This window comes from Devosia indica (assembly GCF_003056405.1).
GTDB lineage: Bacteria > Pseudomonadota > Alphaproteobacteria > Rhizobiales > Devosiaceae > Devosia > Devosia indica.
In genome coordinates this window covers 112,222-155,965 of the sequence record NZ_PYVZ01000009.1, presented here as the reverse complement: position 1 = coordinate 155,965, position 43,744 = coordinate 112,222, and the positions used below count along the sequence as shown (strand labels likewise).

The following is a 43,744-nucleotide window of genomic DNA, read 5'->3' as shown; positions in this document are numbered from 1 at the left end:
CCGCCATGCTCCAGCACCATCCGCACCGCTCGGGTTCGCACCTCAGGGGAAAACTTGTTCGTTGTCTTGCTCATCAGGCTCTATCCTAATTGGGAGTTAGAGCCTCCGACAGTCCCGGCGCGGTTCACCCTGCAGTTTCGCCCACGCCAAAGCGAGACGGCGGCGGGCATCAGCGTCCGCGAGGCTTGGTGATTTAGCCATCTTTTGGAGGGTGTCAGTCGATTTTAGCAACTTCTCCAAGCTGCGGAGCGGCATAGTGCTGCTATTGGTCTGACGCGTCCGCGAGTGCCACCACAGCATTTCCACGCTACTTAGTGCGCACGCCAACTCTTCGATATTGCGAGCCGACTGCGGAGGTATGCCATGCTCGTCATGCAATACCTGCCCGATATCGGTCGCCAGATTGTACCAGAGCGGCTCAGGTGCGAATTCTGGCGGCAGAGCGTCTGACTCTTCACTCATGTTGGGTTGGCCCTCCGTTGCAGAACCCCGCCCAGGTCGTCATCAATTTGCGACGCTTTGCAAGCGCAGTGCTCCGCCGATAGGCGCGTTCGGTCGCCGTACCTATCAAGTGGGACAGAGCCGCCTCGATTACCTCCCGCTGGACCTCTGTATGATCACCAGCCCAATCCCTGAACGTCGATCTAAATCCGTGAACCGTGTACATATGTACCTTCATTCGGCGCATAAGCATGTCCATTGAAGATGAAGAAAGCGGCCGACCTGTTCGCTGTCCGAAAAACACGTAATCACCAACCTTGTGCTCTGCGAGTCTAGCAACGATAGCCAAAGCTGCGTCGGACAGCGGAACCTGGTGTTCTACGCCAGGTTTCATGCGCTCCGCCGGTACCGTCCATATTTTGTCCTCAAAATCGAACTCTTCCCACCTGGCCCCCAACACCTCCCACGAACGGGATGCGTTGAGAATCAGGAACTCCAAGGCTCGTGCTGCCATAGCTTCGGACTTTTGGAGGCGAACCATGAAGGTCGGCAAATCCTTCGACGGCATAGCGGCGTGGTGGCCGCGCTGAAGCTTACGGCGAGGTGGCAGGACGTTCTTCAGATGCCCGCGCCACAGGGCGGGATTTTCGCCCGAGCGCCAGCCCTTTACTTTGGAATAGTCCAGCACCCGCTCGATCCGCCCGCGTAGACGAGAAGCCGTTTCATTCTTCGTCGCCCAAAGCGGCTGCACGGCGCGCAAAACGTCATCGGTGCTAATATCGCCCACTGGCTTCGCGCGCATCTCGGCGTCACAATAGGTTTCGAGTGTCATGTGCCATTGCCGACGGTGTTTCTCGTTCCGAAAGCCACCCTCAATGTCGGCAAGGAATTTGCTGCTGGCCTCGCCAAAGGTTGGAATTTCCACCTTCGCCATTCGGCTTTGCTCAATAGGGTCTAGACCTGCCGCAACCATTGCCCGTGACTCTTCTGCGGCTCGCCTGGCATCGCCTAGGCCGACAGCAGGGAAGGGGCCTAGCCCCATCTCGCGCCGCTTCCCGCCGGGTGGCGTCCACATGAACACCCAGGATTTAGTGCCTGCTTTAGAAACCAGAAGGTAGAGTCCCCCACCATCGGAATGGCGCCCGGCCCCAAGCCGGCTGGATCGGCATTTCACGTCAGATAGTTTATTCAGCAAAGCCGATCACTCCCACTTTTGCTCCCACTCTAATTGGTGGATATAGGTGCATAATGGCGATCAATGGCGCAAGGTTGCTGCTCCAAATAACTGAAATAACGTGAAAAAAAGTTGAATGACGAAGTGTGGCGAACTATGGTGTGGCGGACTCTCTCTCCGCCACTTCCTTTCATGACGTTGACTTTGATCCCTCCGGCCGCCATGCCGGGCGGCAAAACTTGCTCCTGTTATCTGGTTTCGATGGCGCGCCTGATCCTTTTCAACAAGCCCTATGGGGTGCTGTCGCAGTTCACCGGGGGTGGGCCTGGCGAGACGCTGGCCGACTTCGTCGCGGTGAAAGGCGTCTATCCGGCCGGGCGGCTGGACAAGGACAGCGAGGGGCTGTTGCTGCTGACCGATGACGGCACGCTACAGGCGCAGATTTCCTCGCCGAAATACAACAAGGAAAAGACTTACCTGGTGCAGGTCGAAGGCGAGCCGGACGAGGCCGCGCTGGCGCAATTGCGCAAGGGTATCACGCTCAAGGACGGTCCGACGCGACCGGCCAGGGCGAAGCTGATCGCGCCGCCCGATCTCTGGCCGCGCGATCCGCCGGTTCGGTTTCGCAAGAGCGTGCCCGATCACTGGATCGAGTTGAGCATTACCGAGGGGCGCAACCGGCAGGTGCGGCGGATGACGGCGGCGGTGGGCCTGCCCACGCTTAGGCTGGTGCGCTGGCGTGTGGCCGATTGGACACTGGCGGGCATTGCACCCGGAGAGTGGCGCGCGGTCCGGGCCGGCATGGGGGCCACCCGTCGCTGAACGCCCGACGCATAGCACCAATGAAGGGCTGGCGCGCGGTGCCGGTTTGGCCTATCTCCCCCACAAAAGCCCGGACCATATTGGACCGGGCAGGGTTGGAGGAGTGCTGCCATGTCAGCCCAGACCCCCTCAAAGCGCCTGACCATCCGCGACATTGCTGCCATGCGGCGGCGCGGCGAGGCGGTGGCCATGCTTACGGCCTATGATGCCACCATGGCCGCTCTGGTCGACATGTCGGGCGCGGACATGATCCTGGTCGGTGACAGCCTGGGCAATGTGGTGCTCGGGCATGAGACGACGCTGCCGGTGACGCTGGACGACATGATCCGCCATGCGGCCGCAGTCAAGCGCGGCTCGCAGCGCGCGCTGCTGGTCTGCGACCTGCCGTTTGGCGCGGTGACCGATCCGGATACAACGCTGGTCAATGCGATGCGGGTGCTCAAGGAAACCGGGGTCGAGGCGGTCAAGATCGAAGGTGGCCTGGCCATGGTGCCAGTGGTGGAGAAGCTAGTGGCCCATGGCATTGCTGTGGTCGCCCATATTGGCCTCACCCCGCAGCACGTGCACCAGATGGGCGGCTATTACATGCATGGCAAGGACGCGGCTTCGGCCGAGCGGCTGCGTGCAGAAGCCCAGGCGCTGGAAGCGGCGGGGGCTTTTGCCATTGTGCTCGAATGCGTCACCCCGGCGCTGGCGGCCGAAATCACCCAGAGCTTGACCATTCCCACCATTGGCATTGGTTCGGGCAAGGATTGCGCGGGACAGGTGCTGGTGATCAACGATCTGATCGGGCTCAACATCACGCCGCCGCCGAGTTTTGCCAGGCCGCGTGCCGATGTGGCTTCAGTGATCCGGACGGCCGTGGGCGACTATGTGGCCGAGACCAAGACGAAGCGCGGGCCGATCCCGCTCGTGCTCAGGGCCGATTGATCATGGCCAATATCCTGATTGCCGTTTCCGGCTCGATTTCGGCGTACAAAATTGCTGATGTGGTGTCCGAACTGGGTAAAGCCGGACATCAGGTGCAGTGCCTTCTTACCAGAAGCGCGACAGAGTTTGTTTCGCCGTTGGTGCTTGAAACCTTGAGCGGCCGCAAGGCGCGGTTCGAGCAGTTCGGGCCCGATGTATCAGGCACAGAGCATATCGACTTTGCCCGCTGGGCGGATGCGATGGTGTTCGCCCCGGCCAGCGCTAACATGCTGGCTCGATTGGCTTTAGGGCTCGCCGACGACCTGCCCTCGACGGTGGCGCTGGCCACCGAGGCGCCGATCCTGATTGCGCCGGCGATGAATACGGTGATGTGGGGCAAGCCGATCGTGCAGCAGCATCTGCAGACGCTGGTGGGGCGTGGGGCGACGGTAATCGAGCCAGCATCGGGGCTTCTGGCCTGTGGCGAGGTGGGCATGGGCAAGCTGGCGCCCGTGGCGAGCATTGTTGCAGCGATCGAGGCGGCGGTCGTGCCACCGGTCCAGGACCTCCAAGATGAACGGATTTTGATCACCGCGGGGCCAACGACCACGGCAATTGATGCGGTGCGCTATATCACCAACCATTCCACCGGGCGGATGGGTGCGGCCATGGCCGAAGAAGCGCTGCGGCGCGGCGCGGTGGTGGACTATGTGCTGGGCGTCGACAAGGGCGTGGTGCGCCCGGTGCCGCCGCGCGGGTCGGAAAGCCGGCTGCACCTTGTCGAGGTGCGGACCGCCGAGGAGATGGCGGTTGCCGCGCTGGAGAAATTGCCACAGGCCACCGGGGTCGTCGCGACGGCGGCGGTGATGGACTATGCGGTGGCCTCACCTTCGGCCAGCAAGCTCAAACGCGCCTCGGATGCCATTGCGCTTGACCTGGTGCCCTCCACCGATGTGCTGGGCAGCCTCAGACAAGCCGCGAACGGGCAATGGTTCCTCGGCTTTGCCGCCGAGACCGACAATGTGGAAGAGCATGGGCTGGGCAAGCTCGAAGCCAAGGGGCTCGATTTCCTGTTTGCCAATGCGGTGAGCAAGCTGGGCGCTGCGGGCCAGACCGGCTTTGCGGTCAGCACCAATGCCGGCGTGCTGCTTTCGGCCAAGGGTGAGCGGCATGAACTGGCGCTGGGCGCCAAGGCCGATATTGCCCGGCAGATCTGGGATCGCATTGCATGACGCTTATTCTGCGGGACAAGGCGAGCCTTCGGGCCTGGCGCGCCAAGCTGACCGAGGGGACGCGGCTGGGCTTCGTGCCGACCATGGGCGCACTGCATGAAGGGCATATGAGCCTGATGGCGCAGGCGCGCGGGGCGGCGGACATTGTCATTGCCTCGATCTTCGTCAATCCGCTGCAATTTGGGCCAAACGAGGATCTGTCGCGATATCCGCGCCCCATTGAGGCCGATATCGACAAGCTTGAAGCGGCTGGGGTCGATGCTCTGTTCCTGCCCTCGGTCGAGGATATGTATCCGCCCGGCGCGTCGACCATGGTCGAGGAGACCATGGTGTCCGGGCCGCTGTGCGGCGCCACGCGGCCGGGGCATTTCCGCGGCGTGACCACGGTGGTGCTGAAACTGTTCAATCTGGTGCAGCCGCATGTGGCGGTATTCGGGCAGAAGGATGCGCAGCAATGCGCGGTGATCGAGCGGATGGTGCGCGACCTCGACGTGCCGGTCGACATCCTGCGCGGGCCGATCGTGCGCGAGGCCGACGGGTTGGCGCTGAGCTCGCGCAATGTCTATCTTTCGACCGAAGACCGGGCGGCGGCGCCGTTGTTGCATCAGAGCCTGCAAACGGTCGCCACGGCTTATGAAGCCGGGGAGCGCGATGCGGAAAAGCTGGCGCAGATCGGGCTGGACGTGCTGGCGCAATCAGACCGGATCAAGGTGCAGTATTGGGAGGTGCGCGACCCCGAAAGTCTCGGGGCCATCGCCAGGGTGGGCGGGCGCGGCGCGCTCTTGGCCGTCGCCGCGCATCTGGGCACGACGCGGCTGATCGATAATCTCTTACTCAGCGGCGACGTTTAGCATTTCGGTGCTGGCCAGCTTGTTGTCACCGAAAAAGCGCAGCGGCCGGATTTCGTAGGAGCCGGTGCCGGGGTTGGCCTTGGCCAGTTCGCGGGCAAAATCGAGCGCGTCATCCATGGATTCGCAGTCGGCGACATAAAAGCCGAGGAATTGTTCCTTGGTCTCGGCAAAGGGGCCGTCGAACACGGCGGGCTGGCCATTGGCCTTTTTGAGCGTCTTGGCCTCATTGGTGTTCCATAGCCGGACGACCGGGCCGAGCTTGCCCCTGGTCGCCATGCTGGACTGGACCTCCATCAGGCGTGCCATGCAGGCGTCGTCCTCCTCCTTGGTCCAGGTGGCAACGACGTTTTCCTCATTGTAGCAGAGAATGGCGTAGAGCATTTGGGGTCCCTCATCACGCAGCGACCGGGACTATGCCAAGCCAGAACGGCAATTCCAAGACGTCATGGGTCAGGCAAGGGCGGCGGCGTTTGCCGGGCAATGGTCAAGGTCGCCCCGATGGAGGCGAGCATGATCGCGCCCATGCCGGCAAGCTGCACCGGGCCGATGGTTTCATGCAGGATGACAAGGCCCGAAAGCGCCGCCAAAGCCGGTTGCCCGCTCATCAATATGCCGAACAGGCGCGACGGCATATGGGGCAAAGCTACCATGTCGAGGGCATAGGGAATGGCGCTCGACATCAGCGCCACCGCCAGCCCCAATGGCAAGAGCGCCGGATCGAGCAGGCTGGTGCCAGCGGTGGCCACCCCGAACGGCACGGCGATCAGTGCGGCGGTGCCAACGCCGAGCGCGGCGATATGGGCGCCACCCCCTATGCCAGCACGCTGTCCGAAGATGATGTAGCCGGCCCAGCAGGCGCCGGCACACAGGGCCAGGACGACGCCGATAGGGGAAATGTCCCCGCCGGTCTGGGTCCAGGGCAAGAGCAGGGCAAAGCCGGCGACGGCCAGGACGATCCAGAGGAAATCAACAAGCTTTCTGGCGCCGAACAGCGCCACGGCCAGCGGTCCGGTGAATTCGAGCGCCACGGCAATGCCGAGCGGAATGTGCTCAAGCGCGGCATAGAAAAAGAGGTTCATGGCGCCCATGGCCCCGCCATAGAGAAGCACGGCGCGCCATTGCCTGGGCCCCAGCGAAAAGCGCCAGGGGCGGAACACGGCAATCAGCACCAGGGCCGCCAGGGTCAGCCGGAGCGCGGTGGCGCCGCCTGCACCGACCAGCGGAAACAGCATTTTGGCGAAGCTGGCCCCGGTCTGGGTGAAGACCATGCCCAAGGTGACGAGCAGGACGGGCAGGAGGATGGAATTGGGCCGCACGGATGGGGCTTTCTGTTCTCAGTGAAACAGACCGGTGCCGGCCACATCCTTGCGGACAAGAGTGGCGGCCTCGATCAGGCCCGGGTCGAGCAGGCGTGCATTGATGCCGACGCGGTCCCGACTGTCCTTGCGCGGCCACCAATGGGTGATGCAACCGCAATTGGCGCAGCGGTGAAAATCGACATTCTTGCCGTTCCAGGCATAGCTCTGGGTGGGCGTGCCGGCATCGATCTGAACGTCGGCCTTGGCGTAGTAGGCCCAGAGCACGCCATAGCTGCGGCAGAGGCTGCAATTGCAATGAGTAATCTGGGTGGGAGGCGCGCCGAGGGTCAATGTGACTGCGCCGCAATGGCAGCGGGCGACAACCGGTGTTGATGCTTGTGGTGCCGCCATTCCTGACCCCTGCTCTTGAGGTTATCCATAGCGGCTTTGCCATTGCTGCGACAAGGTGTTGGCAAAGACCAAGATTGACCCCAATCCTTCCCCCCTTTAGTCCTGTCTCTGCCGGAACAAAGGAGGAATCCATGGAATACCGCTATCTCGGACGCTCGGGGCTGAAAGTCTCGGTGCTGACCATGGGGACCATGACCTTTGGCGGGTCTGAAAAGATCGGCAATACGAGCCGGGAAGATGCGGCGCGACAGGTCGATATGTGCCTGGATGCCGGGATCAATCTCTATGACACGGCCAATGTCTATAATGCCGGGGTGTCCGAGGAAATCCTGGGCGCGGTGCTGGCCGAGAATGGCCGGCGGCAGAAGGCGCTGGTGGCCACCAAAGTACGGTTCAAGATGGGCGAGGGGCCCAATGAAATCGGGCTTTCCCGTCACCACATCATCGACCAGTGCAAGCAAAGCCTTAAGCGTCTCAAGACCGATGTGATCGATCTTTACCAGGTGCATGAATGGGATGGCATGACGCCGATCGAGGAGACCATGGAGGCGCTCGATACGCTCGTGCGCCATGGGCATGTGCGCTATATTGGCTGCTCGAACTATTCGGGCTGGCACATCATGAAGGCGCTGATGGCGGCAGACAAACGCCAGGGCCAGCGCTTCATTTCCCAGCAGATCCATTATTCGCTGCATAGCCGCGATGCCGAATATGAACTGGTGCCGATTTCGCAGGACCAGGGTCTGGGCATGCTGATCTGGTCGCCGCTGGCGGGCGGGCTGCTTTCGGGCAAATATCGCCGGAACAGCGGCCCGGACAGCGGGCGCCATGTCGGGGGTTTCCGCGAACCACCGGTTTATGACTGGGACAAGCTCTATACCGTCATCGAGGAAATCGTGGCCATTGCCGAGGCGCGCGGCGTTTCGGGGGCGCAGGTGGCGCTGAGCTGGCTGCTGGGCCGGCCGGGCGTCACCTCGGTGATTATCGGCGGGCGCAATGAGAAACAGTTTGCCGACAATATCGCGGCGGCTGCGTTCAAGCTTTCCGACGAGGAACGGGCGCGGCTCGATGCGGTCAGCCGGCCGCCGCTGCTCTATCCCTATTGGCACCAGTCGTTTACCGCGCAGGACCGGTTGAGCGCGGTGGATCTCGACCTGATCGGGCCTTATGCCGAGGAGTTCAAGCGTGGCTGATCTGGTTTTTCCAGCGCCGCAGCCGGTGCTGATTCCGGTGGCCGGCGGCGGGTTCTTTCCGGTGCGGCGGGTTTATTGCGTGGGCCGCAACTATGCAGAGCACATCAGGGAAATGGGCAATGATGCGCGCGAGCCGCCATTCTTCTTTGCCAAGCCGGCCGATGCGGTGGTGATTGATGGTGCGCCCATCGCCTACCCGCCGCAGACCCGCGATCTGCAGCATGAGATCGAACTGGTGGTAGCCATTGGCAGGGATGGCGCCAATATTGGCGAGCACGCCGCGCTCGAGCACGTCTTCGGCTATGCCGCCGGGCTCGACATGACGCGGCGTGACCTGCAGGCAGAAGCGAAAAAGGCCGGGCGTCCCTGGAGCATGGCCAAGGGGTTCGACCAATCCGCGCCGGTCGGCACCATTGCGCCGGCCAAGGCCATCGGCCATCCGGCAACAGGCGCGATTACGCTCAGCGTCAATGGTGCGGAGCGGCAAAGGGGCGATCTGGGCGACCAGATCTGGAGCGTGCCCGAGACCATTGCCTATCTCAGCCGCCTGGTGACGGTGCGGGCCGGCGATCTGATCCTGACCGGCACACCGGCCGGGGTCAGCCCGGTGCGGCGGCGCGATGTGCTGGAGGGCAATATCGAGGGGGTCGGCACGGTCTCGACGGTGATCGGCTGATGCCGCCGGTCTGGTCGAGCCAGCAGGATGCGGCGCTGGTCGCGGTGTCGGCCTGGCTGAAGGACCGAAATGGGCCGCAGGTGTTTCGCCTGTTCGGCTGGGCGGGCACCGGCAAATCGACCCTGGCGGTGCATCTGGCGCAGGATGTGCGAAGCGTCAAATATGCCGCCTTTACCGGCAAGGCGGCCATGGTCATGCGCAAGCGGGGCTGCAAGGGCGCGCAGACCATACACAGCCTGATCTACACGCTGGTGAGCGAGAAGGAGGGCGAGCCGCGCTTCGTACTCGATCCGGAAAGCCCGGCAGCCGATGCCGATCTGATCGTCATCGATGAAGTCTCGATGGTCGACGAGCAGCTTGGCGCGGACCTCCTGAGCTTCGGGGTGAAAGTGCTGGTGCTGGGCGACCCGTTCCAGCTACCGCCGGTGCAGGGGGCAGGATTCTTCATCAATACCGAGCCCGACATCATGCTGACCGAAATTCATCGTCAGGCGGCGGACAATCCGATCATCCAGCTTTCCATGGCAGTGCGCGAGGGCGGCTATCTCGAGCATGGCCGCTATGGTGAGAGCTTGGTGGTGGGGCGCGATTCGGTGGATCGCGAGGCGGTGCTGGAAGCCGACCAGGTGCTGGTGGGGCGCAACAAGACGCGGCTGACCTATAATGATCGCTTGCGCGAATTGAAGGGGCTTCCGTTCCATGAGCCGGTGGTGGGCGACCGCATGGTGTGCCTGCGCAACAATCCGCGCAAACGCCTGCTCAATGGGCAGATCTGGATCGTCACCGAAGCGACGCGGCGCTCGAACGGCAAATGGTCGCTGTTATTGGCTGATGATGAAGGCAAGGGTGAAACCCGTGTCTTGACCCACAAGGCGTTCCTGTCGGGCGAGGAGGACGCGATGAGCTGGCCCGAGCGGCGCCAGTTCGACGAGTTCACCTTCGGCTATTGCCTGACGGTGCACAAGGCGCAGGGCAGCCAGTGGGATAATGTCTATCTGTTCGACGAGAGCTTCGTGTTCCGCGAGGAGCGGGCGCGCTGGCTTTACACCGGGATTACGCGGGCGGCCGAGAAGATCACCATCGTGGGGTGAGGGGGCACGGGTCCGCCAATCGCCCATAGGGCTCAAGGCCTTTGACTCTAAAATCGAGCCACCGGCTCGATTTTGCCTGCCACCGAGTCAAAGTTCCACCATACTTGACCGGATTTATAGAGCTTCGTGGCTGTCCTGCTGCGAATGGCTCATATGCCTTTGCGCATAAAGGCTTGCGCGCATGGGCCGCCATACCCCATTGTTTTGATCGACATAACCTGAACCGGCCGGAGGCGCGAATGCACCATGACACCCCCCTGATCTCAACGATCGTTGCGGGTCTGGTGCTGGCCTATATTTTCGGCATGGTGGCCAATCGGCTGCGCATGCCGCCGCTGGTGGGCTATCTGTTTGCCGGTATCATTGTGGGCCCCTTTACGCCGGGCTTCGTGGCGGATCAGGAACTGGCCCTGGAGCTGGCCGAATTGGGGGTGATCCTCCTGATGTTCGGCGTGGGCCTGCATTTCTCGCTCAAGGATCTGATGAGCGTGCGGGCGCTGGCCATTCCTGGCGCCGTGGTGCAGATCGGCTTTGCCACCGTGCTCGGGGCCGGCCTGGGGCTGCTGCTGGGCTGGAGCCTGTTTGCGTCGGTCATTTTCGGCCTCGCGCTGTCGGTGGCCTCCACCGTGGTGCTGCTCAAGGCGCTGCAGGACCGCCGGCTGATCGAAAGCGAGCGCGGCCGCATCGCGGTGGGCTGGCTGATCGTGGAAGACCTGGCCATGGTGCTGGCGCTGGTCCTGGTGCCGGCGATTGCCAGCATAAATGGCGGCGGTGAAGGGCTGCACGATCCCTTTGTGTCCTTTGTCACCCGGCTTCTGGGCATTGAGATCGGCATCTGGGGCATACTGGGCCTGACGCTGCTCAAGGTTGCGGCTTTTGTCGGCTTCATGCTGGTGGTGGGACGCCGGGTGATCCCCTGGGCGCTGCACGGCACGGCCCATACAGGCAGCCGCGAATTGTTCCGCCTGGCGGTGCTGGCCATTGCGCTGGGCGTGGCGCTGGGCTCCTCGGTGCTGTTCGGCGTTTCGCTGGCGCTGGGCGCCTTCTTTGCCGGCATGATCCTTTCGGAAAGCGAGCTGTCGCATCGCGCCGCCCAGGAAACCCTGCCGCTGCGCGACGCCTTCGCGGTGCTGTTCTTTGTCTCGGTGGGCATGCTGTTTGATCCCAGCATCATCATCACCCAGCCCCTGCTGGTGCTGGCAACGGTGTTTATCATTGTCATCGGCAAGTCGCTGGCCGCCTTCTGGATCGTGGTGCTGTTCAAGCGCCCGATCTCGACCGCACTGACCATTTCGGCCTCGCTGGCGCAGATCGGCGAATTTTCCTTCATCCTGGCCAGCATGGGCGTGGCGCTGGCCATTCTGCCCAGTGAAGGCAAGGACCTGATCCTGGCCGGTGCGCTGATCTCCATCGTGCTCAATCCGGTGGTGTTCTTCGTGCTCGACCTGGTCAAGCCGCGGCTGGAGCAGCGCGTGGCCCGGCAAAAAGGCGTCGAACCGCCGCCTGCAGAGCCCCGCATGGAGCCATCCATGGCGGCCGAAGGCCCGGCGACCAGCGATGCCCCCTCGGAAGGCGCGGTGGATCGGGGCGCGCCGGGTGCCGATGACGATACGGGCGAGCCCTCGCACCAGACCGGTCATACCGTGCTGGTCGGCTATGGCCAGGTGGGCCGCATTGTCGCCGCCGGTATCAAGGCCGATGGCGGCGGGTTGGTGGTGATCGAGGATTCCGATCACGATGTGGCCGCGGCCCGCGCCGAAGGTTTTGAGGTGGTGTTCGGCAATGCCGCCAGCGCAGACGTGCTCAAGCTCGCCAATCTGGGCGCAGCCAAGGCCCTCCTGGTGGCCATTTCCAATGGCTTTGAGGCCGGCTCGGTCTGCGAAAGCGGGCGCAAGCTCAATCCTGGCATTGCGATTATCTCCAGAGCCTATTCGGAAGAGGAAGAAAGCTTCCTGCGCAATCTGGGCGCGACCACGATCATTCGCGGCGAGCAGGAGATCGGCCGGGGCATTCTGACCTATCTGCGCAGCGATGCGAGCGGCAACGGCCCGGGCAGCGATCTGCCCGGCGAGGCCAAGCTGCCCGCTGCCGAGAATATCCTGGCCAATGCGGCCATGGGCGCGGCGCTGACCGAAGCGGCGATCAGTGAGCAGGGTGAGGATGCCGAACCGTTGCCGGAAACGGCTGGAACGGAGGGTGACGAGGCCGTTGCTGCAAGCACTGCGGAGCCCGATGAGACCGAGGATGCCGCGCCAGACGCGTTGCCAGTGCTGGAGGCGGTGGCAGAGCCATTGGATGGGGACAAACCCGCAGAGGCAGAGCCGGAGAGCGATATTCCACCGGCGGTGATCGAACCGATTATCGACACACCGCTGGTCGGCGAAGCGCCCGCCGCCATCGACGAGATCGTACCGCCGCAGCCGGCACCGGCCAGCGGTGATGATGAGCAGGTGGCCGCCGAGACAGGGGACAATACCGTGGTGAGCGAGGACGCGGCGCCTGACAAGGAAGATATAGGCGAGGCTGTGCCACCAGTCGCGCCGGAGAAAAAAGACTAACCTGGGCCCGCGAACTGGACCTCCCGGGACAGGCGCGCGGGTACCGCAATCTATTGGGCAGAAGACCGGCAGGGAGCACGTAGCCCGCCGCTCTGCCATACGTTCGGGGGGAATGGATGATTTCGCAAAAGGCCAAATATGCCTTGCGGGCACTGGTGTCGCTGGCAAGGGCCGGTCGTGGACAGAGCCGGATGATCGGTGAGATTTCCAAGGACCAGGCGATCCCCAAGAAGTTCCTCGAGCAGATCCTGCTCGAGCTCAAACGTGCCGGTATCGTCAATTCCCGCCGGGGCCGCATGGGGGGCTATGAACTGCTCAAGGCCCCCGAGGAAATCACCTATGGTGAGGTGCTGCGGCTGATCGACGGTCCCATCGCGCCGCTGCCGTGCCTCTCCAAGATCGCCTACAAGAAATGCTCGGACTGCCAGGATGAGGGGTCTTGCGAAATCCGGCATGTGTTCGAGCGGGTGACGCTGGCGACGCGAGCGGTCCTCGACCGGACCAGCCTGGCGGATTCGCTCAACCTGGAAGATCTGCCGGTTTAGGGAATACCCCACCTAATCCCCCGATCGAGTACGCCTTACCCAAACACCACTGTCTTCTTGCCATTGAGCATGACCCGGTTTTCCAGGTGCAACTTGACGGCGCGGGCCAGCACGCGGCTTTCGATGTCGCGGCCGGCGGCGACCAGATCGTCGGGGCTCAGTGCATGGGTCACGCGGGCGGTTTCCTGCTCGATGATCGGGCCTTCATCGAGATCGGGCGTGACGTAATGGGCGGTGGCGCCGATGATCTTGACGCCGCGCTCATGGGCTTGGTGATAGGGCTTGGCGCCTTTGAAGCTGGGCAGGAAGGAGTGGTGAATATTGATCACCTGGCCAAAAAGACGCGTCGAGAGATTGTCCGAGAGCACCTGCATGTAGCGCGCCAGCACCACAAGGTCAGCGCCGGTGGACTTGACGATCTCGAGCACCTGGGCTTCCTGATCAGCCTTGGTCTCCCTGGTGACGGGCAGAAAATGGAAGGGCACGCCAGCGTCTTGGGCGATCTTGCGGGCGTCTTCATGGTTGGAGACGATGGCGGCGACCTCGGCGTCGAGCCAGCCAACGCGGATCTGATAGAGCAGATGCAATAGCGTGTGGTCGAATTTGGAGACCATGATGACAACGCGCTTCTTGCGGCTCTCATCGGAAAGCGCCGTCTTCATGTCGAAGCGCTCAATGGGTGATTTGAGCGCTTTTTCGATACTCTCGCGGCTCACACCCTGCGGGGCGGTAAAGGCCAGGCGCATGAAAAAGCGGCCGGTCTCGCGATCCCAGAACTGATTGCTTTCAGCAATATTGGCCTTGAGCGCCGCCAGCTCGGTGGTGACGGCAGCCACGATGCCGGGCCGGTCGGTGCAGCTAAGGGTGAGTACGAAATTGGCCGAAGACAATGCGGGCCTCCCGAGATTTTTTGTGTCGCGCGTCCAAACCGAAACCGGCAATCGGCTGGTGTGGCGGCGCGGGTGCTCGGCCAGCGGTATCAATGGCTTGGCGCCATCCGTCAAGCCTTGGGCTGTGCAGGTGGCGAACGGCGCAACAGAAAAGGGCTGCCCTTACGGACAGCCCTTCCTGAGCTTATCGACCTTGAGGGGCCGGGAGGTGTGTTGCTAGCCGAGATCACTCCCGCTCAACACATGAAAACCCAGACCTTCCTCAAGAGCCAAAACCTCATAAGACACTGGATCACCTCCTTTGCTTTTGTTGAACATGGGGTGAGCTTGCGCCCGTTTTGGGGATCTGTCCAGTCACGAAAGTTCGTTGTTGCGGGCAGCACTATGGGCGAGGTCAGCTTGGCCTCTGCCCACACAAAGTCAGCTTTCTTGCGTGCCTAGCAAATTTCTATTTTGATAGGTACAATGTGCCAAGCAATAACTGAAAGTGATAGGCATGACCGCACTCAGCAGCATAGCAATGAGCGCATACACCGATCTTGTCCGCTTGCTCAGGGACGATGCCGTATCTGACTCAGAGGGCAAACCTACTCTAAAGCAGCGGGGCGAAAAGGCCTATTGGTACGCCGCGCGCCGCGTCGGAACAGAAATGCGCTTCTTCTACATCGGCGAGGACGGAGCCGAAACGCGCGCGCGTATCGACCAGATCGAAGCACTGCGCGCAACAGCGAAGGAACGGCAGGCCGAACGGTCACGGCTGGTGCGCCTCTTACGTGCAGAGGGCATGACACCAACCGACCGGGCCACCGGCTCCATCCTGTCTGCCTTGGCAGGCGCCGGGACATTTCGACTGGGCGGGACCATTGTCGGCACGAACGCCTTTCGCCTCTACGAAGGTGAGCTTGGCTTACGCCTGCCATTGGGGGGGGTGGCAAATACCGGTGACATCGACATGGCCCAGTTCGAGAAGCTCAGCCTCGCCCTGGAAGATCAAGTCGATCCGGGGCTGGCCGAGACGTTCTCGACGCTGAAGTTCGACCCCGTGCCTGGGCTTGATCCGGCGCGAATCTGGCGTTGGGCCCAGGGCGGCAGCGGCCAGCTCGTAGAATTCCTAACTCCCGCGTTCGGTGAGGAAACAATTCGAGACTTGCCCGCGCTCGGCGTCAACGCTCAGGCGTTGAACTATCTCAACTTCCTAATAGCCGAGCCGATCCATGCAGCGGCTATCTACAGATCTGGTGTTCTTGTGCAGGTGCCACGCCCTGAGAAATTCGCAATCCACAAGCTGATCATCGCGGATCGGCGTCGTGAGGACGCGGGGAATCTGAAATCCTCAAAGGACCGCGAACAAGCGGCCTTCCTGATCGAAGTCCTGGCGGATGATCGGCCGGACGATCTGCGCCGCGCCTATGCCACCGCCATGAACGTTGGCCCGCGCTGCCGCGAACACATTGCCAACTCCCTCACACGGATGCCCGACACGAGGAGCGTGCTGAACGGTCTCTAGTTAGCAGCGTTCCCTGCTTGCTGCTCTTCCAGGCAGCGGTCAGACCTGCCGATCCCTGGGCTTGCTCCGCAACTGGATGATCGTTGCGGCCAGGACGCCCAAGGCCACGATGCCGATGATGATGGAGGCCAGCGCATTGACGTCGGGCGAGACGCCCAGGCGCACCTTGGAAAAGATCACCATGGGCAGGGTTGACGAGCCGGGGCCGGACACGAAGCTGGCGATCACCAGATCGTCGAGCGAAAGGGTGAAGCCGAGCAGCCAGCCCGAGACCAATGCCGGGGCAATGATGGGCAGGGTGATGTCGAAAAATGTGCGGACCGGCGAGGCGCCCAGATCCATGGCGGCCTCTTCCAGGCTGCGGTCGAAATCGGACAGGCGCGACTGCACCACCACGCAGACATAGGCGGTGCAAAAGGTGGCGTGAGCGATGACGATGGTCAGCATGCCGCGCCCTTGCGGCCAGCCCAGAAAACCTTCCATGGCCACAAAGAGCAGCAGCAGCGACAGACCGGTGATCACGTCGGGCATGACCAGGGGGGCCGACACCATGCCGGCAAACAGGGTGCGGCCGCGAAAGCGGCGGAAGCGGACCAGGGCAATGGCGGCCAGCGTGCCCAGCACCAGGGCGATGCTGGCGCTGAGCGCGGCAATCTGCAGGCTCAACCAGGCCGCGCCGAGCAATTGCGGGTCGCTGAACAGCTCGCCATACCACTTGGTCGAAAAGCCGGACCAGACAGTGACCAGGCTCGATTCATTGAACGAAAAGATGACCAGCGAGACGATGGGCGCGTAGAGAAACGAAAAGCCCAAGGCCGCGGCGATGGGAAGGAACCAGCCTTTGCGCATGCTATTTCTCCACCACTGCGCCCTGGGCGCGTTGCAACAGCATGATGGGCACCACCACGACCAGCAACATGGCCACCGCCACGGCGGAGGCGCGCGGCCAATTGGTGGCACTGAAGAACTCGTCCCAGAGTACCCGGCCGATCATCAAGGTTTCCGGGCCGCCCAGCAGCGATGGAATGACGAATTCGCCAATGGCCGGAATGAAGACCAGCATCGAGCCGGCAATAATACCGGGCAGCGAGAGCGGCAGGGTGACGAAGAGAAAGGTGTGGATGGGCCTGGCCCCCAGATCCGCCGAGGCTTCGAACAGGGACACGTCGAGCTTCACCAGCGTGGTGTAGAGCGGCAGGATCATGAAGGGCAGGTAGGTGTAAACAATGCCCACATAGACTGCAAAATCGGTCTGCATCATCACGATCGGTTCGATGCCGAACAGGCCGAGAAACTGGTTGATCACCCCATTGCCGCGCATGAAGCCGGTCAGCGCGTAGACGCGCAGGAGGAAGGAGGTGAAGAAGGGCAGCACCACCAGCATGAGCAGGATATTGCGCCAGCGATCGGGAGCGCGGGCAATGGCATAGGCCATGGGGTAACCGACCAGCAGGGTGATGATCGTGGCAATCGCCGCGATGCGGATCGAGCTCAGATAGGCCGCGACATAGAGATTGTCGGTGAACAGGCGGATATAGTTGTTTAGGTGCAATGTCAGTTGCACCGTGCCTTCTTCGCTGGTGAGGAGCGGGGTATAAGGCGGGCGGCCGAACTGCTTGTTCGCCAGCGAAATGCCGAACACCACGGCCAGGGGCACGAGAAAGAACACCAGGAGCCAGATAAGCGGCGCGATCAGCACCAGCATGCGGCCGGTAATGCCGACCCGGGCCAGGCCTTTTTCGACGGCGTTCCAGGGCTTTAGCCGCCGGGGCGGCGGGATGGTGGGATCGTGGGTGGCGGTCATGACGTCAGCACCGAGCCGGCGTCTTCGTCCCAGGTGACATAGACGGTCTCATCCCAGGTGATGGCGTCGGGATTGCCGCGCACCGAATTGGTCTGGCTGACGCGGAGGCGTTTGCCACTCTCAAGCGCGATCTGATAGACCGAGATATCCCCCAGATAGGCGATCTCCTCGACAATGCCGGTGGCCACATTGGCGCCGTGAAGCCCCGCGGGCTGCTCGCGGCTCAGGACCATTTTCTCGGGCCGGATGGCCCACCAGAGGCGTTGTTCGGGCGCGCAGTCGACGCCGTGGCCGACATAGATGTCGCAGCCCAGCTCGCTTGAGCGGATGCGGACATGGTCGGGCTCGTCCTCGGAAACCACGCCCTCAACCATATTGGCCGAGCCGATGAAATTGGCAACGAAGCGCGAATTGGGAAATTCGTAGATATCGGTGGGCTCGCCGATCATGGCGATCTCGCCCTGGTTCATCACCCCGATGCGGGTGGCCAGGGTCATTGCTTCTTCCTGGTCGTGGGTGACCACGATGAAGGTGACACCGAGCTGTTCCTGGATCTTGACCAGTTCGAACTGGGTCTCCTCGCGCAGCTTCTTGTCGAGCGCGCCGAGCGGTTCGTCGAGCAGCAGCAATTTCGGGCGTTTGGCCAGGGCGCGGGCGAGCGCGACGCGCTGGCGCTGGCCGCCGGAGAGCTGGTGCGGCTTGCGTTTGCCATAGTCCTGGAGCTTGACCAGGACCAGCAGTTCATTGACCCGCGCAGCGATCTCGGCGCGCGGCAGGCCGTCGCGTTTCAGGCCATAGGCAATGTTCTGCTCCACGCTCATGTGCGGAAACAGCGCATAGGACTGGAACATCATGTTGACCGGCCGGTTATAGGGCGGCACTTCGGTCATGTCCTGGCCGTCGATTTCGATGGTGCCAGAGGTTGGGGTTTCAAAGCCCGCCAGCATGCGTAGCAGCGTCGATTTGCCCGAACCCGAGCCCCCCAGGAGGCAGAACAGTTCGGATTTGTAGATGTCGAGCGAGACCTCGTGCACCGCGATAATGTCGCCGAATTTCTTCGAGACATTCTTGATGCGCACGAAAGGCTTGTTGTTGGCCGTGTCGCGCCAGGGACGCGTGTCGATGGCTAGCTGCTGCGGCTTCTTGGCCATTGGTGCTCTCTATCCGAAGGGGTGAAGGGCGGCGCGGGCCGCCCTTCGCAACGTGGTTTTACTGACCGGTCTTGATGCGGGTCCAGGTGCGGGTCAGCACTTCCTCGTAATCGGGGGAGTGTGCCTGCATCACGAATGCCTTTTCGATGGTCTCGGCAGGCGGATAGATACCGGGGTTCGACTTGACCTCTTCGTCCACGAATTCCAGCGCCGGCAGGTTCGGGTTGGCGTAGAAGACATAGTTGGTGATGGCGGCTACGACCTCGGGTTCGAGGATGTAGTTGATGAAGGCATGGGCATTTTCCGGATGCGGGGCATCGGCGGGGATGGCCAGGAAGTCAAACAGGGTCGCTGCACCTTCCTTGGGGATCAGGTAGGTCACCTCAACGCCCTGTCCGGCCGCAGCGGCGGCATCGGCGGCGATGAAGATGTCACCCGAATAGCCCAGGGCCAGGCAGATCTCGCCATTGCCCAGGTCGTCGATATATTGCGAGGAGTGGAAGTAGCGGATCGAAGGCTTGATGGAATTCATCAGCGCTTCGGCCGCTGCCAGGTCTTCCTCGCTCTCCGAATTGGGGTCGAGACCGAGATAGTGCAGGGCAATGCCCATGACTTCGGAGGGGCTGTCGAGCACGGCGACGCCGCAGCCGGCGAGCTTTTCGACCACTTCGGGCTTGAACAGCAGGTCCCAGCTTTCCAGATCCGCATCGGGGCCGAGCGCTTCGGTCACCTTGGCGGTATTGTAGCCCAGGCCGATGGTGTTGATCATATAGGGCACGGCATGGGCATTGTCCGGGTCCTGGTTGGCGGCGGTCGCCATCACGGCCGGGTCGAGATTGCCCAGATTGGTCAGCTTGGACTTGTCGAGTTCGAGGATCAGGCCGGCCTGGATCTGGCGCTCGAGGAAGTTGCCCGAGGGAACGACGATATCATAGCCCGAATTGCCGGCCAGCAGCTTGGCATCGACGATCTCGTTATTGTCATAGACGTCATAATTGACCTGGATGCCGGTCTCCGCCTCGAAATTGGCGATGGTGTCCTCGGCAATGTAGTCGGACCAGTTATAGACGTTGAGCACCGGCTCCTCCTGCGCAATGGCAGGGCTCGCAGCCAGTACAGCGCCAAGGGCAATGGCGAGCGACTTTTTCATCAGTTTAGTCTCCTGTGGGGACTGTGGTGGAGGCGATTGGCATGTGCGGGGACAGCCGGTTCGAGGCGCCATGCGCCGGTTCGCGGATAGAGCCGCGGCTCAACCCCGGGGCCTCATCTGGGAGACCCCGGAAATGGGATGAAACGGAGATGGATATGCGCGCGTGGGCGGCGCCGGAAGGCGCCCGGAACTCTTGCGGCGATCAACCCGAAATCGGGCGCGTATCGAGGCGCAGACGATGCGCCGTCAACAATGGATCTAGCCAGCGAAGTGTCCTTTCCCTCTCAAGCACAAAGGCAAATTATCGACAAACCAGAAGGCCGACAAGGCGGTGTGGACGCTGTTTTTTACGGGACTTGACCGCATGGTTGCCGGGGCGCACAAGCTCGCCCAATCACGCCGCCCACAGGCGGCAAATGAGCGTTTCGGAGTAGAACACAATGAGTGCAAAGGCCTATCTGTCGGTTTCAGGCGATGTCAAAGCGGCGCTGGCTGCGGGCAAGCCGGTGGTGGCGCTGGAATCGACCATCATCACCCATGGCATGCCCTATCCGCAGAATCTGAGCATGGCGCAGGAGGTCGAGGCCGTGGTGCGCGCGCATGGTGCGGTGCCTGCGACCATTGCCATCATGGATGGCCGGCTTTGTGTCGGGGTATCGGGCGAGGATCTGCAGCGCCTGGCCGAAGAGGGGCACAAGGCTGCCAAGGCCAGCCGCCGCGACATGGCGGCGCTGCTGGCCAGTGGCGTCATGGCCGGCACGACGGTTGCCACCACCATGCAGATTGCGGCACTGGCCGGCATCCGCATCTTTGCCACGGGCGGCATTGGCGGCGTGCATCGCGGCGCCGAGGACAGTTTTGATATTTCCGCCGATCTTGAAGAGCTTGGCCGCACGCCGGTGGCCGTGGTCTGCGCCGGGGCCAAGTCGATCCTCGATATCGCCAAGACGCTCGAAGTGCTCGAAACCAATGGCGTGCCGGTACTGGGTTTTGGCACCGAGGATTTTCCCGCCTTCTGGGCACGCACCAGTGGCTTCAAGGTCGACCAGCGCCTCGATACGGCGGGCGACGTGGCCAAGCTGCTCGCCATCCAGTCCGACCTCAATATGGGCGGTGTGCTGATCGCCAACCCCATTCCCGAAAGTGATGCCTGGGAAGCCGGTGCCATTGAGGGCTTTATTGCCCAGGCGCTCGCCGATGCCGAGGCGCAGGGGATCAAGGGCAAGGCGACCACCCCCTTCCTGTTGCAGCGCATCTTCGAATTGACTGGCGGCAAGTCGCTGGAGAGCAATATCGCGCTGGTCAAGAACAACGCCAAGGTCGCCGCCCAGATCGCCGTGGCGCTGTCGAGCCAGCTCGCTTCGCGCCCGGCATGAGCGCGCGCGTATTGGTGGTCGGCGATGTGATGACCGACATCATCGTCCGGCCCGAAGGGCCCATCGTGCCTGGCTCGGACCGGCGTGCGGAAATCCGCAACCGGCCGGGCGGGTCAGGGGCCAACCAGGCCGTCTGGCTGGGCGCGGCCGGCGCCGATGTGCTGTTTGCCGCCCGGGTCGGGGCCGCTGACCGGCCCATGTATGAAAACTATTTCCGCGGTCAGGGCGTGGTGCCGGCGCTTGCCGGGGACCAGGATCTGCCCTCAGGAGTGCTGGTGACCATTCTCGATCCTTCGGGGGAGCGCAGCTTTCTGACCGACCGGGGTGCCAATCTCAATTTGAGCCCTGCTGATCTTCCGGAAAGCCTGCTTGAGGGCGTGGGACTGGTGCTGGTCTCAGGGTATAGCTTTTTTGCATCGGGACCGCGCATGGCGGTGCAGCGGCTCCTGCGGACCGCCCGCAAGAGGGATGTGGCCATCGCCATTGATCCGGCCTCGACCGGCTTTCTCGAGGAGGTGGGACCGGCCGTGTTCCTGGGCTGGGTCGGCGCGGGCAGTTGGCTTTTCGCCAATGAAAGCGAAGCGGAACTGCTGACCGGGGAAGCCGATTTCGATGCACAGATGCGCTCGCTTGGCCAGCAATTTGACCAAGTGGTGATCAAGCGCGGCCAGTTTGGTGCGGCGCTGGGCGACCGGGACGGGGTGCGGATGAGCCAGCCGGCACCCATCGTCAAGGTGGTCGATACCACCGGGGCGGGCGATGCCTTCGCCGCTGGCTTCGTTGCGGCGTTGCTGCGCGGCGAGAGCGCGGCAACGTGTTTGACGGCCGGGATCGCAGGCGGCGCCAAGGCGGTTCAGGCGGTGGGTGGGCAGCCGCGATAGAATAGCGGGTCGATGATGATCATCGGGGCCGTGGTCCCTTCTCCCCTTGCCGCCGGGCTCGCCATTCGGGACTAGTCCTCATGGCCTTCTTGCCTCAAATCGCGCCACTGGCGCGATTTGCTCTGCGGGACGGCTCCGCCATTCGAGCCCAGTTCTCATGGCCTTCTCAGCTAAAATCCTTCCACAGGAAGGATTTTGCGGCCTTGCCGCCGCCTCGAAGTCAGTGATCCTCTTGGGCGTCGGCGATGCCCAGATGCCAATAACCAGCGGCCTTGACCCATTCGGGATTGAAGCCGCGTTCCTCGATCAGGTGCGCCTTGACCGCCCGGGCCATGTTCACTTCGCCCGCGATATAGGCATAGGCCTCACCAGGCGGGAAGCCGGCAGCGGCAATGGCGTCCCGCACCAGGCTGGTGGTGCCGGCGGGCGCCCCGTTGCGGTGCACATAGAGCAGGGTGATGTCGGCTTCGGTTTCGAAGTGCTGTTCCTCGGCCTTGCTCTCAACCTCGATCACGGCAACGACTGGTATGCCGGCTGGCAATTCCTCGATGCGGCGGCCGATGGCGGGCAGGGCGGTTTCGTCGCCGGCCAGCAAATACCAATCGAAGGCCAGCGGCACTACCTGGCTGCCCCTTGGCCCGCCGATCACCAGCGTGTCGCCGATCTGCGTAGAAGCGGCCCAGCCAGAAGCCGGGCCATCGCCATGCAGCACGAAATCGAGATCGATCCAGCCCTCATCCACGCTCCAATAGCGCGGCGTGTAGTCGCGCATCTCGCGCCTGGTGCCGGGCGGGAACTGGGCACCATTGGGGCCGACCGGCGGCAGTTCGCTCGGCGTGCCCTCGGGGAAAAAGAAGGCCTTGATGTGGTCGGCATGGCCGGGCGAGACGAAGCCGGTCATGTCCCCTTCCAGCCGGATGCGGCGCATCAGTGGCGTGATGTCGGTGATCCCGGTGACGGTCAGCAGGCGCAGCCGGGTGTCGTGGCGGATGCGCTGGATGACGCGGGCATTGGCGGCAGTCTCGAGCATGAGTTATCCTGATATTGTTAATCAGGAATTAGCGGAGAGATTCTGTCGTGACAAGCTTGACGTAAGCGTCAATGCGCCTATCTCTGCGGCATCTTGCAATGGAGATGACAATGAAGCGCGCGGTCTATGCTCGGTTCGGCCAGCCCGAAACGGTTCTTTCAACACAAGAGGCTGCGCGTCCGGAACCGGGACCAGGCGAAGTCCTGGTGCGCATGGTGCTCTCGCCTATCCACAATCACGACCTGATGACCATTGCCGGTCAATATGGCTTCAAGCCCGCGCTTCCTGCGGTCCCGGGAAAGGAGGCCGTCGGCGTTGTCGAGACCCTGGGCGAGGGGGTGGAAAACCTGCAAGTCGGGCAGCGCGTTGCTGGTGGCGCCCAGAACACCTGGGCCGAATATTACCTGGCCGATGCGCGCCGCCTGGTTCCGGTGCCCGAGAGTGTCGACGATGCCACGGCCTGCCAGCTCGTAGCCATGCCGCTCAGCGCCAAGATGCTGCTCGACACGCTGGGTGTCGAGCCCGGGCAGTGGATTGCCCTGAACGCCGCCAATGGCGCCGTGGGCAAGCTGGTGGCGCAGTATGGCGCGGCCCTTGGTATCAATGTTCTGGGTCTGGTGCGGCGGGCGGAGGCCGTCAAAGAGCTGGCAGCACTGGGCTTTGACAGCGTGGTGGCGACCGAAGGCGAGGGCTGGCAGGACAAGGTGCGGGCGATCACCGGCGGTGCGCCTGTCGTGCGGGGAATTGAGTCCTTGGGCGGCAAGGGGGCAACCCAGTTGCTGAGCATCCTTGGCGATGGGGCCGAATTGATCAGCTTTGGCGCGATGACGGCCCAACCGCTGCAGATTTCGGCGGCAGACCTGCTGTTCCGCGGCATCACGGTCAAAGGCTTCTGGGGCGCCAATCCACCGGTCAAGCCGGAGCGGGTCGGCCAATTGCTCGGCGAACTGATCGCCGATGCTGCAAGCGGAAAGCTCAAGATGCCGGTCGAGAAGACCTTTTCAATCGATGCTGTCGCGGCGGCGGTGGCGGCCAGCGGCGAGCCGGGCCGCAAAGGCAAGATTGCCATTCAAGGCTAGCTGCTGCCTGGCGGCGCTGCATTGGCAGTGCACAGGGCTGACAGCAGGCAAGGGGTTTGCCTATATGGGCAGACCCCTTTTTCCTGCAAGGCGGCAGCATGCACCCCCTGATCGCCCGATTCATTGCCCGGCACGAACCCCGCAAGGATTGGCGGGTGCACGCCAAATCGGCCACTGCCACCGCGGCGGCGGTGACGCTGATCGGCTATCTCTCGGCGGTCACCGGTCTGCCCTTGCTGCTGGCGCCGCTGGGGCCAACGGCGCTGGTGATCTTTGGGCAACCTGAATCGCCAAATGCGCAGCCGATCAACATCTTCGCGGGCTATTTCATTGGTACGGTCGCGGCGGTGCTGGCCATGTCGGTGGTGCCCGAGCCGTTCTGGCTGGCCACGCTCTGCGTGGGGCTGGTGATGCTGGTCATGCTGGCGTTGCGCGTCACCCATCCCCCGGCAGCGGCCGTGCCGCTCCTGACCTATACCGGCCGTGTGGACGCGGTGACCTTGTTTGTCGTGCTGTTCCTGGCCTGCCTGCTGCTGGTGGTGATGGGCACCCTATTGCATCGCCTGCCGCCGCAAAGGCGGCGCTACCCGCTGCCGCTGGCCGAGGAAGTCGAGAAGGATTGAGGAGCCATGCCCTGGTGACAGGGTCTGGCAGCACGGCACACTAAAGTGCATGGCACCAGTTAAACGACCAGGGAGGGAGCGGCGTGTCCATCATCAGCCACATCACATTGGGAACCAATGACAAGGCCCGTTCGGCCGCCTTCTACGATGCTGTGCTCGGCGTGCTGGGGTTCGAGCGCCTTGCCAAGCCGCCGGAAAAGCCGCTGGCCTATGAGAAGAACGGGCAGATGCCCACGATCTATCTCTACACCCCGGAAGACGGGCGGCCTGCGACCTGGGGCAATGGCACCCATGTGGCGCTGATCGCCGAGAGCGCTGCGCAGGTGGAGCAGTTTCACGCGCTGGCTCTTCAACATGGTGGCAGCGACGAAGGCGCGCCGGGCCCGCGCCCGCATTACGGACCAAACTACTTCGCGGCCTATGTGCGAGACCCCGACGGCAACAAGCTGCAGGCAGTCTGCTACGCCTGAGCTTGGACGACGAGTCCGAGCAGACGGTCCTGTTCCTGCCGCAGCGCAAAGAGCCGCGTTGAGGTGTCCGGAAGGGCATTGGCGCTGGTGATGAGTTCGCCCTTTTTCACTGGCGCGGTCACCTTGCCGCCCTCGAGCAGGCCCACCGGCAGGGCGCCGGCCGCGCGGGCGTCGGTGACAGTCATGGCAAAGGAGCGGTAGCAGGTCTCGCCAATCGCATCGAGCGCCTCGCCGGGTTTGAGATCGCGCTTGGCGACGGCGCAGACTTCAGCCACCGGACGGGGCAGCGGCACCATGTCCGGCTTGCCGGTCAGCATGATGCGGGCGCAGGTCAGCGGCACTTCGAGGCTCGTCAGGTGATAAGGGCGGAAAAAACCGTAATAGGGCCCGTGGCCAATATGCAGATCATCCATGCGCTCGATGATGCGCGGGTGCGTGGCCTTGACGATGACGAAGACCCCCGGCGCCACACCCTTGCCGATGGTGAAATCGACCACCCCCGAGGAATTGAGAATGCCGCCATCTTCCCTGGGGATCAGCACCTTTGCCATATCGTCGCGATTGGTGGCGGGGCCGTGCATGCCGGGAATATCGGGCATCAGTCCGGTGGCATTGGCAATGGCCGTCATTTCGACGGCGGTCTTGGAGCCATCGACGAACTCCACCAGCATGCGCGGGTTCATGTTCCGGCGGGTGGCCTCCTCGCGATAATCATCGGGCACGGCGTCATGCTTCAATGGATTGTTCTTGCCCTTGCCGGCCGCAACGATATCCAGGCCGAGGGCGGAGACAAACTCGATCAACTCCATGCACGAGCTTGGCTCATCCCCGGCGCCCACCGAATAGACCACGCCGAGCTTGTCGGCCTGGGCCTTGAGATAAGGCCCGATGGTGACGTCGGCCTCGACATTCATCATCACCAGATGCTTGCCGTGTTCCATGGCCATCAGGTCATAATCTGCAGCGACGCCCGGCTTGCCGGTGGCATCGATGACGACATCGATATTGGGGGTAGTGACCAGCGTTTCGGCCGAGGTGATGGCAATCTTGCCGGCCTCAATGGCTGCGGTGGCGGCGCTGGGCGTGTCGCAGACCTTGCCCATCGTGTCCTCGCCATAGGCGATGGTCATGGCAGCGAGTGCGGTTTGGGGCCGGCGGGTGGCGATGGCCGCCATTTCGATGCCGGTCATCAGGCTCATCTGGGTGACCAGATCGGTGCCCATTTCGCCCGAGCCGATCACGCCGACACGGATGGTCCTGCCCTCAGCAGCGCGCTGGGCGAGGTCACGGGCAAGGCCGGTCAGGGCGATCTTTGAAGGCATGAGGCGGTCCAGTTCTGGTATCGCGCCTGCGATAACCCTGTGTGGGGGCGGGGGCAAGGATTGAGTTGGGGGTAGGAGGTGCGGCTGATCCTGCCAACCGCCATTCGAGCGTAGCTCTCATGGCCTTCTTGGCTCAAACGGCTCCACCGGAGCCGTTTGTCCTACGGATCGCCAGCGAAGTCTTCGGGCCTATGAGCCTCCAACCGCGCCACTGGCGCGTTTGGCCGCGATGCGGACGGGTCATAGTTAGCAATTCTTAAACCGTTGGGGCTGAATATGCCGCTTGGAGAAGACTCCCGGGGGCACCTTTACGAAATGGCCAAGCAAAACCTGCAGACGGTCGCCTTGCCTGAAATCATCGACCTTGATTCGATCGATGGCATTCGCGACCAGTTGATCGACGCCCTGGAGGAGGGACCGGTTGCGGTCCAGGCCGGTGCCGTCGAGCGGGTGTCGACCAATGCGCTGCTGCTGCTGATCAGCGCCGCCGAGACCGCCCGGAGACACCATTTCGAGTTTTCTATTGAAGCGCCGAGCGCGGCCATGGGCGCCGCGATCGAACGGCTGGGCCTGAGTGCCCGGTTTTCAGGGATGATGAAACAATGACGTTGCGTGTACTCACGGTCGACGATTCGCGGACCATTCTGGCCATGCTGCACCACACGCTGAGCAATGCCGGCTTTGAGGTGCTGCAGGCCGAGGATGGCAAGCAGGGCCTGGATGTGCTCAGGAGCCAAGATGTGGATGTGGTGATTACCGACATCAACATGCCGGTGATGGACGGGATCGAGTTCATCAAGAACGTCCGGGCCACCGGGCAGCACAATTCGCTCCCCATCCTGATCCTGACCACCGAGACCAGCCAGGACAAGCGCGACCAGGGCAAGGCCGCCGGCGGCACCGGCTGGATCGTCAAGCCGTTCGATCCGGAAAAGCTGATCTCGGTCATCAATCGCGTCGTGCACTAAACCAAGAACCAGTACGGACCCAGAAGGGTTGGAAGCGTAAGAATGAGTGATCTCGACGACTTCAAGGCCACCTATTTTGACGAATGTTCCGAGCTCCTGACCGAGCTTGAAGAACAGTTCGCCGTCATTGAAGAGGGCGAGCGGGGGGCGGACCGGCTCAATGCGGTGTTCCGGGCCATTCATTCGATCAAGGGCGGCGCCGGGGCCTTCGGCTTTACCGCGCTGGTGGGCTTTGCCCATGCCTATGAAACGCTGCTTGATTATGTCCGGGACGGCCGCATCGAGTTGACCGATGATGTGGTCGTGCTGTGCATCCGCGCCAATGACATCGTTGCCGATCATGTCAATGCCGCCCAAACGGGCGAGGCGTTGCCGGCCGATTACGGTGCCGAGGAAAAAGCCCGCTTCGACGCGTTGGCGCGCGGCGAAACGGCTTCGGACAGCGTTGAGGAGGACGAGCTGGACGGGGAAATGGTCGAGGAGTTCGATCTTGATTTCACCCCCGTCATGGTCAATCTCGATGCCCCCAAACCAACCGGGGAAGCGCCGGTCGAAGATGTGTTCGACGACGCCCCGATGATGGCTGCCGAGGGGCAGTGGGAAATCCGTTTCACCCCGCACCGTGCGCTCTATGCCCGGGCCAATGATCCATTGCTGCTGTTCCGCGAGCTGGCGGCCCTGGGCAAAATGAACGTGCGCGCCATTTTGAGCGATGTGCCGCCGCTGTCTGATTTCGAGCCCTTTGGCGTCTACTGCACCTGGGAAATCACCCTTGTGGCCCCAGGTCTGGGCGAGGACGCCATTCGCGAAGTGTTCGAATTTGTCGAGGGTGATTGCGACATCATCATTGCCCAGGCCGGCACCGTGCCCGGGCTTGTGTCTGATGAATCCGAGATGGCGGCCGACGTTTCGGCCGAGGCGGCGACGGACGAACCGGATCTGTCGAGCCTGCTGGCCCTGACCGAGGAAGAGGTGGCGGCTCCGGTCGAACCTGTCGTGCCGCCGGCCGCGTTTGCGCCCGAGCCGCCTGCCGCCGAGATTGGTCCGCAGGACAGTTTTGATGAAGCTCCGGCCGACCTGAGCTTTGCCGCACTCGCTGCCGAAATTGCGCCTGCGCCTGCGCCGGCGCCCAAGGTGGACAAGCCTGCTCCTGTCGCCGCTTCGGCGCCGGTTGCCAAACCGGCTGTGCCGACGGGTGGTGGCGAGAGCGAGGAAGGCACTGGCCGCTCGGTTGGCGTGCAGTCGATCCGTGTCGATCTCGACAAGGTGGACCGCGTCGTCAACATGGTGGGCGAGCTGGTCATCACCCAGTCCATGCTGACCCAGCAGATGGATGAGACGCTGCGCGCCCGCTATACCGAACTGGTGCGCGGGCTCGAAGTGCTGGCCCAGACCACGCGCGGACTGCAGGATTCGGTGATGGCGATCCGCGCCCAGCCGGTCAAGTCCGTATTCAGCCGCATGCCGCGCCTGGCGCGCGAGCTGGCCACCAAGACGGGCAAGAAGATCAAGCTCGAGACCATTGGCGAGAACACCGAGATCGACAAGACGGTGATCGAGCAATTGTCCGATCCGCTGACGCACATGATCCGCAATTCGGCCGACCACGGCATTGAGAGCCCGGAAAAGCGGCTGGCCGCAGGCAAGCCGGAATCGGGCACTATTCGCCTTTCCGCCGAGCAGGCGGGCGGCAATATCCTGATTATCGTCGAGGATGACGGGGCCGGCATCAACCGCGAGCGCGTCCTGGGGCTCGCCCGGGACAAGGGGATTGTGGCCCCCGATATCACGCCGACCGACGAGCAGATCGACCAGCTCATCTTTGCCCCCGGCTTCTCCACGGCCGAGGCCGTGAGCGATATTTCCGGCCGTGGCGTGGGCATGGACGTGGTGCTCTCCAATATCAAGAAGATCGGCGGCTCGGTGCATGTCCGGAGCTGGCCCGGCCGGGGCACGCGCATGACCTTGCGCCTGCCGCTGACGCTGGCCGTGCTCGATGTCATGCTGGTCAAGGTCGGTGGCGGCCCCTATGTGGTGCCGCTGTCCTCGATCGTTGAGACCATGCAGTGCAGCCGCGCTGCCTTCGAGCGGGTGCCATCGGGCGGCCGGGTGCTGCAGGTGCGGGGCGAATATGTGCAGGTCATCGACCTGGCACAGCGCTTCGAGCTCTCCAGCCAGCAGAACCCGGACGACCAGTTCGTGGTGCTCTGCGAGGCCGAGGGCAATCAGAAAGTGGCGCTGGTGGTGGACGACATTATCGGCCAGCAGCAAGTGGTGATCAAATCGCTCGAGGAGAATTTCGAGAGCGTCGACGGCATCGCCGGCGGCACCATTCTGGGCGATGGCAATGTGGCGCTGATCGTGGATGTGCAGGGGCTCAGAACCTCGCCGATCCACCAGAATGCCGCCTAGCCAAGAAAAGGCGCATGGCGCCGTTAAGGAATTGGCGTCGATTGACGCGTTAGGATCAAGCCAAGTGCCCAGGACGGGCGGAAGAAGAGGCGAGAAAAGATGGAAGCGCTGAGCCTTCGCGACGATATGAGCGACAAGACGGCCGTTGCCGGTCAGAACACCCTGCAATTGATCGCTTTTTCGATCGGCGAGCAGACTTATGGCGTAGAGATCACCACGGTGCGCGAAATCCGCGCCTGGAACGGGGCCACCCCGCTGCCCAATACCCGCGAATTCGTGCGGGGCGTGATCAATCTGCGCGGCACCATCGTGCCGATCTTTGATCTGCGGGCTCGCTTCGGCGACGGCCAGACCTCGCCCACCAAGAACCATGTCGTGGTGGTGATGAGCGTGGGCGACAAATGGGTCGGCATCCTGGTCGACGCGGTCTCCGACATCCTGACCGTCAATCGCGACGACATTCACAATGTGCCCGAGGGCAATTCCATCGATACCGAGCTGCTCAACGGCATCGTCACCCATGACAGCCGAATGGTCGGCCTGATCGACCTGCACGCAGTGGTGTCCGGGGCGAAGATGGACGGCTAGGCCGGGCCAGCAAGCCTGAGACTTTTCGAAGGGCGCCGCGCGGCGCCCTTCTTCGTTGTTAGTGGCAGGCCAGTGCTAATCGACTTTCTTGCGATAGACCTGCACCACATTGCCCTTGGGCGTCACGTCGCAACGGATCAGCTCCAGCCGTGTCGTGGGATCGCCGGGCTCGAACAGGTGTCGGCCCTCGCCCGCCACCACCGGATGGGTGATGAGCGAAAGCTCGTCCATCAGCCCGGCAAACAGCAATTGCCGCACCAGCGAAATGCCGCCCATGGCAGCAATCTCACCGCCCGGCTGGGATTTGAGCTGGCGCACGAAATCGACCAGATCACCCTCGATCAGGCTGGAATTGGACCAGTTCGCCATGTCGCCGGACGTCAGCGTGCTGGACGCTACATGTTTGGGCACGCCATTGATGAACTGAGCAAAATCGATGTCCTGTTCGGCCTTGGGCCAATAGCCCGCCCATTCCGACCAGCCGGTCCGGCCCATGAGCACGGTATCGACGCGGTCCTGTACCCCGGTCAGCATCTGCCCCAGCTGGTCGTCAAAGCTGTCGAACTGGAACTTGAACGGGTCCTGCACCACCCCATCGACGGAATGAAAAAGCCCGGCTGTCACTTTACGCATCTGCTTATTTCCTCTGGTTTCGGACGGCACATTACCGCCCGTTTCGCTGAGGCGACGAGGGAGGGGCGATGGGTTCGACAATTTTTTCGGCTACCGGTAGGTGTGTGGAAATCGAGCTAAAGAACAGCAACGCTTGGGTCGATTTGCGGATCACAATTTGCCGCCGATCCCGCGAGGAAGGCGAGGACCTTCATTCAATCCAGCCCATCAGACCTATCATTGTAAAAACCGGTGGCACCGGAGCCTCGGACAGATCTGAGATCTTCTTCCACTTGGATGAAACCTCATTCGGATCAAGCAAACCGACCTCAAACGCGTTGGTTATGATCCCGCCAGAAATTTCATCCTTGAATCCAGATATCCGGGAGATGGGATACTGGCCGTAGTAGAGCTCTTGCTTTACGTGCAGCCCAACGTCCAGATCGACTGAAACCATGGTGCCATAACCGTTGTCTATGCGCACATTAGGCTCGGCAAATATGGGCACTCGATCATGTTCGCCGGGTTCCACTGACCATTCGCCTTTGTTCCAGCGGCGTATGGCGGTTTCATAACAAGTCCCCAACTTTCTCCCGTCCGCTGATTCAACAACCAACTGATCAAAAAAGCCGTCTCGAATTACAAATGGCAACGGACTAGACATCGATACGCCGAAGGAAATTGCTGCACTTCGGAAGTCGCAGATTGCCGGCATAGTTACACGCGCCTGCCACTTGTGGGGATCAGTATCCACTGGACTATATAGGTCGATTTGCAGCTTCTGAGCCCGAGCTTTCGCAGACTTGGAGAACCCACGAGGGCAGACTAGAACACCTTTCTGACCACCAACGTCATCAACAAGTCCCCAAAACTCCTCGACACCCTTAACGTCAACGGGTGCCTTATAGTCCTTGCAGTCGATAACTATCAAAATCTCGTACTGCCCTACGGAATTTTTCATCAGCACGTCGATTTGCCGATCGCGCCCGCTGTGTCGGCCCGGTAGCTTCACGTTGTGCAGAACTTCGGCGTCAGGAGCCAACTGTTGCTGGATGCGGGCGACAAGCTTCTCCAACTTCGCGAAGTCGGCTTCCGTAAGTTCATTTTCTTTGTCGGTCATCACGGATGCTCTACCCTAAACTCGCTCTAGATACCTGCCATCTTAATCGAAAGCCCGGGGCGCGCGCCCCGGGCCTTCATCATTTCAGTCCAGACGAGGTCTGGTCACCCCAGATGCGCCAGCACGGCCAGCAGCAGCAGGGCCACGATATTGGTGATCTTGATCATCGGGTTGACGGCGGGGCCCGCCGTGTCCTTGTAGGGGTCGCCGACGGTGTCGCCGGTGACCGAGGCTTTGTGGGCGTCGGACCCCTTCTGGTGGGTCACGCCATGGCTGTCGGTGAAGCCGTCCTCGAAGCTCTTCTTGGCATTGTCCCAGGCACCACCGCCGGCCGTCATCGAGATGGCGACAAACAGGCCGGTGACGATCACGCCCATGAGCATGGCGCCCACGGCTGAGAAGCCTGCGGCGGGGCCGGCAATCCACATGATGACAAAGAAGACGACAATGGGGCTGAGCACCGGCAGCAGGCTCGGGACGATCATTTCCTTGATCGCTGCCTTGGTGAGCATGTCGACAGCCCGGCCATAATCGGGCTTGTCGGTGCCCGCCATGATGCCCGGCTTCTCCTTGAACTGGCGGCGCACTTCCACCACCACGGACTGGGCCGCGCGGCCCACCGCCGTCATCGACATGCCGCCGAACAGGAAGGGCAGCAGGCCACCGAACAACAGACCCACCACGACATAGGGGTCGGCCAGAGAGAAGCTGAGATTGCCCATGCCCTGGAAGATGGCCGGGGCATCTTCGAGCCCGGCAAAGTAGATCAGGTCCTGGGTGTAGGCGGCGAACAGCACGAGGGCCCCAAGACCCGCCGAGCCGATGGCATAGCCCTTGGTGACGGCCTTGGTGGTGTTGCCCACCGCATCGAGCGCGTCGGTGTTCTGCCGCACTTCCTTGTCGAGACCGGCCATTTCGGCAATGCCACCGGCATTGTCCGTGACCGGACCGAAAGCATCGAGCGCGACGATAATGCCAGCAAGCGCCAGCATGGTTGCTACTGCCACTGCAATGCCGAACAGGCCTGCCAGCGAATAGGTGACGATGATGCCGGCAATGATGGTCAGCGCCGGCAGGGCGGTGGATTCCAGCGACACGGCCAGACCCTGGATGACATTGGTGCCGTGACCAGTGACCGACGCCTCGGCGATGGAATTGACCGGGCGGCGATTGGTGCCGGTGTAGTATTCGGTGATGACGATGATCAGCCCGGTAATGACCAGGCCCACCACGCCGCACCAGAACAGGCTCCAGGGGGTGAATGTCTTGCTGGTGGTCTCGATGGAAACATTCATGTCGCCGAACATCAGCCAGAGCACCGGCAGCAGCGCCACCAGCGAGAGCACGCCCGTGGCGATGACGCCCTTGTAGAGCGCACCCATGATGTTGTTGTCGGAGCCGAGCTTGACGAAATAGGTGCCGATGATCGAGGTGACGACGCAGGCCCCGCCAATGGCCAGCGGCAGCACCATGCCGATCAGGCGGAACTGCTCGGGCAGGATGATCGCGGCCAGCACCATGGTGGCAACGATGGTGACCACATAGGTTTCGAAGAGATCGGCGGCCATGCCGGCGCAGTCCCCGACATTGTCGCCCACATTGTCGGCGATGGTGGCGGGGTTGCGCGGGTCATCTTCGGGAATGCCCGCCTCGACCTTGCCCACCATGTCGCCACCGACGTCCGCACCCTTGGTGAAGATGCCACCGCCCAGACGGGCGAAGATGGAGATCAGCGATGCGCCGAAGCCCAGGGCCACCAGTGCATCGATCACAGTGCGGCTGGTCGGCTCGAATCCCATGCCGGTCAGCACCATGAAATAGAGCGTGACGCCGAGAAGGCCGAGCCCTGCCACCAGCATGCCGGTGACCGCACCGGACTTGAAGGCCAGGTCAAGCCCCTTGGCCAGCGAGCCGACGGCGGCCTGGGCGACGCGCACATTGGCCCGGACGGACACATTCATGCCGATGAAACCGGCCGCGCCCGAAAGCACCGCACCGATCAGAAAGCCGATGGCGGCATAAATGCCGAGAAGGAAATAGGCGGCAATCAGGATGACCACGCCGACAATGGCGATGGTGGTATATTGGCGCTTGAGATAGGCCGATGCGCCTTCACGCACGGCCGCCGAGATTTCCTGCATGCGCGCCGACCCTGCATCGGCCTTGAGCAGGCCTTGAGTGGTCACCACGCCATAGACGATAGACAGGCCACCGCACACAACGATCAGCCAAAGTGCCAGATCCATAAGAAGTCCCTCGAAATGTTCTCCTCCGAGGGCCCGCGCTGGCACCGGCCGGGTCTTTTGCCCGGTCCAATCCCCGCCCTCCATCGGGCCCCCTCTGAAAGGGGAGCTTAGCGGGAATAATTCGTTAAGCAATGGGAGTTGCGATGTTTTGTCGCAAGCCCTAAGCGGGCAGTGCACTCGCCCGTGCTGCAAGCGCGTCGGCAGAGCCGGATACGGACAGTGTCTTGAGCCGGCCGGTGTCGCCGCTGACCAGCGCAATCGAGGATTTGGGCACGCCCAGCGCCTTGGCGATCAGGGCGATGACGGCGGCATTGGCGCGGCCCTTGTCGGGCACGGCTGCAACGCGGACGCGCAGGACCACGGAACCGTCATCGCGCGTCTGGCTGCCGTCGATGATGTCACGCCCGGCATTGGGCGTGACACGGAGGAACAGCAGAAGGCCGCTATCCGTCTGCCGGGCAAAGCCGGGCAATGCGCCCAAGTCAGGCTAGATGCCGGCGCGGATGACCGCGGGATAGATGTAGTAGCCGATGATCGACTGGATGAAGAAGATCAGCAGGAAGGCGATCAGCGGCGACAGGTCGAGGCCCGAGAAATTGGGCATGAAGCGCCGGATGGGCTTGAGCACCGGATCAGTAAGCTGGTTGAGCACCTGCCAGACCGTGGCCACGAACTGATTGCGCGTGTTGATGACGTTGAACGAGATCAGCCAGCTCATGATGATCATGATGAGCAGCACCCACCAATAGAGCTGCAGCAGGATCAGGATGATGTCGAGCACGGCGCGCATGGGCGTCTCCGGTAAGGCGTTGGCAAACGCGGCAGAAAAACGGTCCGATTTATCTAGTGGCTGCTGGCGCCGGGGGCAAGGGCGGGCCGCTCGAAGCATTGGGGCATCGCATCAAAAACGCGATGCGATGCCCCGAATGACTTTGGGTCCGGTACGCAGAACTCTTCTATCCGGACCCGCACACAAGTGCACAAAGCGTGCCAGTTCTCGGGGCCCGGAAAACCGGGATGGAAGATTAAACGATTGTAAATATTCGCATTTTGCGGCGATCCAGCCCATTGCATATTGCAAGCGCCTTGCAAAACGCGACTTATTCGGCGGGCCTGGCCGGCTTCCAGGTGACGACCCGGAAGAGATAGATCAGCACCACGGCGGCCAGCACCAGATAGCTCAGCGGGTCGAGCACCACTTCGATCATTTCGTAGTGCTCGTGCAGGATATAGCCTGCCAGCGTAAGAAAGGTGTTCCAGATCAATGCGCCCGTGGTAGAGGCCAGGAGGAACAGCGGCAGCGGCATGGCGGCAAGGCCCGCCGGGATCGAGATCAGCGTGCGGATGATCGGCATCAGGCGGCCGAACAGCACGATGATCGGCCCGAAGCGGCGGAAGAAACCCACGGCGGTGTCGATTTCCTCGGCATTCATGGTCAGGAGCCGGCCATAGCGGTCGGCCAGCCATTTGACGCGGTCAAGACCGAACAGCCGCCCGGCAAAATACCAGGGCAGCATGCCCACCACGGCCCCGAAGGTCGCGGTCGCCAACACGCCGAACAGGTTGAGCTGGCCGCTGGCCGCCGCAAAACCGGCAAAGGGGATGATGAGTTCGGACGGAATGGGCGGAAAGATCGATTCGGCCAGCATGACCAGGAAAATCCCGACATAACCGAGTTCGGTAATGGTCTGGATGATCCAGTCAGTCATGCTTCCCCGCTAGGTGCTCGATGTCACCCCGGCGACAGCCGGGGCCCATCTTGAGGTCTACACACCCATCCTGAACGTGGCGTTATCTCAGGATGGATCCCGGCTTTCGCCGGGATGACAGCCGAGTGTGTGTGGAAATCAGGCTGACTTGGCGGCCCGGCTCATGCGCTTGCGATCATTGGGGTCGAGCCAGATCTTGCGCAGGCGGATCGACTTGGGCGTCACCTCGACATATTCGTCTTCGGCAATATAGCCCAGGCTCTGTTCCAGCGTCAGCTTCTTGGGCGTGGTCAGGCGCACCGCCTCGTCCTTGGACTGGGTACGGATATTGGTGAGCTGCTTGCCCTTGAGCGCGTTGACCTCGAGATCGTTCTCGCGGTTATGCTCGCCAATGATCATGCCTTCATAGATGTCGACGCCGGCGTCGATCAGCATCGAGCCGCGGTCTTCCAGGTTCCACAGCGCATAGGCGACCGACTGGCCGGTGCCGTTGGAAATCAGCACACCGGTGCGGCGGCCCGGCAGGTCGCCCTTGAAGGGCACGAAGGAGTGGAACAGGCGGTTGAAGATGGCGGTGCCGCGGGTGTCCGAGAGCAGTTCGGGCTGGTAGCCGATCAGCGAGCGGGTGGGAACCAAAAGCTGGATGCGGGTGCGGCCAACGCCCGAGGGGCGCATATCGGTCAATTCGCCCTTGCGCTCGGTAAGCTTCTGGACGACGGCGCCGGTGAACTCGTCATCGACGTCGATGATGACTTCCTCGACCGGCTCCATGCGCTGGCCATTTTCTTCCTTGAACAGCACCTTGGGGCGACCAATGGTGAGCTCGAAGCCTTCGCGGCGCATGTTTTCGATCAGGACGGCGAGCTGGAGTTCGCCGCGGCCGGCAACGTCATAACTGTCATTGTCGTCACCCGGGGTCACCTTGATGGCGACATTGCCTTCAGCCTCGCGCATCAGGCGCTCGCGGATCACGCGGGACTGCACCTTGTCGCCTTCGCGACCGGCCAGCGGGCCGTCATTGATGCGGAAGGTCACCGACAGCGTCGGGGGATCGATCGGCTTGGCAGCGATCGGCGTGGTCACCGAGGTGGCGCACAGCGTGTCGGCCACGGTCGAGGTGACCAGGCCTGCAATGGCGACGATGTCGCCGGCTTCGCCGACATCCACCGGGGTGCGCTCAAGGCCACGGAACGCCAGAACCTTGGAGACGCGGCCTTTTTCGACTTCCTTGCCCTCGCGATTGAGGGTGTGGATCGGGTCATTGGCCTTGACCGAGCCCGAGGTGATGCGGCCGGTCAGGATGCGGCCCAGGAACGGGTTGCGCTCAATGGTGGTCACCAGCATGCGGAAGGCACCTTCCTCCACCTGCGGCTCGGGCACATGCTCGACGACCTTGTCGAGGAGCGGCGCCAGGGTTTCCTTGGGGCCGGCAGGATCCTCGGCCATCCAGCCCTGCTTGGCCGAACCATAGAGCACGGGGAAATCGAGCTGCTCGGGCGTGGCGTCGAGTGCGATGAACAGGTCGAAGATTTCTTCGAGCACTTCGAGGTGCCGCTCATCGGACTTGTCGATCTTGTTGATCGCAACGATCGGGCGGAGACCCTGGGCCAGGGCCTTGCCGAGCACGAACTTGGTCTGCGGCATGGGGCCCTCGGCAGCGTCCACCAAGATCACCACGCCATCCACCATGGACAAAATACGTTCCACCTCACCGCCGAAATCGGCGTGGCCGGGGGTGTCCACAATATTGATGCGGGTGTCTTTCCAGGTCAGCGAGGTGACTTTGGCCAGAATGGTGATGCCGCGCTCGCGCTCGATATCATTGCTGTCCATGGCGCGTTCTTCGACGCGTTCGTTTTCGCGGAACGAGCCGGACTGCTTGAGCAGCACGTCGATCAGCGTGGTCTTGCCATGGTCAACGTGAGCGATGATGGCGATATTGCGCAGGGACATATGTGGGTCAGGCCTCTTTGGCATGATCCCAATACCTTGGGCCGCGAAAGGGGCGGCAACAAACGGCTGAACCATGCAGGAATAAACACGGCACCCGGCCCGGAGGGAACCCGGTTTGGGCGCATTCGGCGCTGCCTTACAGGAGAACGGTGTTCTCCACAAGCGCAGGAGATGCAGGGCGGGGTTGCGCGTCAACGACCAGACGCGCTGTTTTGCCCCCACCCCGCCCCAGAGGAGAGAGGTGAAGGCAGGGTCAGCCGGCCCGGTTTAGTTCAGCGATCGCGGCAGGTCCTCCGCTTGCCAGAGCCCAAGGCCAAAGCCATCGGGGTCCAGAAAGTCGGCGCTCCAGCCGCCCGGCGCCTCGGAAACCGGGGTGACGATATTGACACCCTGCCGGGCCAGTTCGGCGACGACATCATCGATACCGCCTTCATCGAGATCAAAGACGATGGCGGGGGTGTCGCCACGCTTGCCCTCCATCTGGAAGAAGATCAGGCCCGGCCCGTTCTCAATCTGCGCCTGCAGCCAAAACGGCTCGGCGCCCTCCTGCCGCTTGAGCTGCAAGCCAAGCGTCTGGTTGTAGAAGGTCTCGGTGCGGACAATGTCGCTGACATAAAAGACGATGCTGACATTTTTCGGCTTCAGTTTCATTGCGCTGTCTCCTTGCGCGTAAGCGGCTTGTCGAGTGGTTGGTAAAGACCCATCGGATGCCCGTCCGGATCGAGAAAGGCCGCCCCCTTGCCATCGGGTGCATCGCCGACCGGCGAAACAATGGTGGCGCCGTAATCGGCCAGGGCGGCCACGACATCGGCGATGCCGCCCTCTGCCAGGGTGAAGGTCACGAGCGGGCTGCTGCCCGGTTGTGGCTGGCCTGGCATGACACTGATGCTGAAATCGGCGCTGAGCCGGGCAAACAGGAAGGGGCCTGCGCCCGCGTCGCGTCGCTCGAAAGCGATGCCCAGTACATCCGCATAGAAGCGGGCGCTGCGCTCAAGATCGCTGGCGTGGTAGACGAGGCAGGCCTCGGATGGTTTGAACAGCATATTGGCATCCTCTGGTTTGCGGCCGCATTTGTGCTGCCGTTACCTGCCTATTGCCGCGGCGCGCCGTTTTGTGAGCGGCGCACCACAAATAAATGTCCGTCCGGGTCGTGGCTGGCGAAACTGCCGCCATGACGGAGCAGTGCCGGCAGCAGCACATCCCGAATGCGCCCATAGGCCAGGTCCAGATGCAGCCCGCTCAATTCGTGCGGGGCGGCCAGCCCCCTGGCCACCAGATGGCGCTTGAGCGCGCTGATCCGCTGCCGCAGCGCGGTGTCTGGCAGGTTGAGCAAATAGGCGATCTCGCGCCGGTTGTGCCCGGTCAGCACCAAAGCAGCGATGACCCGGAGCGCCTTGGGCAAGCCAGCCAGCACTTCGGCGGGCGCCCCCTCTTCGGTGGCGGCTTCGCTGCGTCCGGCCTGCCACAGTCCATCGCGGTGGCGCTGCCGCCGCGCCGTCCGCGCGCTCATGCGGGCCTTGTTGCGCACAACCCCGCTCAGCCAGCGCAGATTGGCCTGATCGTCGAGATCGGCCCGGCCCTGCTCAATAGCCACGAGCAAGGCATCCTGCACCACATCCTCGGCCAGCACCGCGCCGGCTTCCCGACGGGCAATGGCGATCAGCTTGGAAAAATTCTGCATTGGCATGCTGCGGAGAGTGCCAGCCGGCCCCGGCTGCGACAAGCGTGGTCTACGAGGCCTTGCGGCTGGCCAGTGTCTTGGCGGCTTCTGAATGCAGCAGATTGGCCAGGGCCGCCGGCTGCAGGGGTGGGGAGAACAGGAAGCCCTGCACCTCCGAGGCGCCATGCTCGCGGACCATGGCCAATTGCTCCTCGGTCTCCACCCCTTCGGCAGTGGTCGACATGCCCAGCGATTGTCCCAACCCGATAACCGCCTTGATAATGGCCTGGCTGTCGGCGCGGGTGGTCAGATCGGCCATGAAGCTGCGGTCGATCTTGATCTTGTCGAAGGGGAAGCTGCGCAGATAGCTGAGCGAGGAATAGCCGGTGCCGAAGTCATCCATTGAGATGCGCACGCCCATGCCGCGCAGCGCATGCAGGGCGACAATGGTGCTTTCATTCTCGGTCAGCAGCAGGCTCTCGGTGATCTCGAGTTCCAGCCGGGTGGGTTCAAGATCGGCGGCCTCGAGAGCTGACTTGACCTGTCCGACCAGGTCCTTGTGGCGGAACTGCACCGGCGAGAGATTGACCGCCACCCGCACGTCGCCCGGCCAGGTGGCCGCCGCCTTGCAGGCCTCGTGCAGCACCCATTCCCCAATCGGCACGATGAGGCCGGTTTCCTCCGCCACGGGGACGAATTCCACCGGCGAAATGGTGCGATCGTCGTGGTCCCAGCGCAGCAGCGCCTCAACACAGGTGACACGGTTTTCTGCCAGCCCCAGGAGCGGCTGGAACATCAGGCGCAATTCTTCGCGCTGCATGGCCATGCGCAGGCCAGCCTCGATGGACCGGCGCTGCTGAAGCTCGGCATCCATACCGGTTTCAAAGAAATGATAGGTCGAGCGCCCTTCGGACTTGGCCTTGTAGAGCGCCAGATCGGCGTTCTTGACCAGTTGATCGGTGCTGGTGCCATCGCCCGGCCCCACGGCAATGCCCACCGAGGCGCCGATCTCGATCTGCTGGCCGCCGATATTCATCGGGGCGCGCATGGCCTTGACGATCCGGTCGGCGACCTTTGCCGCCAGGTCGCTGCCCTCGATAGGTCGAAGCAGCAGGGCGAATTCATCGCCACCCAGCCGCGCAAGCAGGTCGGTTTCCCGCGTCGTGCCCCAGAGGCGCACAGCCGCCTGCTTGATCACCTCGTCGCCCACCGCATGGCCCAGCGTGTCGTTGACCGCCTTGAAGTGATCGAGGTCGATATAGAGCACGGCCGCCTTTTCGCCGCGATTAAGCCCGGCTTCCACCCGCGCCATCTGTTCGAGAAACTCGATGCGGTTGGGCAGGTCGGTCAGGGCGTCATGCCGCGCCAGATGCTGGATGCGGGCTTCGGCCTGGCGCTGCTCGGTAATGTCCTCATGGGTGGACACCCAGCCGCCATCCTTCATCGGATGGTGCTGCATCAGAATGGTGCGGCCATTGAGTTCATGAATATTCTTGCCGTATTCGCGCCGGGCGATCACGTCGCGGCGCCAGGCGACATAGTCTTCCTTGGTGCCGCCGGTGGACATGCCCTCGTCAAACAAATGCGCAAGGATATCCTCAAGCTGGCTGCCGGGCTTCAGCAACTGGATCGGCAGATTGTAGATGCGCGCATAGGGCTCGTTGCAGATCACCAGCCGCCCGCGCGCATCCATCATGCACAGGCCAATCGAGATATTGTTGACCGCTGCATCGAGACGGATGTTCTGCCGCTCCAGTTCCAGCTTGCGCTTCTGCTGGCTTTCGGAGCGGGCAATTTCGTCCGTGATGTCTTCATGGGTCACAACCCAGCCCAGCTTTTCCGAATAGACGTGGGCGGTTTCGATGATGCGGCCGCCATGCACCATTTCCTGTGCCTTGTGGCGGGCGCCGCTGCGATTGGCCAGCAATTCACTGGTATAATGTTCGTAGAACGCCTCGGGAGCCTGGCCGGGGTGATTGCCCAGGCGCGCGGAGAGATGCACCACGTCTTCAAGTGTCATGCCGCGGTGAATGGCATCCTTGGAGAAGCCGTAAAAGTCGCGATAGTGCTTGTTCCACATGACGAGGCGGAACTGCGGCGACCACACACAAAAGCCATAAGGAATGCTTTCCAGTGCTGCATCGAGCAGCAGTGTCTCAGCCACATCCCCTATGTTGTCGGCGTCATCCGAGCGCATCGAACCCCCCAGTCCAAAAGCCAATCCGCGACGCTGGCGAAAAACTAATCAGCGTCGCTTAACGGGGGATTAAATAGGCATGCTCGAATGAAAATTGCCGAACTGGCGGGTACTGTTTGAACGCTCATCTACCGGGCATCGCGATCAGCGCCTGACCCACCAGCGCCGCACCCGCAGCCGCAGTCAAATGCCCCATGTCGAGGCGAAGATCATAGTGTCGCCCCTCATGCATCGCCTGCCAGCGATGGAGCGGTGGTGGCACGTCCGGGCCCGAAACGTGGCGGCCATCGGTATCGAGCCGCCGCCGCGCCATAATGGTGGCAAGATCGCATTCAACGCCAACCAGCAGGACCGGCAGGCCGGCAAGACATTGCTGCATCACCACGAATGGGTCGAAGGGCGCCGCGTAATCGGCATGCATGCCCAGATCGGCCACCACATCGAAGCCCTGACCGGCCAGCGCCGCAAGCATGGCAAAGTAACTGGCGTAGAGCCGCTGAACCGCCGCTTCGAGATCGGGCCGCTCGCCGCCGGGGCGGAGGCCGATACCGGGCACCAGGGCCGGCGGGAGTGTGCCGTTGAAGGCGTCCACGCCCCAATTGATCCAGTGTCCCTCGGTATCGGCCTGAATGGCCCGCGCCAAGGTGGATTTACCGGATCGCGGGGCGCCGTTGAGGATGACGATGCGACCAGGCATGACTGTCTCCAGCTAGAGATGGGGCGGACCGCAGCCCGCCCCGTGGCCTTTAGCCTCGTGCCTTGGCGTTGCGGGCGGCCCAGGTCTTCAGGCGCAGTCCGTTGAGGCGAATGAAGCCTTCGGCATCCTTGTGGTCATAGGCCACCGCGCCTTCCTCGAAGGTCACGAGGTCTTCCGAATAAAGCGAATAGGGCGAGGTCCGCGCCACCACATTGGCAGAGCCCTTGAAAAGCTTGATGGTCACTTCGCCGGAAACAAATTCCTGGCTCTTGTCAATCAGGGCCTGCAGCATTTCGCGCTCGGGCGAGAACCAGAAGCCATTATAGATCAGCTCGGCATATTTGGGCATGATCTCGTCCTTGAGATGGGCCGCGCCGCGATCGAGCGTGATCGATTCAATGCCGCGATGGGCGTGCCATAGCACGGTGCCGCCCGGGGTCTCGTAGATGCCGCGCGACTTCATACCGACAAAGCGGTTCTCAACCAGGTCAAGACGCCCCACGCCATGCTTGCCGCCCAGTTCGTTGAGCTTTTCGAGCAGGCTCGCGGGGCTCAGCTTGATGCCATTGACCGAGACCGCATCGCCTTTTTCAAAGCCGATCTTGACATATTCGGGCGCGTCGGGCGCCTTTTCGGGGTCGACCGTACGCTGGAACACATATTCGGGCGCTTCCACGCCGGGATCTTCCAGCACGCGGCCTTCAGAGGACGTGTGCAGCAGGTTCGCGTCAACCGAGAAGGGCGCTTCGCCGCGCTTGTCCTTGGCAATGGGGATCTGGTTGGCTTCGGCATATTCGAGCAGCTTGGTGCGGCTGCGCAGGTCCCACTCGCGCCACGGGGCGATGACCTTGATGGATGGGTCGAGCGCATTGGCGGTCAATTCGAACCGCACCTGGTCATTACCCTTGCCGGTAGCACCATGGGAAATGGCGTCGGCTCCAGTTTCCTGGGCGATCTCGACGAGGCGTTTGGAAATCAGCGGCCGGGCAATCGAGGTGCCGAGCAGATAGAGCCCCTCATACATCGCGTTGGCGCGGAACATGGGAAACACGAAGTCGGAGACGAATTCCTCGCGCAGATCCTCTATGCGGATATCCT

42 protein-coding genes and 1 pseudogene (1 of these 43 cut by a window edge) are annotated in these 43,744 nt (G+C 62.5%); 19 read left to right on the top strand and 24 right to left on the bottom strand.

Features of this window, described 5'->3' with window-relative positions:
- Nucleotides 1–454: 454 nt before the first annotated feature.
- Nucleotides 455–1,615, bottom strand: a complete 1,161-nt coding sequence (locus DDE76_RS10815; RefSeq protein WP_342748375.1) for a tyrosine-type recombinase/integrase — start codon at nt 1,613–1,615, stop codon at nt 455–457.
- 261 nt (nt 1,616–1,876) lie between these two features.
- Here DDE76_RS10815 and DDE76_RS10810 point away from each other — a divergent pair, with 261 nt between their 5' ends.
- The 4 genes from DDE76_RS10810 to panC all read left to right on the top strand — a co-directional run bounded on the left by DDE76_RS10810 (nt 1,877) and on the right by panC (nt 5,429).
- Nucleotides 1,877–2,437 (top strand): pseudouridine synthase, encoded by a 561-nt coding sequence (locus DDE76_RS10810; RefSeq protein ID WP_104894844.1) that lies wholly within the window; start codon nt 1,877–1,879, stop codon nt 2,435–2,437.
- 111 nt (nt 2,438–2,548) lie between these two features.
- Complete coding sequence (panB, locus tag DDE76_RS10805) at nt 2,549–3,367, top strand: 3-methyl-2-oxobutanoate hydroxymethyltransferase (RefSeq protein WP_104892805.1); 819 nt, start codon at nt 2,549–2,551, stop codon at nt 3,365–3,367.
- A 2-nt stretch (nt 3,368–3,369) separates the two neighbouring features.
- Nucleotides 3,370–4,578: a bifunctional phosphopantothenoylcysteine decarboxylase/phosphopantothenate--cysteine ligase CoaBC gene (gene coaBC / locus DDE76_RS10800; RefSeq protein WP_104892806.1), complete on the top strand. Its 1,209-nt coding sequence runs from the start codon at nt 3,370–3,372 to the stop codon at nt 4,576–4,578.
- On the top strand, nt 4,575–5,429 hold the full coding sequence (panC, locus tag DDE76_RS10795) for a pantoate--beta-alanine ligase (protein WP_104892807.1): 855 nt from the start codon (nt 4,575–4,577) through the stop codon (nt 5,427–5,429). The genes coaBC and panC overlap by 4 nt, the downstream gene beginning before the upstream one ends.
- On the opposite strand, the gene DDE76_RS10790 is transcribed toward panC, so the two are convergent.
- The 3 genes from DDE76_RS10790 to DDE76_RS10780 form a co-directional block, all read right to left on the bottom strand.
- On the bottom strand, nt 5,409–5,810 hold the full coding sequence (locus DDE76_RS10790; protein ID WP_104892808.1) for a YciI family protein: 402 nt from the start codon (nt 5,808–5,810) through the stop codon (nt 5,409–5,411). The genes panC and DDE76_RS10790 overlap by 21 nt on opposite strands.
- A gap of 62 nt (nt 5,811–5,872) precedes the next feature.
- Nucleotides 5,873–6,745, bottom strand: coding sequence for an EamA family transporter (locus tag DDE76_RS10785; protein WP_245891882.1), 873 nt, complete (start codon nt 6,743–6,745; stop codon nt 5,873–5,875).
- A gap of 18 nt (nt 6,746–6,763) precedes the next feature.
- Nucleotides 6,764–7,138: a GFA family protein gene (locus DDE76_RS10780; RefSeq protein WP_104892809.1), complete on the bottom strand. Its 375-nt coding sequence runs from the start codon at nt 7,136–7,138 to the stop codon at nt 6,764–6,766.
- 131 nt (nt 7,139–7,269) lie between these two features.
- Here DDE76_RS10780 and DDE76_RS10775 point away from each other — a divergent pair, with 131 nt between their 5' ends.
- The 5 genes and pseudogenes from DDE76_RS10775 to DDE76_RS10755 all read left to right on the top strand — a co-directional run bounded on the left by DDE76_RS10775 (nt 7,270) and on the right by DDE76_RS10755 (nt 13,201).
- Nucleotides 7,270–8,331 (top strand): aldo/keto reductase, encoded by a 1,062-nt coding sequence (locus DDE76_RS10775; RefSeq protein ID WP_104892810.1) that lies wholly within the window; start codon nt 7,270–7,272, stop codon nt 8,329–8,331.
- The gene (locus tag DDE76_RS10770; protein ID WP_245891881.1) at nt 8,324–9,007 is read left to right on the top strand and encodes a fumarylacetoacetate hydrolase family protein; all 684 of its coding nucleotides are present in this window, start codon (nt 8,324–8,326) and stop codon (nt 9,005–9,007) included. Before DDE76_RS10775 ends, DDE76_RS10770 begins: the two co-directional genes overlap by 8 nt.
- Nucleotides 9,007–10,098, top strand: a complete 1,092-nt coding sequence (locus tag DDE76_RS10765) for an ATP-dependent DNA helicase (protein ID WP_104892812.1) — start codon at nt 9,007–9,009, stop codon at nt 10,096–10,098. Before DDE76_RS10770 ends, DDE76_RS10765 begins: the two co-directional genes overlap by 1 nt.
- A 239-nt stretch (nt 10,099–10,337) precedes the next feature.
- A pseudogene (locus tag DDE76_RS10760) lies at nt 10,338–12,068 on the top strand (cation:proton antiporter domain-containing protein); the annotation flags it as partial.
- A 704-nt stretch (nt 12,069–12,772) separates the two neighbouring features.
- Nucleotides 12,773–13,201, top strand: coding sequence for an RrF2 family transcriptional regulator (locus tag DDE76_RS10755; protein WP_104892814.1), 429 nt, complete (start codon nt 12,773–12,775; stop codon nt 13,199–13,201).
- A 35-nt stretch (nt 13,202–13,236) separates the two neighbouring features.
- Here DDE76_RS10755 and purU read toward each other — a convergent pair whose 3' ends face one another.
- Nucleotides 13,237–14,091 (bottom strand): formyltetrahydrofolate deformylase, encoded by an 855-nt coding sequence (gene purU, locus DDE76_RS10750; RefSeq protein ID WP_104892815.1) that lies wholly within the window; start codon nt 14,089–14,091, stop codon nt 13,237–13,239.
- A 496-nt stretch (nt 14,092–14,587) separates the two neighbouring features.
- Between purU and DDE76_RS10740 the strand changes: the two genes are divergently transcribed.
- Nucleotides 14,588–15,598, top strand: coding sequence for a nucleotidyltransferase family protein (locus DDE76_RS10740; protein WP_198650891.1), 1,011 nt, complete (start codon nt 14,588–14,590; stop codon nt 15,596–15,598).
- A gap of 39 nt (nt 15,599–15,637) precedes the next feature.
- Here DDE76_RS10740 and DDE76_RS10735 read toward each other — a convergent pair whose 3' ends face one another.
- The 4 genes from DDE76_RS10735 to DDE76_RS10720 are packed head-to-tail and all read right to left on the bottom strand — an operon-like array spanning nt 15,638 to nt 19,703.
- The gene (locus DDE76_RS10735) at nt 15,638–16,447 is read right to left on the bottom strand and encodes an ABC transporter permease subunit (RefSeq protein WP_104892818.1); all 810 of its coding nucleotides are present in this window, start codon (nt 16,445–16,447) and stop codon (nt 15,638–15,640) included.
- Nucleotide 16,448: 1 nt separating this feature from the next.
- Nucleotides 16,449–17,402: an ABC transporter permease subunit gene (locus DDE76_RS10730; protein WP_104892819.1), complete on the bottom strand. Its 954-nt coding sequence runs from the start codon at nt 17,400–17,402 to the stop codon at nt 16,449–16,451.
- Nucleotides 17,399–18,553: an ABC transporter ATP-binding protein gene (locus tag DDE76_RS10725; protein ID WP_104892820.1), complete on the bottom strand. Its 1,155-nt coding sequence runs from the start codon at nt 18,551–18,553 to the stop codon at nt 17,399–17,401. The genes DDE76_RS10730 and DDE76_RS10725 overlap by 4 nt, the downstream gene beginning before the upstream one ends.
- A gap of 58 nt (nt 18,554–18,611) precedes the next feature.
- On the bottom strand, nt 18,612–19,703 hold the full coding sequence (locus DDE76_RS10720) for a polyamine ABC transporter substrate-binding protein (protein WP_104892821.1): 1,092 nt from the start codon (nt 19,701–19,703) through the stop codon (nt 18,612–18,614).
- Between the two features lie 440 nt (nt 19,704–20,143).
- On the opposite strand from DDE76_RS10720, the gene DDE76_RS10715 reads away from it, so the two are divergent.
- Entirely contained in the window at nt 20,144–21,079 is a 936-nt protein-coding gene (locus DDE76_RS10715; RefSeq protein WP_104892822.1) for a pseudouridine-5'-phosphate glycosidase, read from the top strand.
- Nucleotides 21,076–21,960 carry a carbohydrate kinase family protein gene (locus tag DDE76_RS10710; protein ID WP_104892823.1) on the top strand — a complete coding sequence of 295 codons (885 nt, stop codon included), beginning with the start codon at nt 21,076–21,078 and terminating at the stop codon, nt 21,958–21,960. The genes DDE76_RS10715 and DDE76_RS10710 overlap by 4 nt, the downstream gene beginning before the upstream one ends.
- Nucleotides 21,961–22,180: 220 nt before the next feature.
- Here the strand turns inward: DDE76_RS10710 and DDE76_RS10705 are convergent, their stop codons facing one another.
- Nucleotides 22,181–22,990 carry a siderophore-interacting protein gene (locus DDE76_RS10705; RefSeq protein WP_104892824.1) on the bottom strand — a complete coding sequence of 270 codons (810 nt, stop codon included), beginning with the start codon at nt 22,988–22,990 and terminating at the stop codon, nt 22,181–22,183.
- A 110-nt stretch (nt 22,991–23,100) separates the two neighbouring features.
- Between DDE76_RS10705 and DDE76_RS10700 the strand changes: the two genes are divergently transcribed.
- From DDE76_RS10700 to DDE76_RS10690, 3 genes are all read left to right on the top strand, one after another.
- A complete protein-coding gene (locus DDE76_RS10700) occupies nt 23,101–24,069 on the top strand; it encodes a zinc-binding dehydrogenase (RefSeq protein WP_104894846.1) in 969 nt (322 codons plus the stop codon).
- Between the two features lie 98 nt (nt 24,070–24,167).
- Nucleotides 24,168–24,692 (top strand): HPP family protein, encoded by a 525-nt coding sequence (locus tag DDE76_RS10695; protein ID WP_104892825.1) that lies wholly within the window; start codon nt 24,168–24,170, stop codon nt 24,690–24,692.
- A gap of 89 nt (nt 24,693–24,781) precedes the next feature.
- The gene (locus DDE76_RS10690) at nt 24,782–25,162 is read left to right on the top strand and encodes a VOC family protein (RefSeq protein WP_104894847.1); all 381 of its coding nucleotides are present in this window, start codon (nt 24,782–24,784) and stop codon (nt 25,160–25,162) included.
- Here DDE76_RS10690 and DDE76_RS10685 read toward each other — a convergent pair.
- A complete protein-coding gene (locus DDE76_RS10685) occupies nt 25,153–26,484 on the bottom strand; it encodes an NAD(P)H-dependent oxidoreductase (protein WP_104892826.1) in 1,332 nt (443 codons plus the stop codon). The two genes, DDE76_RS10690 and DDE76_RS10685, sit on opposite strands and share 10 nt — an antisense overlap.
- A gap of 315 nt (nt 26,485–26,799) precedes the next feature.
- On the opposite strand from DDE76_RS10685, the gene DDE76_RS10680 reads away from it, so the two are divergent.
- The 4 genes from DDE76_RS10680 (at nt 26,800) to DDE76_RS10665 (ending at nt 30,452) form a co-directional block, all read left to right on the top strand.
- Nucleotides 26,800–27,090: an STAS domain-containing protein gene (locus DDE76_RS10680; RefSeq protein ID WP_157955756.1), complete on the top strand. Its 291-nt coding sequence runs from the start codon at nt 26,800–26,802 to the stop codon at nt 27,088–27,090.
- Nucleotides 27,087–27,452, top strand: coding sequence for a response regulator (locus DDE76_RS10675; RefSeq protein ID WP_165836720.1), 366 nt, complete (start codon nt 27,087–27,089; stop codon nt 27,450–27,452). The genes DDE76_RS10680 and DDE76_RS10675 overlap by 4 nt, the downstream gene beginning before the upstream one ends.
- Before the next feature lie 42 nt (nt 27,453–27,494).
- Complete coding sequence (locus DDE76_RS10670) at nt 27,495–29,864, top strand: chemotaxis protein CheA (RefSeq protein WP_104892828.1); 2,370 nt, start codon at nt 27,495–27,497, stop codon at nt 29,862–29,864.
- Nucleotides 29,865–29,963: 99 nt separating this feature from the next.
- Nucleotides 29,964–30,452 (top strand): chemotaxis protein CheW, encoded by a 489-nt coding sequence (locus DDE76_RS10665; protein WP_104892829.1) that lies wholly within the window; start codon nt 29,964–29,966, stop codon nt 30,450–30,452.
- Between the two features lie 75 nt (nt 30,453–30,527).
- Here DDE76_RS10665 and DDE76_RS10660 read toward each other — a convergent pair whose 3' ends face one another.
- From DDE76_RS10660 to DDE76_RS10600, 13 genes are all read right to left on the bottom strand, one after another.
- On the bottom strand, nt 30,528–31,085 hold the full coding sequence (locus DDE76_RS10660) for a dihydrofolate reductase family protein (RefSeq protein WP_104892830.1): 558 nt from the start codon (nt 31,083–31,085) through the stop codon (nt 30,528–30,530).
- Between the two features lie 190 nt (nt 31,086–31,275).
- A complete protein-coding gene (locus DDE76_RS10655) occupies nt 31,276–32,184 on the bottom strand; it encodes a restriction endonuclease (RefSeq protein ID WP_104892831.1) in 909 nt (302 codons plus the stop codon).
- Nucleotides 32,185–32,288: 104 nt separating this feature from the next.
- Nucleotides 32,289–34,430 carry a sodium-translocating pyrophosphatase gene (locus tag DDE76_RS10650; protein ID WP_104892832.1) on the bottom strand — a complete coding sequence of 714 codons (2,142 nt, stop codon included), beginning with the start codon at nt 34,428–34,430 and terminating at the stop codon, nt 32,289–32,291.
- A 160-nt stretch (nt 34,431–34,590) separates the two neighbouring features.
- Entirely contained in the window at nt 34,591–34,911 is a 321-nt protein-coding gene (locus DDE76_RS10645) for a DUF167 family protein (protein ID WP_245891880.1), read from the bottom strand.
- A 6-nt stretch (nt 34,912–34,917) separates the two neighbouring features.
- Entirely contained in the window at nt 34,918–35,220 is a 303-nt protein-coding gene (locus tag DDE76_RS10640; RefSeq protein WP_104892834.1) for a YggT family protein, read from the bottom strand.
- A gap of 310 nt (nt 35,221–35,530) precedes the next feature.
- Nucleotides 35,531–36,139, bottom strand: a complete 609-nt coding sequence (locus DDE76_RS10635) for a DedA family protein (protein WP_104892835.1) — start codon at nt 36,137–36,139, stop codon at nt 35,531–35,533.
- A 138-nt stretch (nt 36,140–36,277) separates the two neighbouring features.
- On the bottom strand, nt 36,278–38,092 hold the full coding sequence (gene typA, locus DDE76_RS10630) for a translational GTPase TypA (protein ID WP_104892836.1): 1,815 nt from the start codon (nt 38,090–38,092) through the stop codon (nt 36,278–36,280).
- A gap of 267 nt (nt 38,093–38,359) precedes the next feature.
- Nucleotides 38,360–38,743, bottom strand: a complete 384-nt coding sequence (locus DDE76_RS10625) for a VOC family protein (protein WP_104892837.1) — start codon at nt 38,741–38,743, stop codon at nt 38,360–38,362.
- Complete coding sequence (locus DDE76_RS10620) at nt 38,740–39,135, bottom strand: VOC family protein (protein WP_104892838.1); 396 nt, start codon at nt 39,133–39,135, stop codon at nt 38,740–38,742. Before DDE76_RS10620 ends, DDE76_RS10625 begins: the two co-directional genes overlap by 4 nt.
- A 47-nt stretch (nt 39,136–39,182) precedes the next feature.
- A complete protein-coding gene (locus tag DDE76_RS10615) occupies nt 39,183–39,773 on the bottom strand; it encodes an RNA polymerase sigma factor (protein WP_108463689.1) in 591 nt (196 codons plus the stop codon).
- 49 nt (nt 39,774–39,822) lie between these two features.
- A complete protein-coding gene (locus tag DDE76_RS10610) occupies nt 39,823–41,949 on the bottom strand; it encodes a sensor domain-containing protein (RefSeq protein ID WP_104892840.1) in 2,127 nt (708 codons plus the stop codon).
- A gap of 124 nt (nt 41,950–42,073) precedes the next feature.
- Entirely contained in the window at nt 42,074–42,646 is a 573-nt protein-coding gene (locus DDE76_RS10605) for a phosphotransferase-like protein (protein WP_104892841.1), read from the bottom strand.
- Between the two features lie 49 nt (nt 42,647–42,695).
- On the bottom strand, nt 42,696–43,744 hold the 3' portion of the coding sequence (locus DDE76_RS10600) for an argininosuccinate synthase (protein WP_104892842.1). Its footprint extends 175 nt past the window's final position; 1,049 of the gene's 1,224 nt are visible here — the last part of the coding sequence; its start codon lies off the right edge, out of view — the gene reads right to left on this strand; it ends in the stop codon at nt 42,696–42,698.

Excerpts from the sequence above, each read along its gene's own strand:
- DDE76_RS10810 (WP_104894844.1), top strand. The coding sequence starts at position 1,877 with ATGGCGCGCCTGATCCTTTTCAACAAGCCCTATGGGGTGCTGTCGCAG.
- panB (WP_104892805.1), top strand. The coding sequence starts at position 2,549 with ATGTCAGCCCAGACCCCCTCAAAGCGCCTGACCATCCGCGACATTGCT.
- coaBC (WP_104892806.1), top strand. The coding sequence starts at position 3,370 with ATGGCCAATATCCTGATTGCCGTTTCCGGCTCGATTTCGGCGTACAAA.
- panC (WP_104892807.1), top strand. The coding sequence starts at position 4,575 with ATGACGCTTATTCTGCGGGACAAGGCGAGCCTTCGGGCCTGGCGCGCC.
- DDE76_RS10790 (WP_104892808.1), bottom strand. The coding sequence starts at position 5,810 with ATGCTCTACGCCATTCTCTGCTACAATGAGGAAAACGTCGTTGCCACC.
- DDE76_RS10780 (WP_104892809.1), bottom strand. The coding sequence starts at position 7,138 with ATGGCGGCACCACAAGCATCAACACCGGTTGTCGCCCGCTGCCATTGC.
- DDE76_RS10775 (WP_104892810.1), top strand. The coding sequence starts at position 7,270 with ATGGAATACCGCTATCTCGGACGCTCGGGGCTGAAAGTCTCGGTGCTG.
- DDE76_RS10765 (WP_104892812.1), top strand. The coding sequence starts at position 9,007 with ATGCCGCCGGTCTGGTCGAGCCAGCAGGATGCGGCGCTGGTCGCGGTG.
- DDE76_RS10755 (WP_104892814.1), top strand. The coding sequence starts at position 12,773 with ATGATTTCGCAAAAGGCCAAATATGCCTTGCGGGCACTGGTGTCGCTG.
- DDE76_RS10740 (WP_198650891.1), top strand. The coding sequence starts at position 14,588 with ATGACCGCACTCAGCAGCATAGCAATGAGCGCATACACCGATCTTGTC.
- DDE76_RS10735 (WP_104892818.1), bottom strand. The coding sequence starts at position 16,447 with ATGCGCAAAGGCTGGTTCCTTCCCATCGCCGCGGCCTTGGGCTTTTCG.
- DDE76_RS10730 (WP_104892819.1), bottom strand. The coding sequence starts at position 17,402 with ATGACCGCCACCCACGATCCCACCATCCCGCCGCCCCGGCGGCTAAAG.
- DDE76_RS10725 (WP_104892820.1), bottom strand. The coding sequence starts at position 18,553 with ATGGCCAAGAAGCCGCAGCAGCTAGCCATCGACACGCGTCCCTGGCGC.
- DDE76_RS10720 (WP_104892821.1), bottom strand. The coding sequence starts at position 19,703 with ATGAAAAAGTCGCTCGCCATTGCCCTTGGCGCTGTACTGGCTGCGAGC.
- DDE76_RS10715 (WP_104892822.1), top strand. The coding sequence starts at position 20,144 with ATGAGTGCAAAGGCCTATCTGTCGGTTTCAGGCGATGTCAAAGCGGCG.
- DDE76_RS10710 (WP_104892823.1), top strand. The coding sequence starts at position 21,076 with ATGAGCGCGCGCGTATTGGTGGTCGGCGATGTGATGACCGACATCATC.
- DDE76_RS10705 (WP_104892824.1), bottom strand. The coding sequence starts at position 22,990 with ATGCTCGAGACTGCCGCCAATGCCCGCGTCATCCAGCGCATCCGCCAC.
- DDE76_RS10700 (WP_104894846.1), top strand. The coding sequence starts at position 23,101 with ATGAAGCGCGCGGTCTATGCTCGGTTCGGCCAGCCCGAAACGGTTCTT.
- DDE76_RS10695 (WP_104892825.1), top strand. The coding sequence starts at position 24,168 with ATGCACCCCCTGATCGCCCGATTCATTGCCCGGCACGAACCCCGCAAG.
- DDE76_RS10685 (WP_104892826.1), bottom strand. The coding sequence starts at position 26,484 with ATGCCTTCAAAGATCGCCCTGACCGGCCTTGCCCGTGACCTCGCCCAG.
- DDE76_RS10680 (WP_157955756.1), top strand. The coding sequence starts at position 26,800 with ATGGCCAAGCAAAACCTGCAGACGGTCGCCTTGCCTGAAATCATCGAC.
- DDE76_RS10675 (WP_165836720.1), top strand. The coding sequence starts at position 27,087 with ATGACGTTGCGTGTACTCACGGTCGACGATTCGCGGACCATTCTGGCC.
- DDE76_RS10670 (WP_104892828.1), top strand. The coding sequence starts at position 27,495 with ATGAGTGATCTCGACGACTTCAAGGCCACCTATTTTGACGAATGTTCC.
- DDE76_RS10665 (WP_104892829.1), top strand. The coding sequence starts at position 29,964 with ATGGAAGCGCTGAGCCTTCGCGACGATATGAGCGACAAGACGGCCGTT.
- DDE76_RS10660 (WP_104892830.1), bottom strand. The coding sequence starts at position 31,085 with ATGCGTAAAGTGACAGCCGGGCTTTTTCATTCCGTCGATGGGGTGGTG.
- DDE76_RS10655 (WP_104892831.1), bottom strand. The coding sequence starts at position 32,184 with ATGACCGACAAAGAAAATGAACTTACGGAAGCCGACTTCGCGAAGTTG.
- DDE76_RS10650 (WP_104892832.1), bottom strand. The coding sequence starts at position 34,430 with ATGGATCTGGCACTTTGGCTGATCGTTGTGTGCGGTGGCCTGTCTATC.
- DDE76_RS10640 (WP_104892834.1), bottom strand. The coding sequence starts at position 35,220 with ATGCGCGCCGTGCTCGACATCATCCTGATCCTGCTGCAGCTCTATTGG.
- DDE76_RS10635 (WP_104892835.1), bottom strand. The coding sequence starts at position 36,139 with ATGACTGACTGGATCATCCAGACCATTACCGAACTCGGTTATGTCGGG.
- typA (WP_104892836.1), bottom strand. The coding sequence starts at position 38,092 with ATGTCCCTGCGCAATATCGCCATCATCGCTCACGTTGACCATGGCAAG.
- DDE76_RS10625 (WP_104892837.1), bottom strand. The coding sequence starts at position 38,743 with ATGAAACTGAAGCCGAAAAATGTCAGCATCGTCTTTTATGTCAGCGAC.
- DDE76_RS10620 (WP_104892838.1), bottom strand. The coding sequence starts at position 39,135 with ATGCTGTTCAAACCATCCGAGGCCTGCCTCGTCTACCACGCCAGCGAT.
- DDE76_RS10615 (WP_108463689.1), bottom strand. The coding sequence starts at position 39,773 with ATGCAGAATTTTTCCAAGCTGATCGCCATTGCCCGTCGGGAAGCCGGC.
- DDE76_RS10610 (WP_104892840.1), bottom strand. The coding sequence starts at position 41,949 with ATGCGCTCGGATGACGCCGACAACATAGGGGATGTGGCTGAGACACTG.
- DDE76_RS10605 (WP_104892841.1), bottom strand. The coding sequence starts at position 42,646 with ATGCCTGGTCGCATCGTCATCCTCAACGGCGCCCCGCGATCCGGTAAA.